This window comes from Nonomuraea sp. NPDC003804 (assembly GCF_040610675.1).
Lineage (GTDB): Bacteria > Actinomycetota > Actinomycetes > Streptosporangiales > Streptosporangiaceae > Nonomuraea.
Window position 1 is genome coordinate 112661 of sequence record NZ_JBEXMT010000020.1, and the last position, 53424, is coordinate 166084.

A 53424-nucleotide genomic window follows, 5' to 3' on the forward strand; every position below is an offset into this window, starting at 1 on the left:
GACGGGCTGCTGACCAGGAAGGTCTACGCCGAGGTGCCGCCCAGGGTGGAGTACACGCTCACCGACCTGGGCCACTCGCTGCACCAGCCGCTCGCCGAGGTCACCCGCTGGGCGGAGAGGAACGTCCACCTCATCCTCAACAGCCGGGAGGCAGCCGATCACGCGGTGTGATCCTTACTCCCCGGAGAAAACTTTCTCCGCCCGGGATGAAGATATCCACCACCGGTCTCTTCCCGTACGGCCCGCGCCTTCATAGCCTGACTCGGTGCGTCCGCTGGAAAGCCTCCTCACCGGGCTGGCGGGGGTGTGCTCGTCCGGCGCCCTGCGCGTGGGCGGCTCCGGGGTGGTCTACCTGCTCGAGGGCAAGGTGACCTACATGGAGAGCGCCGAGACGCCCGGCATCGAGGAGCTGCTCACCGGCGGCGGGCGGGTGAGCCCGGCCGACGTGGACCGGGCGGTGACCCGGCGCGAGGGCGGCGAGCCGCTGTTCGGCGAGGGCCTGCTGAGCCGCGACGAACTGGCCGAGCAGCTGCGCAGGGCGGTGCTCGACGCCGCGCTCGTGCTCTTCGGCACCGACGCCGCCCGGCCCACCTTCCAGCCGAGCGAGCGCCACTGGCTGGGCCCGCACTGGCACTTCGAGGTCGACGAGCTCATCGCCGAATGCGTCCGCAGGAGCACCCGGCTGGACGAGGTCTGGCCGTCGGACGAGCTCGACGCCGCGCCCGTGGTCCCGGTCTCCCGCCTGCCGGGCGATCGCGTCACGCTGAGCGCCCGACAGTGGGAGGTGCTGGTCCACGCCGACGGCACCGCGACACCGCTGCAACTGGCCAGGCGGCTGGACACCACGGCCTACACAGTGCTGCTCGCCGTACGGGAACTGGCGGCGGCCGACCTGCTCGTCAAGCCCAGGAGGGCGCCCGCGCTGCCCAAGCGGGTCCCCGCGCCGTCCGGCACCGAGATGCGGCACGAACCGGTGGACCTCAGCCTGCTGCGGCGGCTGCGGAGCGCGCTTGAAGATCTGTGATCGCGTTCATGACCGGCTCCCACAGCGGGCGGGGCAGGTCGTGGCCCATGCCCTCGAAGGTCATCAGCCGCGCGCCGGGGATCGCGGCGGCGGTGGCCCGGCCGCCGGAGACCTGGACCAGCGGGTCGGCCTCGCCGTGGACCACCAGGGTGGGCACCCGCACGCCCGCCAACCCCTCGCTACGGTCGCCTGAGGCGAGGATCGCGGCCAGCTGCCTGGTGGTCCCAGCGGGATCGTGGTCGCGGTCGAAGGCCAGGCCCGCCAGCCGGGCGACGCGCTCGCGGTCGAGGGGGTAGCCGGGCGAGCCGATCACCGACCAGACCTCCAGGGCCCGCTCGATCGCGCCCTGCCGGTCGGCGGCGGGCGGGCCGAACAGCGCGGCCATCGCCTCGGGGGTGGGGGGCCCGGCCTCGGGGCTGGGCGTCGACATGATGGAGGTCAGCGTCAGCACCCTGCCGGGGTGTCCGATGGCGAGCGCCTGGGCGATCATGCCGCCCATCGAGATGCCCACCACGTGCGCGGCGGGCCAGCCGAGCGCGTCCATCAGGCCCGCCGCGTCGCCGGCCATGTCGCTCAGCAGGTACGGCGCCGCCGCGCCGGGGGTGAGGTCGGGCACGCCCGCCTTGCGGAAGTGGGTGGAGAGCCCCACGTCACGGTTGTCGAAGCGGACGACGTGGTGGCCCCTCCTGGAGAGCAGTTCGCAGAACTCGTCGTCCCAGTGGACGAGCTGGGAGCCGAGCCCCATGATCAGCAGAAGGGGCCGGTCTTGGGGGTCGCCGATGGGGTCGTAGGCGATGTCGATGCCGTTGGCGCGCGCCATGAGCGTCATGCGAAGCAGAATCTCATTCTGTTTCGCATGACGACAAGGGGGAGATCAGCGGGAGACGACCTTGCGCAGGTGGCCGCGGCCCAGGTAGCCGACGCCGCCGACGATCGCGAGACCGCCGATGATGGCCAGCGCGGTGCCGGTGTGGCTGTCGTCCTCGGTCGCGGTCCGGGCGGCGGTGGTGCGCACCGGGCCGTCGAAGGAGGCGGGCCTGACCGACGCGGCGGCGGCCGTCGTCCCCTTGGACTCCTGCTCGTCCGCCTCGCGGGCGGCGACCAGCTCGGCCTTCTTGGCGGCCTGCGCCTTCTTGGCGGCCTCGGCCTTCTTCTTCTCGGCCAGGGCCAGGTAGTCGACCGGCGGCTTGGCCGGGTTGCGGTCCATACGACCCCACGCGCCGGTGGAGAAGGCGACGGGGTGGTTCTTCTTGCCCACGCCGTCACCCCACTTGGTGATGACGTACTGGACCTTGATGTGGCCCTGACCGCCGTTGCCGTTCACCATCAGCGTGTCGGAGTTGAACTCGCCGCCGGTGAGGTAGGCGAAGGTCTTGGCGTCGAGGTCGAGCATGACGCCGCTGCTGGAGGGCACGCCAGGACCACGGTCACCGACGAAGAAGGGGGCCTTCTTACCCTTGTAGACGACGTAGCCTTCGGTCATGAGGGGCCAGCTCGGGCTGGCCGCCAGGCCCTTGCGCATCGAGATGCCGCTCGCGGGCAGGCCGGTGTCGCCGGCGCGGCCGGAGGAGTCGTCCCAGAAGTAGGAGGCGGTGGTGCCTCCCTGGAGGAGGGTCCGCTGCTGGGTGGTCCGGGCGAGGTCGGGCTCCGTGGGCTCGGCGAGAGCGGCGGCGGCGCCGGAACCGACGGCGAGGGCGGTGGTGACGAGCAGGGCGGAAGCGCGCATGCCAAAGCGGCGGGTCATGAAAGTCCTTTGTGCGAGGGATAGGAAATCCGCGCTCACATGAAGATCAGGCAAAGGCGTAGCCGGGCATGGGCCTAGCAGTCGCTACGCGAAAAGACAGAGCGCGAAAGGAAGCGGGGGGAAGCGCCGCTCAGTTCGGGGGGCTGTCGTACAAGGGTGGTGTCCTCTCCATCTCGCCTACCGGGTTAGCTGACGGGTTCGGGCGTGGAGATGCCCTACCGGCACGAGGCCGGATTCACCCCAAAGAGATGGGTCCCCGGTTCCCGCAGTCGCGGGATTCGGCGCCGACCGGCCGACTCTTCCCTGGTGAAGAGCACGGTCACCGCTCGGTAACGCAAAGGACTCTATGGGCAAATCACCCCAAAGGCAAAAGCAAACCCATGAATCGGAAAGAGGATCTACCCTTTATCGTCACGATTCAGCAGGCGCGGAGAGCGCGGAAACCCCTGAAAAACAACGGGTTGCGCGGGCGCGGCGGGAAAGCCGATCAAGGGGATAAAAATCATGAAATCGGCAGTGGCGCCAGGGTAAAGCCGGAGTACACACGGCTGAAGAAGGCGCGGGCCGGTCGTACGGCACGCCCCGTGCCCGCCGCGCCGCGGACACGGGGCGTGGTCCGTCAGACCTCGAGCTTCTCCTCGATGCCGCGCAGCTGGTGGCGCGCCAGCGCCAGGTTCGCCCTGGTGCGGTCCAGCGCCAGGTAAAGGAAGAGTCCCTTGCCGCCCCTGCCGGTCATCGGCCTGATGATGTGGTACTGACCGGTCAGCGTGATGAGGATGTCCTCGATGACGTCCTTGAGGCCGAGCGACTCCATCGTGCGCATCTTCGCCTTGACGACCTCGGTGTTGCCCGCGGCGGCTACCTGCAGGTCCAGGTCCTTGGAGCCGCCGAGGGCGCCGAGCGCCATGCCGCTGCCGTAGTCGACCACGACGGCCCCGAGCGCGCCGTCGATCGCCATCATCTCCTTGAGCGAGACGTCCATGCTGGCCATGCGTTTCCTCCGTGTGAATGCGAGTCACTTTCGCGATGCGATGGCGGCGACGCTCGCCGCCGTCTTGCGACCCTCCAGCCGCAGCAGCCCGAGATTGGTGCCGGGCTCGGCCAGGACTGTGAGGACGATCGTGGGGCCGGCCGTGTAGAAGGCGGCGAAGCCCGCGCTGCCCGAGATGAGGGTCTCCTCCAGGGCACCCTTGCCGGCCATGACGGCCATGCGTCTGCTGAGGGCCAGCAGCGCCGCCGACAGCGCGGCGGTCTGCTCGACGTTGCCGCCTGTCAGGTCGCTGGCGATGGTCAGCCCGTCCACGCTGCAGGCGATGCTTCCGCTGACGTCGGGCGTGCGCTCGCGCAACAGGATCATCTCCTTCAGCACCTCGTCCCGCAGCTCCACCGGTGGCCTCCTTCTGAGTGAGGGGAACCTCACGACAGCTCCTCCAGCGCCTTCTTCAGCCGCAACAGCAGGTTCACGTCGGTCGGGTCCGCGGTCACCACGGGCCCCAGGGGCAGAGCAGGAGCGTCGGGGTCGTGGCGCGGCCCGGCCTCCGGAACCCGGTCGACCCGTCGCGGCAGCGGCGGCGCCGTACCCTCCGGACGGGTGAGCAGCCCCGCCGCCGCCAGCCGCCGTACGGCCAGCAGCGTCGCGTAGCCGGGCCGGCCGAGCCTCATGGCCAGTTCCAGGGGGGTGGCCATGCGGTCGGCGTGGACGAGGATCTCCCACTGCAGGTCGCTCAGCACGACACGGTGGCCCGGCGGCCTCCTGACCGGCGCGACCGGAGCGGTGTCCACCTCCGCCGACGGCCAGACGCGCTCCAGCTGGGCCCGCCTCCTGGCACACTCGCGGACGATCTCCTCGACCTCGAAGAACCAGTGGGAGCCGAGCCAGTGCCGCTCGCCGGGCCGGAACTTGGGCCTGGCCCCGGTGACCGGCAGGAGGAAGTACGCCGCGTCGAGGACCGCGCCGAGCACGCAGTGCTGCAGCTCGCCCTTGGTGAGCATGCCGTAGTCGACCAGGCGCGCGCCGCCCTCGCGCTGGGCCCTGCGCAGGGCGGGCGCCGAGACCCTGCCGCTGGCCATCAGCACGTCCTCGGCCCTCGGCGTGTCCGCGCACTCCATGTAGGTGACCCGGCCGGCGTCCATGAAGATCGCGCCGGCCCGCCCCACCCGCAGGGCGCCCGTCGAGCGTTCTCTCGCCAGCCCGGCGAGCAGCGTGTCCAGTGCCGGCATGTCACGAGGTCAACTGTCCTGAGATGGCCTGCAGGCGGTAGCGGGCCAGGGCGAGGTTGGCCCGCTCCTTGTCCAGCCGCACGTAGATGACCAGCGGGCCCTCGAACGGGGTCACCAGGTGGCGCACGAGGTGGTGGCCCTTGTCGGTGGTGACGAGCATCTCGTCGATCCGGATCGTGCCATCGGGGGAGGTCTGGGCGAGCCCGTCCGTGGTGTGGCGCAGTGCCTCGCTCAGCGCCGCCGCGGAGCGCTCGGCGTCCAGGCCCTCGCTCCCGTTCGCGACCACCGCCATGCCGCTCGTGTGCTCGACCACCATCGCGTCGAGCGCTCCGGGTATGGCCATGACCTCGGCCAGGCAGTCATCGAGTCCCAGCACGAGACCTCCCTCACCGTCGCGCTGACCGGGACAGCGTAGGAGGCGGAGGAGCCCCCAAAAAGACGGAGAAGACGGCGGTTATGGATATTTATAGCTAGAGGAGCGAAAAAGCTCTCCAGAGTGGCAAGGCTATTCCGCCAGGCGCTATTGAGAATGTTTCTCACATTCTCCCACCAGCCGCGTCTCCGCAACTCAGCGCCACAATGCCGAAAAACGAAGGGAGGGTACGGCAGGTGCCGTACCCTCCCTTCGACGTCGTGGCGTCAGCCGCCGCTCTTACGACGGAAGGTCCGCTTGTTCGAGGCGGGACCGTGGGCACCGTGAATCTTCGAGGGGCCTTTCCCCTGCCCGCCCGCGACCGAGTCTGCGTGCGCGTTGTTCTTGCGCTCGAGCGCCTCGCGGAACTTCCGCTTCAGCTCATCCTCGGGAGCCTCGATCGGCTCGGGTTCCGCCGGTGTTTCAGCCATCAGGACCTCCTGGTCTTGGGGACACTGACAGCTTCGCACGACCCCGCGTACCACGTGAAACCGGTCTACGCTTTACCCATGAGCAGCCCCCTGCCCGACCGTGGCCCCCAGGACATGCGCGCCGCCGACCTCGACCGCGAACGCACCGCCGAGATCCTCCGCGCCGCCGCGGGAGACGGGCGGCTGGGCATGGAGGAGTTCCACGAGCGCCTCGACCAGGTCTACTCCGCCAAGACCTACGCGGAGCTCGACCTCCTCACCCACGACCTGCCCACCCCCGTCCACTCCCCCGCCGCCTCGACGGCGCCGGGCGAGGAGAGCGGGGTGGCGATCGCCGTCATGGGCGGATACCACCGCAAAGGCATCTGGCGGGCGCCCCGGCTGTTCACCACGGTGGCCTTCTGGGGCGGCGGCAAGATCGACCTGCGCGAGGCCGTGCTGACCGGCGGGGAGATCACGATCAGGGCGTTCGCCGTGATGGGCGGAGTCGAGATCGTCGTGCCCGACGACGCCGACGTCGACGTGACCGGCATCGGCATCATGGGCGGCTTCGACCACGCCGCCAGCGGCGCCGGAGCACCGGGTGCGCCGCGGATCAGGGTCACCGGGTTCGCGTTCTGGGGCGGCGTCGACGTCCGCCGCAAGCGCCGCAAGCAGCGATAGCCAGGGCATCTCGGATGCGACCGGAGCACGCGTCCCACCCCTCGGAGACGGGGTTGCCGGGTGGCCGGGTCAGCGGCGTGGTCCGGGTCGGCAACACGGTCCGGCGCCCGGTCAGCCCGAGCTTCCACGGCGATCCGACATTCGTCCGCGAGCTGTTGATCTTCCTCGAGCGAGCCGGGTGGACGGGCGCGCCCCGGTTCCTCGGCTGGGACGAGCAGGGGCGGCAGGTGCTGAGCTTCCTGGACGGACACGTCGCCTGGGACTGGGCCGGCGGCGGGCCCGAGGCGGTCGGTGCCGACGCCGGCCTCGCCCGGGCCGGTGCGCTCACCCGCGAACTGCACGACCTCACCGCCGGTACGGCCCTCGCCGGGCAGAGCGAGGTGGTCTGCCACAACGACCTGTGGCCGGGCAACATCGTCTATCGCGACCTCGGGCAGGGGCTGCGACCGGTCGCGTTCATCGACTGGGACCTCGCCTCGCCCGGCGACCGGATCCACGACGTGGCCCACCTGTGCTGGCAGTACGCCGGATGGTGGGAAGGGAACGACCCGGCCGAGGTGAGTCGGCGCTCCAGGGTGATCTGCGCCGGGTACGGCCTGGCCGACCGGTCCCCCCTCGTCGAGACGGTGCTGTGGTGGCAGGACCGCTGCTGGCGGGGTATCGACCGGGCCGCCGAGGCCGGAGACCCTGCGATGGTACGGCTGCGCGCCTCGGGTGCGGTCGACCGGGTCAAGGCCGCCTACGCGTGGGCGCGGCGGCATCGCGAAGAGCTTCGCTGAGCGCCCGCGACCCGGTCACCGCAAGTCACCGATCAGTTCCGCGAGGAGGCGCTCCTCCATCACAGCCCGCCCGGCAGCCGTCATGCACCGCGCGGCTCAGGCTCCACGGACCCGGCACGACGGCGCCCTTCAACGGTTCGGACTCGCCCCGACTCGTCATGGGTGGGCACATCCATCCGCCACGGCACGGCACCACAGCGGGTGATGGCTCGCCTCCGTCGGCGTGCAGCACTTCCGCTACGTCCTCCGGCTCCGCTCAAGCACGACCCTCCGTCGCCGAAGTCCGCGCGCTCGATCGGGGGCTCCTCGTTGCTTCGCGTGGCGCGATCCGGCCCGAGATCCGGGACGCCTGGCGGTCCGCCGAGACTACAGAGACGTAGGCCAGAACCTGGGCGGATTCATCGCAGGGTCGATCGCCTGAAGCCGACTCGCCACCGTGGGATCGACTCCTCGCAACGTGATCAAGCGCGGTCCGCCGGCCTCTTCCAGCAACGCCAGCGCACTCGGCAACCCCGCGGTGACCGTCGCGATCGCGACGCCCATCCCGAGCAGCCCCGGGTGCTTGTGCGGGTATTCGATCCGGTGCAGGCCAGAGGCCGCGATCGCGACCACTTCCCGAGGTCGCTGCATCTGACGGCCGTCATTGGTGACAACAACATGGAACCCCTCGGCCGCGGCGCGCGGATACAAAGTCTCATCCTGCGTACCCGACCAACCCGGAAGATCCAGTAGATGGACAATGTGGTGGTTCAGCACGAAGCTGGTCAGAACCTGTTGCAAGGGACGGGGGACGTTCTCATCCAGCAGCAGCCTCACGCTGCTCCCTGGGGGGTTCGTAACTGTCGACGTAGTCGGCGAAATCGGCCGCATCCAAGGCCGCGGTGGCCGACACGCTCGGGTAGTAGTCCGCGATCCGCTCGGCCAGAACGCCGTCCCGCAACAGCGCCGCGATCTCGTCGTACGGCACGCGGGTTCCTTCGATCACCGGCATACCGCCACGGACCGCGGGGTCGACCGTGACGTGCTCCCGGGGACGCAGTAGATCCGGAATGTGCCGTCCATCACGATAGAACGGCCGCAGCACCTCGACCAGTTCATGGATGACGACGTTGGCCTTGCGATGCACCAGGTCGGTGGCCTGCCCCTGCTCGACCAGAAAGATCGTCGACCCGTCGGTCACCAACTGGTAAGCCGACAGATGCTCGCGCTCCTGCAGATCGTCGCGGAGCGTGTCCAACGCTCGGCGAATCTTCTGCAAGGAAGCGTCATTGCGCAGCTTCACACACGTGCGCAGGGCGACCAGGTCCCGAAACGAGTACAGCACCGGCCGTACCGGTGAGATCTCCGGCACCAGCACGGCGCCACGGCCAGAACTGGCCTTACGCCAGTGCGCGAGCTGGCGAAGCGTGGCACCCGACAGCGCCGCCGCCAACTTCGGACTGTAGGACACCAGCCTCACCTCCCTCGACCTGACCCGGCCCCCTTCATCATCGCAAACATCCCCACGATTCACTCACCGTTACCCCATCTTGATCGGAGAGTCGCCCTGCCCGTCACCGGTCACATCCACGGAACTACACCGCGCACGTCGACAGCGACCTCATCCCCGCATCTGGGCGGCATCCCGCTCCGTGACCTGTCCATCCGCGACGTGCAGCGCATGTCCGCCACGATCCCGCGACCCGCGCCCGCTTCGGCGACCATGCTCACCCGCCTGCACGCCACCCTGCGCGCCGCACTCAACGCCGCCGTCCGTCCGCCGCACCATCGCGCTCGACCACGCCACCGTCACCGCACTACGCCGCCACCGCGACCACCAGCAGGCCGAACTCGCCCTCCTCGGTGAAGACGGCGGTGGCTACGTCTTCAACGCCCAACGCGGCCGCCCGATGACTCCCGACGTCCTGACCCGAACCTTCGGCGCGTTGATCGGTCAAAGCGGACTTCCGCCCATTCGTCTGCATGATTTGCGACATGGAGCAGCCAGTCTCGCGCTTTAGGCTGGCGCAAATCATCTATCCAGTACCGACTCGGTCATTCCGGCATCGTGCTGATGGCCGATATCTACGTGACGGTCGTTCCGCAGGTCGCCCGTCATGCCGCGGAGGCCTTGGCCCGTCTCATCCGCGAGGCTGGACGCCGGCCACCTCTGAACAACCAGACCCGTCGCCAGAGTGTCCTCGTCCCGAAACGGAGACAAGTCGCAGGCCGACGGAAGAACGAGAAGCTTCTGCTCGCTGATGCGCTCACGCTGGCCTCAACGCAAATCTGGCCCGGCCTCCATACGGAAGCCGGGCCAGATTCTCAGCTGTGCGCCGCCAGGGACTCGAACCCCGGACCCGCTGATTAAGAGTCAGCTGCTCTAACCAACTGAGCTAGCGGCGCCTGCGGGAAGAAACATACCCGACTTCACGGCACAGGTCGAATCAGCGGCGGTCCATCGGTCCGGCCGCCCGCCGCCCGGTGATGAGCTTGGCGAAGACCACCGTGTTGTCGAGGTAGTGCCTCGTGGTGGTGTTGAACGCCCCGGCGCAGGTGATCAACCGGAGGGCCGGATGGCCGGGATCGCCGTACACCTCCCGCGCGGGGAACTCGTCCTTCGGATAGGTGGCGACCTTGGTGACGACGAAGCGCAGTCGGCGCCCGTCCTTGCGGGTCACGAAGACGCGTCTGCCGGGGGTGAGCTCGCTGATCCGGTAGAAGACGGCCGGGCCCGTGGTGTTGTCGTAGTGCCCGACCATCACCGCCGCGCCGGGCGCGCCCGGCCTGGGCCCCATCTTGAACCAGCCGACCTTGTCGGAGACGCTGAGCGGCGGGGCGCCGATCCTGCCGTCCTCGTCGACGCCGACCCGCATGACGGCGGCGGCGATGTCGAGGCTGGGGATCTGGAGGTTCAGGGGAGGCGAGTCGATTCCTTTGGCTCCGGTGGGCCCGACACCCGTCGTCCGGGGCGGCTTGACCGGGAACGGCCTGGCGCGGGCGGGCACGTCCGCCGGAGCGGCCTGGAGACGTCCGGCCCGGCGAGCCTCAGACGTCTCGGCCCGACGGGGCTCGGACGTCTCATCCCGGCCAGGTCTGGGGGTCTCGGTCCGACGGGGTGCGGAGGTCTCAGCCCGACGGGGCTCGGACATCTCAGCCCGACGGGGCTCGGACGTCGCAGCCCGACGGGGCTCGGACGTCGCAGCCCGACGGGGCTCCGATGTCTCGGCACGGCGGGGCTCGGACGTCTCAGCACGGCGGGGTGTGGAGGTTTCGGCACCGCCGGGCCTGGCGCGGTCGGCTCGGGCATGCTGCGGCGGCCTGGGGGTCGTCTCCACTCGCGCCGGCGCGGGCGCGGCAGCGCGGACCTGCTTGACCGGCCGGGAGACCGGCTCGCCTCGTACTGGCGCGGGCACGACGGCGCGGGCCTGCCCGGGCCTCTCAGCCCGGCCCGGAGTATCGGCCTTTCCTGGGCCTGGTGTGCGGGTCCGGACCGGCTTGGGCGGGCTCGGCGGCGCAGGCGGGACCGACGGCTTCGAGCGGGCGACCGGCTTCGACGGACTGGGCGGCGCAGGCGAAGTCACCGGCTTGGAACGACTGACTGGCTTGGGCGGGCTCGACGGCGCAGGTGGGTGGGGTGACTGGGGTGGGGTGGGTGCCTTGGGCGGAGACACGTTGGGCGCCTGGCGCGCTCCGGGACGGGCGCGTTCGGAAGTCTCGGGCCCGGAGGGGTCGGGGGTCTTGGACGTGCGAGGCCCGGAGGGGTCGGGGGTCTTAGACGTGCGAGGCCCGGAGGGGTCGGGGGCCTTGGACGTGCGAGGCCCGGAGGGGTCGGGGGCCTTGGACGTGCGAGGCCCGGAGGGGTCGGGGGACTCGGCCCTGCCGGTGGCCGCGTTCGCGGGCGCCGGTGTGAGGGTCAGGGCCATGAGGGAGGCCGCCACACACAGGGCGTGGCGGCCGATTGCATGACGGATCATCACTTGCGAACGGTCGCCTTGGCCATGCCGCCGCCGCCGGTGTGGGGGCCGGGACCCCAGCCCGGGCCCCAGCCGCCGCAGCGGGGGCCGCCCCACCATCCGCCGCCGCCACCACCGCAGCCGTGGCCGCCCTTGAACCCGTGGCCACCCTTGAAGTCGTGGCCGTCCTTGAACCCGTCGCCCTTGAAGTCGTGGCCGCCCTTGAACCCGGGGTCACCCTTGAATCCGGGATTGCCCTTGAAGTCGTGGCCGATCTTGCCGAAGTTCCCCTTGCCGAAGTCGATCTTGCCGAGGCCGCCCTTGCGGCCGTTCATCCTGCCGAGGTCGTCGTCGAGGTCCTCGTCGAAGCGCCTGGGACCGAAGTCGTCGTCGGGGTCGGCGGCGAGGACCGCGCGGCCGGGCAGGCTCTGCGCCGCGACGGAGGTCGCCATGGAGGCGAGACCGAATCCGGAGAGCAGGATCAGGCCGGTGGCGGCTACTGCGATACGCATCGCTTTTTCCTCTCTGAGTGACTGTGAAGTCGAAGCGGGAAATCCCCTCATGTCGCATCCGCCGAACCGACACAATCCGCTTCTTGCCATGGCCATTACTGCAATAAGGCAGAAGACCGTTTATCGCCATTTCTCTTAACGCCACAGAACCCGTCAATCCGGACTTATTGTTGGCCCCTGCTAGAATAAAGTTCGGCCCCCCGCCTGACAGGAGCATCGATGTTCAACTCGCCCGCCGACGTGAGCGAGCGCCTCGCCGCCGTTGACTACCTCTCCGACGACTCCATCGCCACCTCGGTGTTCCTGGCCGCCGCGCTCGGCAAGCCGCTGCTCGCCGAAGGACCGGCGGGGGTCGGCAAGACGCAGCTGGCCAAGGCGGTCGCGAAGGCGACCGGGGCCCGCCTGATCAGGCTGCAGTGCTACGAGGGGCTCGACGAGGCCAGGGCGCTGTACGAGTGGAACTACAAGAAGCAGCTGCTGCGCATCCAGGCGACCAGCTCGGACGACGACATCTTCTCCGAGGAGTTCCTGCTGGAGCGGCCCCTGCTCAAGGCGATCAGGAGCGCCGAGCCGGCCGTCCTGCTGATCGACGAGACGGACAAGGCGGACGTCGAGGTCGAGGGCCTGCTGCTGGAGCTGCTGTCGGACTTCCAGGTGACGATCCCCGAGCTGGGCACGATCGAGGCGACGCTGCGGCCGTTCGTCGTGCTCACCTCCAACGCCACGCGGGAACTGTCGGAGGCGCTCAAGCGGCGCTGCCTCTACCTGCACATCGAGTACCCGACCCCGGAGCGCGAGCGCGACATCGTGCTGTCGCAGGTGCCGACCCTGCCCGCGGACCTGGCCGAACAGCTCGCCAGGACGGTGGCCACGCTGCGGGCGCTCGAGCTGAAGAAGGCCCCCTCGGTCGCCGAGACCGTCGACTGGGCGCGCACGCTGCTGGCGCTCGGCCGTGCGGAGCTCGACGAGGAGACCGTCTCCGGCACGCTCGGCGTGGTGCTCAAGCACGCCTCCGACCAGACGCGCGCCCGCAAGGAGCTGGGCCTGTGAGCCTGGTGGACCGGCATGTCGGCTTCGTGCACGCGCTGCGCGAAGCGGGGCTGCCGGTATCGCTGGCGGAGGGTCTCGACGCGGCCAGGGCGCTGCGCGTGATCGACCTGACCGAGCGGGAGTCGCTGCGGGCCGCCTACGCGGCGACGCTGGTCAAGAAGCCCGCCTACCGGCCGGGCTTCGACATGCTGTTCGACCTGTGGTTCCCGTCGTCCACCACCGGGCTGTCCGGTACGGCAGGCAGCCCAGGCGAGCACCCGGCCGACCCGCCCGACGATCCACGCGAGCACCCGGCCGACCCGCCCGACGACCCTCGCGAGCGCCTGGCCGAGCTGCTGCACGGTTCGACGGATGCCGAGATGAGGCAGTTCGCCCGCGCGATGGTCGACCGGTTCGGCCGCCAGCCCGCCGCGGAGGGCAGGCAGAACTGGTTCTCCTACAGCGTCATGCGGGCCCTGTCCCCCGAGACCCTGATCGCGCGCCTGCTGCGGGGTGTCCCGCGGGGCGGTCTGGAGGAGAGGACCGCCAGGCAACGGATCACCACCGACATCAGGCGCTTCGAGGAGGCCGTGGCCGCCGACGTCCGGCGGCGGATCGCCGAGGACTCCGGCATCGAGCGCATCGCCCGCTCCGCCGTACGGCCGCCGGTGGACCAGCTGGACTTCCTGCGGATCACCAGGGCGGACCTGGCCAGGCTGCGCAGAGAGGTGTATCCGCTGGCCCGCCGCCTGGCCACGCGCCTGACGATCAAGCACAGGCACGGCAGGCGCGGGCGGCTCGACTTCCGCAGGACGGTGCGGGCGTCGCTGTCCACGGGCGGCGTGCCCGTGGAGCCGAGGTTCCGGCCGCCGCGCCCGCACAAGCCCGAGCTGGTCATCCTGTGCGACACGAGCGACTCGGTCTCGTCCTTCGCCCATTTCACGCTGCTGCTCACGTACGCGCTGAGGGAGCAGTTCACCAAGGTGCGCGCATTCGGTTTCGTCGACACCGTGGATGAAATCACCCGGTTCTTCACCCCGGGTGGAGATGTGGGGGAGGCACTGACCCGACTCGCAACAGAAGCTCATATGTCGCGCTTCGGCCGGACGAATTATGGGCGGGCATTCGAGGAGTTCGCCGAAAAGGACGCCGTCGGGCCCAGGACCAGCCTGCTGATTCTCGGTGACGCGCGTTCCAATTACCAGCCGCCCGCGCTCGACACGCTGCGCCGGCTGGCCAAGGGCGCCCGGCACGCGTACTGGCTCAACCCCGAGCCGAGGCGGCAGTGGGACAGCGGCGACTCCCTCGCCACCGCCTACGGCTCGATCGTGCCGATGCGCGAGTGCCGCAACGTCACCCAGCTGGCGGAGTTCATCGAGCGACTGGCCTAGCCAGCTCCCGCGCCGCCGTACGGGCGATCAGCTCGATCTGCTCCTCGGTCAGCACCACCCGGCCCGCCCTCTTGATGACCTTGGCCACCAGCGAGGGCTTGAGCAGCGTGATGCCCTCGCCGCTCACGATGCCGCCGCGCGGCAGCCGTCCGCAGTGGACGGCGAGCATCGGCTCGATGGACAGCGCGATGCCGGTCTCCCTGCTGAGCAGTGCGGCGAAGGCGTCGGCGGTGTCGACCAGCGGCTTGGCCACGTGGGAGCCGAACTTCTCGCCGAAGAACAGCCGCCCGCCGTAGGCCGCGATGTCGGTGTCGGGCGACCACGCCTCGTTGTCGACGATCCAGGCCCCGGCGGGGCCGATGATCAGATGGTCGATGGAGGCCTGGCCGCGGATGGCCCGGCCCTGCAGGATGCGGTAGCCGGACTTGTTGAGGCCGCGTTTGAGCTTGCGCTGGGTGATCACCTCACCGCGGCGGCGGCCGCGCCAGACGGAGGTGGCGTTGAAGTTGTACCAGACGATGCCCCAGTCGAGGGCGGCGACGAGACCGGCGAACAGCAGCCCGAAGACGGGGATCCAGGGCAGGTCGAAGCGGAAGGCCAGCCCCAGCCCCGCGACGAACCCGACTCCCGCCTTGATCGCCCTCGACCGTTGCCGGTTCTTGGCGTCCTCGCGCCAGAACTTCTCGTACCACCACTGCGGGGACGAACCTGTGAACTTCTCGTCCTGCTGCACGTAGATCGAGCCACCGGGCACGGCAAACTCCCCGAGTTCAGTAGGTCCACCTTGGATCTGCCACGCCGAAGATCCCTCGCTGGTCATCAGATACCCAAGGTAAGCCTAACTTAGCCGTGACGAGGCCCTTCCGGACACTCAACCGACCAGTCGGTATGCTGTTGACCATGGCACAGGATGAACCGGTCAGGCAGCGGCTGTTGTCGGAGGCGACGAGGCTGTTCGCCGACCGTGGCTTCGAGAGCACGTCGGTGCAGGAGATCGTGGTCGCGGCCGGGGTCACCAAGGGCGCGATGTACCACTACTTCGACTCCAAGGACGACCTGCTGCACGAGATCTACGGTCGCGTGCTGCGGATGCAGATGGACAGGCTGACCAGGATCGCCGACGGCCCGGGGACCGTGGCGGAGCGTCTGCACGCCGCGGCGGCCGACGTCGTGGAGACAACGGCGGACAACCTCGACGACTCCAAGATCTTCTTCAGGTCGATGCACCTGCTGGCCCCCGAGACGCAGAAGACGGTCAGGGCCGATCGCCGGCGCTACCACGAACGCTTCCGCGACCTGGTGGCCGAGGGGCAGCGCGAGGGCGTGTTCCGTGCGGACGTGCCCGCCGAGATCGTGGTCGACTACTTCTTCGGCTCGGTCCACCATCTGGGCACCTGGTACCACGCCGACGGCCGGCTCTCGGGCGCCCAGGTCGGGGCGCACTTCGCCGACCTGCTGATCAGGTCGTTGCGACCGTAGGGGTGCGCGCGACGCCCCTGGTGACCATCCGGCTCACCAGGGCCAGCAGCCGGCGCGGCCGGCGCGGCATGAGGTGGGCCATCGCGAAGTTGCTCGCCCCCGGCACCACGTAGCCGCGGTCGCGGTCGAGGCCGCGCAGCGCCGCGGCGACCACCTGCCGGGGCGTGGACATCTTGCCGCCGATCGCCGCGTCTCTCGTGCCGAGCACGTCGAAGAAGGGGGTCTCGACCGGCCCCGGGGTCACGGCGAGCACCTTGACGCCGGTGCCGCGCAGCTCGCTCCACAGGGCCAGGCTGAAGTTGAGGACGAAGGCCTTGGACGCGCCGTAGGTGGCGAAGTAGGGCGCGACGTTGAAACCCGCGGTGGAGCCGACGTTGACCACCGCCCCCTCCCCTCGCGCCAGCATGCCCGGCACGAGCGCGTGGGTCAGGCCGACGAGCGCGACCACGTTGACCATGAGCTCGTCGTGCTCGCGCTCCGGCGAGAGGTCCTGGAAGCGGCCCGCCGTACCGAAACCCGCGTTGTTGACCAGCAGGTCGATCCGGCGTCCTTGGACGCGCTCGGCCACCCTGGCGGCGGCGTCGGGGGCGGACAGGTCCTGGCCGATCACCTCGACGGCGACGCCGTGCCGGTCGGCCAGCTCGGCGGCCAGCGCCTCCATCCTCTCCACGGAGCGGGCCACGAGCACGAGGTCGTGACCCCGGGCGGCGAGCTGCCGGGCGAACTCGGCGCCGATCCCGGAGGAGGCGCCGGTGACGAGAGCAGTCTTGTTCATGAGAGCGAATGTAGCAGCTTGATGAATAACTGCAACAGTTTGTCTCAGTTAGGTGCTGTAGCGTCGGCGCATGACAGTCAGGCGGTTGCGGGCGGACGCCGAGCGCAGCGTGCGAGCGATCATGGCGGCCGCCGAGCGGCTGTTCCGCGAGAACCCCTCGGCCACGATGGAGCAGATCGCCGAGGCGGCGGGGGTCGCGCGGGCCACGATCCACCGGCGCTTCGCCAACCGTGAAGCGCTCATCGAGGCGATGGAGCTGGCCGCGTGGCGCGAGCTCGACGCGATCGTCGAGGCCGCGCGCCCGCAGACCGCTCCCCCACTGGTCGCCCTCCACCAGGCGACGGCGGCGATCCTCGAGGTCAAACCGGGATGGCGGTTCACCCTGGCCGGCCCCGTGCCGATGGGCGCCGAGGCCAGGCAGGTGCAGGAGAGCGTGATGGGCAAGTGCGACGCGGTGTTCGCCAGGGCGCGGGACACCGGGCTGCTGCGCCCCGAGGCGGACGTGGCCTGGGTACGGCAGGCCTACCTGGCGCTGCTGACCGAGACCGCGCACACGGCACCCGACGACGCCGACCCCGACGCCCTGGCCGCCCGCCTGCTCGACACCCTCCTGTACGGCGTCGCGGCGCGTTGACGATCAGGCGGGAGCCGGCAGGTCGGCGAGCCCGGCCAGCGCGTCCCTGTGGTCACCCGGCGTGCCGAGCGCGATCTCGGTGGACTTGGCGCGCTTGAGGTACAGGTGGATGGGATGCTCCCAGGTCATCCCGATGCCGCCGTGCAGTTGCACCGCCTCCTCCGCCGCGTGCACCGCCACGCCCGCGTTCCAGGCCTGCGCGACCGCGGCCGACACCGGGTCGGCGGCGGTGGCCGCGCGGGCCGCGGCCCTGGCCCTGACGACGTCCAGCCACAGGTCGGCGAGCCGGTGTTTGATCGCCTGGAAGGACCCGACGGGCCTGGCGAACTGGTAGCGCTCCTTGACGTAGGCGAGCGTCGTCTCCAGGCACCACTCGGCCACGCCGAGCTGCTCGGAGGCCAGCAGCCCCGCCCCGAACCGCAGCGTCTCCGCCAGGTCGAACGCGCCCAGCGGTTCGGCCGCGGCGCCGTCCAGGGTGACGTTCGAGAGCGGCCTGGTCAGGTCGAGCGACGGCACCACCTCGACGCGGGCGCCGGCCGCGCGGACCGCGTGCAGGACGCCGCCGGCCGGCACCAGCAGCACGTCGGCCACGTCGGCGCCGGCCACGCCGCGGACCTGCCCGCTCAGCCTCCCGCCGGTCAAGGTGACCGCCGAGGGGACCTCCCGGTACGGCGTGGCCGCGAACGGCACGGCGAGGGCCGCGGCGCTCTCGCCCTCCGCCATCGCGCCCAGCGGGCCGGCGGCGCCCACCTGGAGGAGGGCGTGGGTGGCCAGCACCGCGCTGGTGAAGAACGGGACCGGCGCCACCGCCCTGCCCAGTTCCTCCAGCACGACCGCGACCTCCCTCGCGGAGGCGCCCGCTCCGCCGTACTGCTCGGGGATCAGCAGCCCGGCCACGCCGATGTCTCGCGCCAGCGTCTTCCACAGTTCGAGGTCGCAGGGCTCGCCCTCCACCCTGGCCGGCGCCGCGGACGGCGGGCAGCGGTCGGCGAGCACGGCGCGCACGGTGGCCCGCAGCTCGTCCTCGACGTCGGTGTAGAGCAGCGTCATCGCGGCAGGTCCTTCCAGGGCACGTCCTTGTCGGCGCGGGGTTCGGAGGGCAGGCCGAGCACGCGTTCGGCGATGATGTTGCGCAGGATCTCGGAGGTGCCGCCCTCGATCGAGTTGCCCTTGGCCCGCAGGTAGCGGTAGCCGGGGCCGCGGCCGAGGAAGTCGACCGAGTCGGAGCGGCGGAAGGCCCAGTCGTCGTAGCCGAGGTCGCGGTGGAACTCCACCTCGAATCCGGTCAGCGCCTGGTTGAGCCTGGCGAACGACAGTTTCATGCCCGAGCCCTCCGGGCCGGGCTGTCCCGCGGCGAGCTGCTCGCGCAGCCGTACCCCTGATAGGCGGGTGACCTCGGCCTCCACCCACAGCGCGAGCAGGCGCTGGTGCAGGTCGTGGGTGCGCAGCGCGGGGTGTTCGCGCCAGGCGTCGGCGACCAGCCCGATCATGCCGCCGCCCTGGCGGACGGGTCCGCCGCCGATGGCCACGCGCTCGTTCATGAGCGTGGTCCGGGCGACCCGCCAGCCGTCGCCGACCTCGCCGAGGCGCAGGTCGTCGGAGAGCCGCACCCCGGTGAGGAAGACCTCGTTGAACTCGGCCTCTCCGGTGATCTGGCGCAGCGGGCGCACCTCGACGCCGGGGGCGCGCATGTCGCAGATGAAGTACGTCAGGCCGCGGTGCTTGGGCAGGTCGGGGTCGGTCCTGGCGACGAGGATGGCCCAGCGGGCGTGGTGGGCGCCCGAGGTCCACACCTTCTGACCGTCGACGACCCATTCGTCGCCGTCCTTGACGGCTCGCGTCGCGAGCGTGGCCAGGTCCGAGCCCGCGCCGGGCTCGCTGAACAGCTGGCACCAGATCTCCTCGCCCGTCCACAACGGGCGCAGGAAGCGCTTCTTCTGCCCCTCGGTGCCGAAGGCGAGGATGGTGGGGGCGGCCATGCCCAGGCCGATCGCCTGCACGCCGGTGTCGAGCTGCGGGGTGTGCGCGAGCGCGCGTTCGACCTCCTGCTGCGTCTCGCGGGGCGCGCCGAGCCCGCCCAGCCCGACGGGGAAATGCACCCACGCCAGCCCCGCGTCGAATCTGGCGCGCAGGAACTCCAGGCGGTCGGAGGGAGCGTTCGCGAGGAACCTGTCGACTACATCCACTTCTTCAGCTCCCTGTGGGCGAGCGAACGCTTGTGCACCTCGTCGGGCCCGTCGGCGAAGCGCAGCGACCGCACGCCCGCCCAGAGCCCGGCCAGCGGGAAGTCCTGGCTGACCCCGCCGGCGCCGTGCACCTGGATGGCCTTGTCGAGGATCCACTCCACGTCACGGGGAGTGGCGATCTTGATCGCCTGGATCTCGGTGTGGGCGCCCTTGTTGCCGACGGTGTCCATCAGCCATGCGGTCTTCAGCACCAGCAGCCTGAGCTGCTCGACGCGCACCCTGGACTCGGCGATCCAATCCTGGACCACCCCCTGCTCGGCGATGGTCCTGCCGAAGGCCGTACGGCTCAGCGAGCGCCTGCACATCAGCTCGATCGCCCGCTCGGCCATGCCGATCATGCGCATGCAGTGGTGGATACGGCCGGGGCCGAGCCTGGCCTGCGCGATCGCGAAGCCGCCGCCCTCCTCGCCGATCAGGTTCTCCGCGGGCACGCGCACGTCCTCGAAGACCACCTCGGCGTGGCCGCCGTGGTCGGCGTCGCTGTAGCCGAAGACGTGCATGCCGCGCTCGATGCGCAGGCCGGGGGTGTCGCGGGGAACGAGCACCATGCTCTGCCGGCGGTGCTTGGGCGCGTCGGGGTCGGTCTTGCCCATGACGATGAAGATCTTGCAGTCCGGGTTCATCGCGCCGGAGATGAACCACTTGCGGCCGTTGATGACGTACTCCGCGCCGTCCTTGACGATCCGGGTGGCGATGTTGGTCGCGTCGGAGGAGGCGACCTCGGGCTCGGTCATCGCGAACGCCGAGCGGATCTCGCCGTCGAGCAGCGGCTGCAGCCACTCCTTGCGCTGCCACTCGCTGCCGAACATCGACAGCACTTCCATGTTCCCCGTGTCGGGCGCGGCACAGTTGGTCGCGGTCGGCGCGATGCGCGGGCTGCGACCCATGATCTCGGCCAGCGGCGCGTACTGCAGGTTGGTGAGGCCGGCACCGTGCTCGCCGGGCAGGAAGAGGTTCCACAGCCCTCGCCTGCGGGCCTCCTCCTTCAGATCGGACATCAGCGGCGGGCTGCTCCAGCCGCCGGCCGCCGCCTGCTCCTCGAAGGCCTGCTCGGCCGGATAGACGAACTCGTCCATGAAGCGCAGCAGCCGCTCGCGCAGGTCCTCGGTGACGGTGTCGAAGGCGAAGTCCATGACGTGACCCTACCGACCGGCCGGTATGGGTGTCGACAAGTGGTCGCGAGGAAAACCGGCCGGGTGGCCATGACCGCAGGTGGGCGCTGCTCTGTACGGTGTGCCGCATGACCGTCAAGATGCCGACCGCCATCGTCCACGAGAACTCCGTCGTACGGCTCGAGCCGCTCACCCTCGGCCACATACCCGACCTGTTCGAGGCGGGCGGCGGTGACGACGAGGTGTGGCGCTGGCTGTCCGTCCCGACGCCGCGCACGCCGGACGAGCTCGCCGCGATCGCCGCCGAGATCATCGGCAGCGACAAGTACGCGGCGCACGCGGTCATCCCCCGGCACACCGGCAAGGCCGTCGGCTGGACGACCTACATCGACGTGCCCGGCTTCGACCAGAGCATCGAGATCGGCTGGACCTGGTACGGCCGGACGGTCTGGCGCACGGCGGTGAACACCAGCTGCAAGGTGCTGCTGATCGACCACGCCTTCGACGTGCTCGGCCACAACAGGGTGCAGCTGAAGACCGACCACCTGAACCTCAGGTCGCAGGCGGCGATCCGGCGGATCGGCGGGGTGCACGAAGGGACGCTGCGGCGGAACAGGCAGCGGCCGAACGGGACGTGGCGGGACGCCGTGGTGTTCGGCATCCTGCCCGAGGAGTGGCCCGAGCACCGGGCCCGCCTCGTGTCCTCCTCCTCCTGAGCGCGCCGGTCACCCCGACCCGGGTGACCCCGACCGCGGTCACCCCGGTCACCCCGGCCACCCCTCCGTGCAGCCGCCGGGGTCAGGGCGAGCGCTCAGGACAGCATGCCGGACAGGAACTCGCCGATCCCCGCCCGCAGATCCTCCGGCGTCGGCGTCGTACCGGCCCCCGCGATGGCGTCGAACATGACGCCCTCGCCGTAGGCGACCAGTTGCCGCCCGTGCCGTTCCGGATCCGGCGATCCCGCCGCGGCCAGCAGGGCGACGGCGGGGGCCCGGAAGCGGGCGCCCGCCCTGTCGTAGATCTCCCGCAGTTCGGGACGGCGGGTCGCCTCCAGGGCCAGCTCGTAGCGGGCGAGGGTCCTGCGGCGGTCGGCGAACAGGCCCCAGAGCACCTCGGCGATCACGCCCGCCAGGTCGTCGCGATCCAGCGGCTCCTCCGCCGCGGACCCGGTGAGCCGACCTTCACCCGGCCATTCCACCGGCAGGGCGGCCGCCGGGGACATCGCCGTCGACTCCAGCTCGGTCAGGCGTTGCAACGTCAGCTCCAGCAGCGCCGCCCTGGTCCGGGCCAGATTGGAGGTCGACCCCGGAGGAAGGCCGGCGAACTCGTCCACCGCGCGGTGGGTCAGCCCGCGCATGCCGCGCTCGGCGAGCAGGGTGATCGCCGCCTCCGCGACGGCCTCCGAACGTCTCACGTGACCGAGACTACACTTGTAGTTGAAACTACGGCTGTAGTACCGTCCTAACTACAGCCGTAGTGAGGAGTGGACATGTCGAAGGCAGTCGTGATCGGCGCGGGGATCGGCGGCCTGGCCGCGGCCATCGCGCTGGAGCAACGCGGATGGGACGTCACCGTCCTGGAACGGGCGAAGGCGCTCGAACCGGTGGGCTCAGGGCTGGCGATCGCGGCCAACGCCCTCAAGGCGCTCGACACCGTCGGTCTCGGCGACGAGGTCCGCCGGCTGTCACGGATCCAGGGCAAGGGCGGCATCAGGACGCCGAGCGGCCGCTGGCTGGCCCACACCACCGAGGAGCGCGCCACCGCCAGGTACGGCGACTCGGTGGTCGTCATGCTGCGGGCCACGCTCATGGACCTGCTCGCCGACCGGGTGAAGGATCTACGGCTCGGCACGGCCGTCACCGCCGTCGACGCCGGCACCGGCGAGGTCCGCGCCGAACGCGCCCCGGCCGGCCCCGCCTCCGGGGCCACGGGCACGGACGGCATCGCGTTCGAGGCCGACCTGGTGATCGGGGCGGACGGCATCCACTCGGCCACGCGCACCACGCTCTTCCCCGGCCACCCCGCCCCCGTCTACTCGGGCGTGACCGCCTGGCGGGCCCTGATGCCCCATCCGGGCGGCACCGTCCAGAGCGCCGAGACGTGGGGAAGGGGCCAGATCGTGGGCGTCCTCCCGCTGGCCGGCGACCTGGTCTACCTCTACGCCACCGACCTGTCGCCCGCGGGAGCCGTCCATGGGGACGAGCGCGCGGAACTGCTGCGCAGGTTCGGAAGCTGGCACGAGCCGGTGCCCGCGCTGCTGGAGTCCGTCGCCCCGGAGAAGGTGATCCGCAACGACGTCTTCTTCCTCGACACCCCGCTGCCCGCCATGCACCGCGGCCGGGTGGCGCTCGTCGGCGACGCCGCGCATCCCATGACGCCGAACCTCGGCCAGGGCGCCTGCCAGGCGATCGAGGACGCGGTCGTCCTGGCGGCCAACACCGGCGACCTCGCCGCCTACACCGCGGCCAGGCTGGAGCGCACCTCGAAGGTGGTGGCCCGGTCGATGAAGCTCTGCCGCATGACCAAGCTCCGCCACCCGCTCGCCGTACGGCTGCGCGACACGGGCATGTCGCTGGCGGCCAGGTTCAGCCCCGATCTGATGCTGCGGTCGATGGATGAGGTACTGGGATGGACACCTCAGGACTCGGCCGGGAGTGGTCGGGGGCCAGCCGTCCCAGCGTGATCGTCCCTGCGATGGTCAGCGCCGCGGCCAGCAGCGCGGGCACGGCCGTCGACGGCGAGGTGGGCAGCGGCTCGCCGAGCAGGATCGCCCCCGCGAGCACAGAGGTGACCGGGTCGATGACCTGCACGCCCGCGTAGGCGACGCCGAAGTAGCCGACCGCGTAGGAGCGCTGGAGCAGCACCACCGCGAAGACCAGCATCACCGGGATGACCAGCGTGAACCAGTGGAGGAGCCGGGAGAGGTCGCCGTGCAGACCGGCGCCGACCACCCGCACGAACGTCGACACGCTGGCGGTCACCACCCCCGCCCCGACCGACAGCAGCAGCGCCTTGGTGGCGCCCTGCGATCTGGCCGCGGCCGCGTTCGAGACCAGCACGATCAGCCCGATCACCGCGAGGAAGCCCAGCGCGGCGGGGGTGGACAGTTCGGGGGTCACGTTGGTGTGCGGGACCAGCAGCGTCAGCCAGAGCAGGCCGACCGCGACGGCGATGGATCCGAGGATCTCGGCCCGGTACGGCTTGCGGCCGTACAGGTAGGCGGCCAGCGGCACGGCGAACACGAGTGTCGCCACCGACACCGGCTGCACGACCACCAGCGGCGCGAAGCTCAGCGCCACGGCGTGCAGGCTGGCGCCGGTGAAGCCGATGACGCCGCCGATCCACCAGCGGGGCCGCTTGACCAGCTTGAGCGAGGCGCCGGCGGCGACGGCCTCGAACTGCTGCAGCGCCGCTCCGATCGCGTATCCCAGTGCCCCAGCGAGGGCGATGATCAGGCCGACCCAGGTCATGGGCGCCCACGCAGGGGCATGTTCACGAGCATTCCTCCAGCTTAGGGCGCCCGCCGCGGCCGTTGAATCAGACTTTAGGAGGACCTCTCCGGACATACACAGAACAGATGCCCCTCGGGGTCCTGCATGACGACCCATCCGTCACCGGGTTGGAAGTCGGGCCTGGTGGCGCCCATGGCCTCGTACTCCTCGACCGCCTTGGCCACGTCGGGAACCCTGAAGTCGAGGTGGAACTGCTTGTCGTCGCTGGGCCATGCGGGGGCCCGGTATCCCGGGATGCGGCCGAAGTAGATGGTCGTGCCGCCGTCGCTCACGGCGGAGTACCCGGGTTCGGCGACCTGGATGCCGAGACCGGTGACCTGGCTCCAGAACTCGGCCATGCGGACGGGGTCATCGCAGTCGATGGTGAACGCGACGAGGTTTGCCTTCGTTGTCATGCGCTCAGTCTTCACGTCATACCTGTCAGCTCGTGTCAGGTACATGAAGATTCGTCCCGAGGGCCGCTCATGTGTTGCCGGCGGCAGCACATGACCAGGTCCACGGCCTGCCGCATCGCACGCCGTACCCCTTCGGGAGAGTCGCCACGCGCCAGAGCGGCCAGCGTCGCGGCGCTCACCGCGCCGATCACGCCGCCCACCAGCGCGGCGGCACCGATCGGGTCAAGCTGGTCCGGGTAGGCCTCGTGCAGCGCCCCGGCCACCTCGTCCTGTGCGGCGAGGTATCGCTGGAGCACGCGCGCCTGCAGCACCGGAGACGAGGCGGCCAGGCGGACCCGTAGCGCCGCGAGCCCGCTGGCCAGATCACCGTCCCAGCTGTTGGCGATCATCCGCTCCGTCGCCCGCAGGAGGACGTCGGGATATCCCTCGGCGGGACCGCGCTCGGCGATCACCCGCAGGGCGAGGTCGATCCGCACGTCGGCGTCGGCGAAGAGCACGTCCTCCTTCGCCTGGAAGTGGAGGAAGAAGGTGCGGGTGGACACCTCGGCCGCCTCGGCGATCTCGGCCACGGTGACGTCCTCGTAGCCCTTGTCCTCGAACAGGTGGACCGCCGCGTCGATCAGGGCCTGCCGCGTGCGCAGCTTCTTGCGCTCCCGCAACCCGAGGCTCTCGTTCATGGCGCCATCCTATTGCATTCCATGTATTGCTTCATGCTATGTATTGATGCATCGAATGTAGCGAACTGGAGGTCACCCATGGGACACCTGGACGGACGCGTCGTGCTCATCACCGGCGCCGGGCGGGGCATCGGGCGAGAGGAGGCGCTGCACTTCGCCGCCGAGGGCGCCAAGGTCGTGGTCAACGACCCCGGCGTGGCCATCGACGGCTCCGGTGGCGACTCCGGCGTGGCGGCCGCGGTGGTCGAGGAGATCGTCGCCCGCGGCGGGCAGGCCGTGGCCAGCACCGACAGCGTCGCCGACTGGGACGGCGCGCGGCGCATGGTGGACACAGCCCTGCAGGTCTTCGGCGACCTCCACGTCGTCGTCAACAACGCGACCATCGAGCGCAACCGGGCGCTCGCCGACCTGACGGAGGAGGAGTTCGACGACGTCGTCGCCGTGAAGCTGAAGGGCACGTTCGCGGTCACGCGGTGGGCGGCCCGGTACTGGCGCGAACGATTCGAGGCCGGGGTCCGCGTCGACCGGGCCGTCGTCAACACCTCCTCGGGCTCCGGCCTGCTCAACCCGCTGCCCACCCAGGCCTCCTACGCGGCCGGCAACGCGGGCGTCGCGGCGCTGACCATCGTGGGAGCGCTCGAACTCGGCCGGTACGGCGTGCGAGTCAACTGCCTGTCCCCCTCCATGGCCCGCACCCGGCTCACCCTCGACGTCCCCGGCATGCGCGAGGAACCGTCCGCGGACGGCTTCGACCCGTTGCACCCCTCCACCAGCGCGCCCGTCGCCGCCTACCTGGCAAGCGCCGCGTGCCCGCTCACCGGTCAGGTGCTCTCGGTCCGCGGCGGGTCGGTCGCGGTCAACCACGGATGGTCGCGCGGCGGGCACGTGCGAAAGGACGGCCGGTGGACCGTCGGCGAACTCGCCGAGAAGCTGCCGGCGGTGCCGATGGACGACCCCTTCGGCAAGCTCGCCGACGCCCTCGGCGGCGCCCTCGGCCCGGACGGGCGCGCCAGGATCCAGGAGATGATCGACGCGCTGCTCGACCAGGAGGGCAGGCGGTAGGGTGAGTCCCGTGCCGTTCTTCATCATCTCTCCGCCCGCCGCGCGCTAGCGGGCGGCCTCTCTCCTGATCTTTCCTGATCTCTCCGGATCCACGGGATCCGGCGGTGGTTGCTGCCCGCGTACGGGCCGAACGTCGACAACCACTCCATCCGGAGAAATCAATGACGCAAGTTTCCGTACGGCGCGGCGTGCTGTACGTCTCCGTGGCCGCGGCCGCCTGGGGCACCGGCGGCGCGGCGGGCTCCCTGCTCTTCCAGTCCGCCGGGATGGGGCCGATCGGGGTGTCGCTCTGGCGCTACCTGCTCGGCGCGCTCTTCCTGCTCTTCCTCATCCGGCGCCGGCCCCGCCCGCACGGCAGGCTCCTGCTCGTGGGAGCGGGGATGGCGGTGTACCAGACCGCCTACTTCGCGGCGATCTCCTCCTCGGGCGTGGCCGTCGCGACGGTCGTCACGATGGGCGCGACCCCGCTGTTCACCGCGCTCGGCGGGCGGCTGTTCCTCGGCGAACGGCTCGACCGGGTGGGCGCCGTCTGCGTGGGCGCCGCCCTGGCGGGGCTGGTCATGCTGACCGGCGAGACGGCGCTGGACGGCACGACCGCCCAGACCGGGGCGGGGGCGCAGACGCCGGCCGGGATCGGGTTCGCCCTGCTCTCGGCCGCCGGATACGCCGCGGTCACCCTCCACTCCCGGCGGCACCACGACGACCCGTACGGCACCGCGGTCGGCGGGTTCGCCGTCGGCGCGCTGTGCCTGGCCCCCTTCGCCCTGGTCGACGGGGTGCTGCCGCAGGTCACGCTGCCCACCGTCGGCCTGCTCCTCTACCTCGGCGCGGTGCCGACCGCCCTGGCGTACGGGCTGTACTTCAGGAGCCTGTCGGCGCTCAGGGCGACCACCGTCTCGGTGATCTCCCTCGGCGAGGCGGTCGGCGCGGCGGCCCTCGGCGTGCTGGTGTTCGGCGAGCGGCTGACCGTGCTCACCACGGCGGGCTGCCTCGTCCTGCTCGCCGCGGTGATCACACTGACCGTTCACGAACGCGGATGAGCTAGTGTCCGGTACGGCGGCGTCCGCCGTACCGGACAGGTCCGGGAACCGGTGCCGACCGAGCGCTCGTTGGAGGATTCGTGGCGTCGTTTTCCGGGTTTTTCAGGAACATCCTGGACCGGCCAGGTGGCCTGAACCTGTCCCCGTACAGGAAGATCGTCGATGCGGCGGGCAAGCTGTCCTATCCCGGCGAGCTGCCCAGGCCGAGGACGGACAACCTGGCCGAGTTCTGCGCCGTGGCGCGCGAGGCGGCCGACCGGACGCTGGGGCTCAGGCCGTACGACGTGCAGCTGCTCGGCACCGTGGCGCTGCTCCACGGTCACGTGGCCGAGATGGCCACCGGCGAGGGCAAGACGCTGTCGGGCGCGATGGCCGCGGCCGGATACGCGCTGCAGGGCAAGCGGGTCCACGTGATCTCGGTCAACGACTACCTGGCACGGCGTGACGCCGAGTGGATGGCGCCGTTCTACGACGCGCTCGGCGTCACGGTCGGCTGGATCGACCAGAACTCCACGCACGAGGAGCGCCGCGAGGCCTACACCAAGGACGTCTGCTACGGCCCGGTCAGCGAGATCGGGTTCGACGTGCTGCGCGACCGGATGCGCACCGATCCGGCCGACATCATCATGCCCGCGCCCGAGGTGGCGCTGGTCGACGAGGCCGACTCCGTCCTGGTGGACGAGGCGCGGGTGCCGCTGGTGCTGGCCGGCGCGGCCGACGCCGGCGACGCCGTACCGGAGATGGCGGAGCTGGTGCGCACCCTGGTCAGGGGCTACCACTACGAGATCGACGAGCAGGCCAGGAACGTCTTCCTGACGTCCAAGGGCGCCGACAGCGTGGAGGCGATCCTCGGCGTCGAGCTCTACGACGAGCACGAGCCCGGCACGCTCATCGAGCTGAACCTGGCGCTGCACGCGCACGCGCTGCTGACGCGCGACGTCGACTACATCGTCCGCGACGGCAAGGTCCAGCTCATCAACCCCTCGCGCGGCCGGGTGGCGCTGCTGCAGCGCTGGCCCGACGGGTTGCAGGCGGCGGTGGAGGCCAAGGAGGCGCTCTCGCCGACCGAGAAGGGCGAGATCCTCGACCAGATCACCGTGCAGGGGCTGATCAGACGCTACCCGCAGGTGTGCGGCATGACCGGCACGGCGGTGGCGGTCAGCGAGCAGCTCGGCGAGTTCTACGACCTCAAGGTCGCCGTCATCCCGCCCAACAAGCCGTGCGTCAGGGAGGACGAGCCCGACCGCCTCTACCCGACCGAGCCCGACAGGGACGCGGCGCTGGTGGAGGAGATCCAGGCGATGCACGCCACGGGCCAGCCGATCCTCATCGGCACCCTCGACGTGGCCGCGTCGGAGCACCTCGCCAAGCTGCTGCAGCGGCGCGGCCTCGACCCCGTCGTCCTCAACGCCAAGAACGACGCGGAGGAGGCGGCGATCATCGCGCGCGCCGGCGAGCGCGACGCCATCACCGTCTCCACCCAGATGGCCGGACGCGGCACCGACATCCGCCTCGGCGAGGGCGTGGCCGAGCTGGGCGGCCTGTACGTGATCGGCTCCGGCAAGCACGTCAGCAGCCGGCTCGACGACCAGCTGCGCGGCCGCGCGGGACGCCAGGGCGACCCCGGCGGCTCGGTCTTCTTCGCCGGCATGACCGACGACCTGGTCACCCAGTTCGTCCCCGGCGAGCGCCCGCCGCCCGCCGACCCCGACGGCGTGGTACGGCACCGCCGCGGCGCCTACCTCGTCGGCCACGCGCAGCGGGTCGCCGAAGGCGTCAACCTGGAGATCCACCGCAACACCTGGCGCTACACCCGCCTGCTCGAGCACCAGCGCGAGCTCATCCTGGAGTGGCGCGACAAGGTCCTGCACGGCGACTCCGCCGCCAAGGCGCTCGCCGAGGCCGATCCGGAGCGCTGGGCCGCCCTCGACGAGGAGACCCGCGACGAGACCGCCCGGCAGATCGTGCTGCACGCCATCGACACCTGCTGGACCGAGCACCTGGCCTTCCTGAGCGACCTGCGCGAGGGCATCCACCTGCGGGCGCTCGGCCGGATGAGCCCGGTGGACGAGTTCCAGCGCGAGGCCGTGGCGGAGTACAGGACGTTGCTGGCCGAGGTCGAGCGCCGCTCGCTGGAGTCCTTCGAGGCCCCGGCGCGCGAGCTGAAGCGCCCGTCGGCGACGTGGACGTACATGGTGCAGGAGAACCCGTTCGGCACCGAGCTCGACCGCCTGCTGAAGCGGGTCACCTCGGCCCTGCGGCACGGCTGAGCGCCGGACGGGATTGACCCTCACTTCCGCGGGTAGAGGGGGCGGGCCCGAGAAAGACGAGCAGAAGAGAGGGAGAGAGCACCGATGGAGCTCTGGAACTATCGTCCTGACGTCTACGACCGCAACCAGAGCCTGGACCTGGCGGGATACCACGTCCACGCGACGGACGGGAAGATCGGGAAAGTCGACGAGGCCACCTACGAAGTGGGCGAGAGCTACGTGGTCATCGACACCGGTCCGTGGATCTTCGGTAAGAAGGTCATGCTGCCGGCTTCGGTGATCACGCGCATCGACCCGCAGGAGAGCATCGTCTACGTCTCCAGGACGAAGGAAGAGATCAAGGACGCGCCCGAGTTCGACGAGGGCACGTTCAAGGAGCCGGAGTACCGGCAGCGGCTGGGCGACTACTACGGCCGCTTCCCGCAGTCCTTCTGACCCAGGAGGCAGGAAGGGCCGCGCCCCCAGGGCGCGGCTCTTCTCATGTCCAGTTCAGGGCCAGGAGACGCTCATCCCCTTCTCCACCGGCTTCTCGATCACCCCCAGCCGCTCCAGCAGCGTCAGGAACGTCGACGCGTAGGGCGACGCCTCGACCACCGCCGCCACGCGGCTCCAGTCGACCTGCTCACGCATGGCCCTGACCTGGGGCAGCAGCCCGCCGTAGTCGCACGAGTGCTCGGACAGCGGCAGCAGCCAGGAGATCACCAGATCCGTCGCCTCCAGGACCGGCACGATCACCGCCGCAGCCACCAGCGGCTCGGCCCGTTCCAGCAGCCCCTCGGTGACCGGCCGGTAGGCCACCCTGAAGATCAGGTCCACCAGCCGTCCCTCGTCGTACGCCTTGACCAGCCAGTCCTCGGGCGGCCGCACCGTGTCGAACCCGGCGCGCGTCAGGGCGTCCAGCGCCGCGGGCGCGTCCTTCTCCAGGATCACGAAGTCCACGTCGTGCAGGGACGGCGCCGCCCCTCGCGCGTAGGCGGCGCAACCTCCGGCGAGCGCGTATCTGACGCCCGCGTCCTTGAGGCCGGAGCTGGCGCGTTTCAGGGTTTCCAGGATCGCGTCGGTGACCTCGTGACTGTGGCTGCCCATGGCACGGCACTACCCGATCGATCGGCGACTAGACCTGGCGGCAAGGGGTAGCGGGCCCCCATGACCGAGATCTCCGAGGGGTACGGCCGCCCGCTGAGCGGCTACGTCAAGATCATGGCGGCGTACGGCACGGCCGTGGCCGCCGCGGCCGCGCTGGCCGCGCTGAACGGGAAGCGCCCGCCCGACCGGCTCGGTCTGCTCGATCTCTTCCTGATGGGGGTGTGCACCCACCGCCTGTCGCGCACGCTGGCCAAGGATCCCGTGACGAGCCCGTTGCGCGCGCCGTTCACCACGTTCCAGGGTGTCAGCGGCCCGGCCGAGCTCAAGGAGGAGCCGCGCGACGCGATCGGCGAGCTGATGGCCTGCCCGTTCTGCCTGGCGCAGTGGGTGGCGACGGGCTACGCCGCCGGGCTCGTGCTCGCGCCCCGGCTGACCAGGCTGGTCGGCGCGACCATGACGGCGGTGGCCGTCTCCGACTGGCTGCAGTTCGGTTACGTGAAGCTCATGAAGGAGGCCGAGTGAGGCAGGAACGTCCGGAGCCCGGTGAGAGCCACAAGGAACGGGTGGATCGGGAGCTCGCCGAACTGTTACAGGGTCTGCGGGTGGCGGTCACGGGCGTGCAGGTGCTCTTCGCGTTCCTGCTGACGCTGCCGTTCCAGGCCGGCTTCCCCAAGGTCGACGCCGTGGGCAGGTGGCTGTTCTTCGTGTCGCTGATCGCGTCGGCGTTCGCCTCGGTCTGCTTCATCACGCCCGCCGCCCAGCACCGGTTGATCTTCAGGACCGGGTTGAAGGAGCGGATGCTGCAACGCGCCAACGGGCTGGGCGTGGCGGGCGCGATCCTCCTACTGGTCGCCATGTCGAGCGCGGTCGCGCTGGTGACCGAAACCGTGATCGACAGCTGGGAGGCCGCGCTGTTCGGCGGTGCGGTGGCGGTGGCCGGCGGATGGTTCTGGCTGCTGCAGCCGCTCCTGGACCTCTACCGCACCCGGGGCAGCACCTCGGTGGAGTAGAAGTCGAAGAAGGCGTCCTGGTTCGTGCCGATCTGGTTGACGTAGACCTCGTCGAACCCCGCCTCGACGTACGCCTTGACGGCCTGGGCGTGCACCTCGGGATCGGGCCCGCAGGGGATCGACCCGGCGAGCTTGTCCTCGGGGACCATCGCGGCCAGCTGCTCGAAGTGGCGGGGCAGCGGCAGCAACTGCAGCGCCTCCCCCTCGATGCCTTGTCCCACAGCGCGTGCATGATCTCAACGGCCTCTTCGAGCATCTCCAGCCGGTCGCGTGCGGGCGGCCACGGGGCGCCGGTGACGTGCTCGTTCAGCGCCTCGCCCGTGCCGATGCCGAGGCGGAAGCCGCCCCGGCACATGGCGGCGCTGGTGGCCGCCGCCTGGGCGACGACGGCGGGGTGGATGCGGATGAGGGGACAGGTGACGGCAGTGGTGACGGGTAGCGCGGTGGTGGCCGCGATGCCGCCGATCACCGACCAGACGAACGGGCTGTGACCCTGCACGTCGAGCCAGGGGTGGTAGTGGTCGGAGATCCACAACGCGTCGAAGCCCGCCTGCTCGGCGCGTTGCGCCTGCCGGACCAGTTCGGTGGGTCCATGCGTCTCCGATGCCAGAAAGTAACCGAATGTCGTCATAACCGAGCCCCTTCCCGGGCCGTCCGACGTTAGACGGCCTTCCTCAGGGGCAGCTTGGATGCCATGGCTACATTGCTTTGGATCATCGCAGTCATCCTCGTCATCGCCGGGATCTACGTGATCCTGGCCCGTCGCGACATCCTCTGGGGGATCGTCCTCATCGTCCTCGGATTCCTGGTCGGCCCCGGTGGTGTGAGCATCTTCAACGTCTGACCCTCGGGGCGGGACTCCGGTCCATGCCGCCCCGAGGCGACGCTGTGATAGGCCCTGACGGGGCCGGTTCCCGGACCGTGACGGCTGAGGCCGTCCGGGCCAGGGCGCCGACCGTCGCCGGCGCGCGTCAGGGACGAGACGGCCGCGGAGCCGACCGGCTCCGCGGCCATGGCCTGTCCGGGGGGTGGACGACCGGTTCTCCGGCCGTCAGCGGGCTGGGGGCGCCGTCAGGAAGGCGCCTCAGCGCGCCGGTGGTGCCGTGGTCGCCTCCCACGTGCGCAGGTAGGCCTCGGCACCGGAGGCGAGGTCGTCCACGAGCGGCTGGCCGCCCAGCTGTCTCAGGTCCTCGATCCAGTCGGGAACCAGGCCGTAGTGGGCGACGCCGTCCACGTTGTAGTCCCACACCCGCTCGCCGGTGCGCGGCCGGTCCAACGTGAGGGAGCCGTCGGCGGTGGTGAACGGATAGGTCACGGTGCTTCCCGCCCGTGGCGCGGGAAGCGGGCCGAGCCCGTTGGCGTCCAGGCCGTAGCCGTAGCCGGGGCGGCCGATCTCCTGGCGCAGCGGCTGGGTGCGCCGCCACTCCGCGGCGAACTCCTCGGCGGCGTGGCCGTACTGGGTGACCATGCCGCCCAGACGGTAGATGCGCGGCAGGTAAGCCGGGTCGGCCCAGCTGTGGGAGGAGATGACGCCGGGATAGCGGGCGGCTTCGAGCAGGTCGAGCGTCTGGTCGGCGGCCTTGACGCTCATGTGGTCGACCTCGATCATCATGCCGCGCCGCATCATGCCCTCCACCATGTGGCGGCCGAGCGCGGTCAGCCCCTTGGGGTTGCAGTGCGGGGCGGGCGGGTAGACCGGCAGGCCGATGCCCGGCGGCAGCCAGCGCGCCAGGTCAGGAGGCAGGACGGCGGGCGAGATCGGGTTGTCGTGCTCGGGCCCGGTGCACTTCTCCACCTTCCAGAAGCTCCCCGACGACAGCAGGTTGCCCAGGTTGACGATCGCGCCCTGGGTGCCGGAGTCGAAGCGCACGCCGCACAGCGCGTTGTCGTACTTATGGCAGACGAACATGCTGCGCACGCCCAGCGCGTACATCTCGTCGAGCCCACGGTCGATCTGCGCCTTGGTGCAGTGCGGGACGCCGAGCGTGGTGCGGCAGCCGAACGGCTCGGAGGTCTCGATGCCGAGCACCACGGCCAGCTTGCCGGCCGTGATGACCTCGCGTGCCTCGGCGGGGCTCCTGACCACCCGGAACCAGCCGCGTCCCGGGCCACCCGCCAGCGTGTCGATGTGGTCCTGCAGCTCGAACGTGCGCTGGGCCTCGCGCCTGATCGCCCACATCTCGTCGCACGGGTTGGTCTTCAGCGGGTAGATCTCGCACAGCTGCCGGTTGGCGACGAGATCGTTGACCATGACGCGCAGGCCGCCGCGCCAGGCGCGCTCGATCCATTCGTAGTAGGCCTGCTGGTGGGTGAGCGAGTCGTTGGCCGGCCAGTCCTTGAAGGTCGGCCAGCCGGTGGGGTCATGGGTGCCGGTCGGCGAGCCCGTCCTGGTGAAGTTCTCGAACCAGGCGGCTTCGCCGTTGGGGTAGTGGTCGAGGCAGTCGAGCAGCGCACGGGCGACGCCCCCAGGGTCGAACGGCTTGCCGCACAGCAGCTTGCCGCCGAACGCCTCGTAGGACATCAGGTGACTGTGCCCGTCGACGAACCCGCGGACGGGAGCGGAGGGCTGAGTGGGCGCGGCCATCGCGACCACGCACAGCAGGGCGAGTGAAGCCAGGACACGGCGTACGACCATGCACCGACATCAACACCAAGCTACCGCTCGGTCAAGACCTAACATGAGTCGGACTCACTAAGACAGTAAATCCCGTAGGCCCTGCCCAGTACGGGCAGCGCGACGTTGCGGACCCTGATGCCACCCGGCGTCATGCCCTTCTCCGCCCCCTTGTGCGCGTGACCATGGAGGATGAGGTCGGCGCCCGCGATGTCGACCGCCTCGGCCAGCAGGTAGCTGCCGAGGAAGGGGTAGATCTCCAGCGGCTCGCCCTCCAGCGTCTCCTTGACCGGGGAGTAGTGCGACAGCACGACCTTGAGATCGGTGTCGAGCCCCTTCAGCTCTGACTGCCAGCTGTCGGCGATGCCGCGGGTGTGCCGGACGAAGTCCTTGATCTCCCGCTCGCCGAAGTCGCTCGCGCACTTGCCGGCGAACCCGCCGCCGAAGCCCTTGCCGCCGACGACGCCGAGCCGCCTGCCGTGCAGGGTCAGGACGGCCGAGTCGTCGTCGAGCACGACGATGCCGTGGTCGCGCAGCTCGCCGGCGATCTCGTACTGCAGGTCGGAGTGGTAGTCGTGGTTGCCCAGGACGGCGACGACCGGAACCGGCAGGTCGCGGAACTCCTGGGCGACCAGCCTGCCCTCGTCCAGGGTCCCGTGCCTGGTGAGGTCACCGGCGAGCATCAGCACGTCGGCCCGCTGCTCGATGCCCTCCAGCCGCTCGCGGTACCTGCCGCGCACGTCCTCGCCCAGATGCACGTCGCCGACGGCGGCGATACGCAACTCAGTCAAGATGCTCATCCTCCCCCGGCTCACGGACCTGCACGACCTGCAGCTCGTTGTGCACGTGCAGCCCGGGGGCGGCCTCCTTCGCCACCTGCTCCATCTGGCGCCTGTGCTCCTCGCCGGTGACCCGGCCGCGCAGGAACAACTGATCGCCGCGCACGTCGACGCGGATGCCGAGCTCGTGGGACCTGTCGTCCTCGGCCAGCGCCCGCTGGACGCGCGCCGCGACGTACTGCGGAGCCTCCATCGCTTCCTCCTTCGTCAGATCACCCCGATGCCCGTGCGGTTACCGGTCAAACAGCTCTGATCAGGTCGATGACCGCGCGTTCCACGTCGCCGCCGGTGCCGACGGTCCTGCCCCGCTCGAACGCCTCGATCACGCGGGGGTCGACGTAGGAGGCCCGCGCCACCGCGGGGGTGTTGCCGAGGTAGTCGGCCACCCGGCGCATGACCTCCGGCACGTCCGGCGTCGTCGCCAGGCCCACGGCCGCCAGGACGGTGCCGTGCCAGGTGCGGAAGTCCTTCGCGGTGGCCTCGCAGCCGAGCGTCTCCCGCACGTAGGTGTTGATCTCGTCGCTGCGCACGTCCGTCCAGCCGTCGGCGCCCTTGTAACGCAGCAGTTCGCCCTTGTGACCGAGCGCCTTCAGCGCCCTGACGACCCTGCACGCGGAGCGGTCGGTGACCTCCACCTCGCGCGGGACGTCGCCCTTGGCGGGATAGCAGAACAGGACCGAGCCGTTCGCGCAGGTCACATGTTCCATCCTGAGCGTCGCCAGGCCGTACGACTCGTACTCCTCGCCGCCCACCCTGAAGTATCCGACGTCGAGCAGGCGCGCCGCGGTGGCCAGCACCCGCTCCCTGGTCAGCCCCTTGGCCTCCAGTTGCTCCTGGACCTTCTTCCGGAAGGCGGGCAGCCGCTCGGCCATCTCGAGCACCCGGTCGAACTTGAGCCTGTCCTGCTGGGCCCGCCACTCCTCGTGGTAGCGGTACTGCCGCCGCCCCGCCGCGTCGGTGCCCGCGGCCTGCAGGTGCCCGTCGGGCGAGCAGCAGATCCACACGTCCTTCCAGGCGGGCGGTACGGCCAGTGCCCTGATCCGGTCGAGCGTGGCGGCGTCGCGCACGGGACGGCCGTCGGGGTAGGTGTAGCTGAATCCCCGCCCCCTGCGCCTGCGCCTGATGCCCGGTTCGTTCTGGTCACTGGGGTGCACGTGACCTGGCTACCCTGCGCGTTATGCGGCAAACGGCCCGGGCAGGGGGTGGGCATGCGTGAAGATGACTACCGTCCGGAGCAGCAGTCCGCGTCCGGCCAGCCCATGGTTCCCTCGACGCCGCGTGATGTCGTCCACATCAGGGTGGGGTCGTTCATTCTGGTCTTCCTCCTGGCGATCGGCGCGATCAGCGTCATCGCGGGGATCGGCTGGCTCGCCGTCGTGGCGGGCGTGCTGGCCCTGGCCACGATCGCCGACATCGTGCTCGCCGTACGCCGGCAGAGAGAGCGAGGAGCGGGAGAGGCGGGCTGATGCGCCCTTCCCGTGTGGTGGTGGTGACGGGTGCCAGTGGTGGTGTCGGCAGAGCGGTGGTGCGCGAGCTCGGCGCGCGCGGCGACACGGTGGCGCTGATCGCGCGCGGGACGGCGGGCCTGGGGGCCGCGGCCGTCGACGTCGGCTCCGCGGGCGGCTCCGGCGTCGTCTACCCGGCCGACGTCTCCTCCTACGAGGAGGTACGGCAGGCCGCGCGACGCGCCGAGGAGGATCTCGGCCCCATCGACGTGTGGATGAACGTGGCCTTCTCGGCGGTGTTCGCCCCCTTCACCGAGGTGAGTCCCGAGGAGTTCGAGCGGGCCACCGCGGTGACCTACCTCGGTTACGTGTGGGGCACCAAGGTGGCGCTGGAGCTGATGCGGCCCCGCGACAGCGGGGTGATCGTGCAGGCCGGCTCGGCATTGTCCTACCGGGGGATCCCGCTGCAGTCGGCCTACTGCGGCGCCAAGCACGCGATCAAGGGCTTCACCGAGTCGGTGCGGACCGAGCTGATGGCCGAGGGCAGCGGGGTGCGGGTCACCATGGTCCAGCTGCCCGCCGTGAACACCCCGCAGTTCGACTGGGTGCTGTCGCGCCTGCGCCGGCATCCGCAGCCGGTGCCGCCGATCTTCCAGCCCGAGGTGGCGGCGCGGGCGCTGGTCCACGCCGCCGACCATCCCGAGCGCAGGGAGTACTGGGTGGGCACGTCGACCGCTCTCACGCTGGTCGGCGAGCGCGTCGCACCCGGGCTGCTCGACCGCTACCTGGCCAGAACCGGTAAGCAGTCGCAGCTCACCGCCGACAGACCGCCGACGGGCGTGGCGAACCTGTGGGCGCCCGCCGACGAGTACCGCGACCACGGGGCGCACGGGACCTTCGACTCCCGCGCCCACGGCAGGAGCCCGCAGGCCTGGCTGTCCAGGCACCGCCGGTCCGTGCTGGTCGCGCTCGGCGCCGTGGCCGCGGGCGCGACGGTGGCCACCCGCGCCCTGCGCCGCACATAGCGACCGCGGGGCTGGGTAGGCGGCGGGAGACCCTAGGAGGACCGATGCCCGAGCGCGATGTTCATTACCTGTGCGAGCTGGCGGCGCAGCTGCGGGTGGACTCGGTGCGAAGCTCCGCGGCGGCGGGTTCAGGCCACCCGACCTCGTCCATGTCCGCGGCGGACCTGATGGCCGTGCTGTTCGCCCACCATCTGAGATACGACTTCGACGATCCCGACAATCCCGCCAACGACCACCTCATCTTCTCCAAGGGGCACGCCTCTCCCTTGCTGTACGCGCTGTTCAAGGCGGCGGGGGCCATCACGGACGAGGAGATGCTGAGCTTCAGGAAGCGCGGCAGCCGCCTGGAGGGCCATCCGACCCCGCGCCTGCCGTGGGTCGACGTGGCGACGGGCTCGCTCGGGCAGGGACTGCCGGTCGGCGTGGGAGTGGCGCTGGCGGGGCGGCGCCTCGACCGGCTGCCGTACCACGTGTGGGTGCTGTGCGGGGACAGCGAGCTGGCCGAGGGCTCGATATGGGAGGCCGCCGAGCACGCCGCCGACGAGGGCCTGGCCAACATCACCGCGATCGTCGACGTGAACAGGCTCGGCCAGCGCGGCCCGACCCGGCACGGCTGGGACACCGGCGCCTACGCGCGCAGGTTCGGCGCCTTCGGCTGGCACACGATCGAGGTGGACGGCCACGACCCCGGCGAGATCGACTACGCGCTCGGCGACGCGCGCAACACGCGCAGGCGCCCGACCGTGATCCTGGCCCGCACCCGCAAGGGTGAAGGCGTCAGCGCGGTGGACAACCGCGAGGGCGCCCACGGCAAGCCGCTGAAGGACCCCGAGCAGGCCATCCGCGAGCTGGGCGGCGACCGGGGCGTGACCGTCAAGGTCAGCCCGCCGGACAACGACCGCCCGCCGCACGTCTTCGACAGCGGCCCCACCGAATGGCCGGTCTTCGAGGTCGGCACGAAGGCCGCCACCAGGACCGCGTTCGGCGAGGCGCTGAGAACCCTGGGCGAGGCCCGCGGCGACGTGGTGGTGGTGGACGGCGAGGTGGCCGACTCCACCAGGACCGAGGCCTTCGCGCACGCCTTCCCCGAGCGGTTCTTCGAGTGCTACATCGCCGAGCAGGAGATGGTCGCCACCGGCGTCGGCCTGCAGATCCGGGGCTGGGTGCCGTACGTGTCGACCTTCGCCGCCTTCCTCACCAGGGCGCACGACTTCCTCAGGATGGCCGGGGTCAGCGGCGCGAACCTGCGCGTCGTGGGCTCGCACGCGGGCGTGTCGATCGGCGAGGACGGCCCCTCGCAGATGGGGCTGGAGGACCTGGCCATGCTGCGCGCCGTCCACGGCAGCACGGTGCTCTACCCCTGTGACGCCAACCAGACCGCGGCGCTGGTCAACGAGATGGCCGACATCCCGGGTGTCTCCTACCTGCGCACCACGCGCGGGGACACGCCCGTCATCTACGATCCCGGCGAGCCGTTCACCGTCGGCGGTTCCCGGGTGCTGCGGCACTCGCCCGACGACCGGGCGACCATCATCGCGGCGGGGATCACCGTCCACGAGGCGCTGGCCGCGGCCGACACGCTCAAGGGTGAGGGCGTTCCCGTCGGCGTCGTCGACATGTACTCGATCAAGCCCGTCGACCAGGCCGTGCTGAACGAGGCCGCCACCACGACGGGGAACCTCATCACCGTCGAGGACCACCGGCCGGAGGGCGGCCTCGGCGACGCGGTGCTCGACGCCGTCTCCGAGCTGGGGCCGCGGGTGATCAAGCTGGCGGTGCGGGGGATGCCGGGCTCGGCCACCCCCGCCGAGCAGCTGGCCGACGCGGGCATCGACCGGCGCGCCATCGTGGCGGCGGTCAGGCGCCTGCTGTGAGAACCCGGGTACGCGAAAGGGGATCCCCGCGCCTGGGGATCCCCTTTCGCACTTCCTCGCACGCGGTCAGCGTGATCTGGCCGTGTCTCGCCGGTTGGCCTTCTTGATCGCGTCGACCAGCTCGGATTTGGTCATCTTGGAGCGTCCCGTGACGCCGAGCCTGGCGGCCACGTCGTACAGGTGCTGCTTGCTCGCGTTGGCGTCGACGCCCTCGGCGGTCCGCCCGGAACGGTCGGTGGCGCCCTTGTCGGAGGGTCCCTTGCCGGACTTCGGCTCCCAGTGGTCGCCGACCTTCTCGAAGGAGTGCTTGAGCGCCGAGAAGGCGGTGCGGTGGGCGCGCTCGCCCTCGCCGTAGGTCTTCACCGCCGAGTCGTGCGCCTTGATCCAGGTCTCCTGCGCCTTCTTCGGCGAGCGCGCGATGGTCGAAGGCAGTTCCTCGCGTCCTGGCATGGCGGACCCCCTCTGTCAGATCTGCGGCGGGTCGGTGTAGCGCCGCTCCTCGTACACGGTCGTGCGCTCCCTGTCGGGCTCGACCGGCGACACGATCTCGCGCGTCACGCGGACCCGGTAGAGCCCGAACAGCAGTAAGGCGACTCCACCCAGCATGAGGATGACGCCCACGATGTTGATGTCCAGGCCGGCGATGTCCCATTCGACGGCCCATGTGAGCACGGCGCCGAGCATGATGAGGAAAATGCTTCCGGCGATGGTCATGGAATACCTCCCTAGAGCCAAGGAAACCTCTATCCCCATGTCGAGAAACAAACCCGTCGTCGTCATCGGGCTGATGGGGTCGGGCAAGACCACCGTGGCCCTGCTGCTGGCGCAGGCGCTCGGCCTGCCGATGAGCGACAGCGACTCCTATCTCAGGCGCCGGTACGGCAGCAGCGCGGCCGAGATCGCCAGGACGGAGGGCGCCGACGTCCTGCACGAGCGGGAGGCCGAGCACGTGCTCGACGCGCTCAGCGAGGACCAGGTCGTGGCCGCGGCGGCGAGCACCGTGGAGCGCCCCGAGGTGCGCGCGGCGCTGCGGCAGGCGTTCGTGATCTGGCTGGACGCGCCCCCCGAGGTGCTGGCGGAGCGGATGCGGTCGAGCGACCACCGCCCCGACTTCGACCCCGCCGTCATGAAGGCCAGGCGGGACCCGTACTTCAGGCAGGTCGCCGACCTGCGGGTCGACACGACGTCGACGCCGCCGCAGGAGGCGGCGGGACAGGCCCTGGACGCCATCCGATAGGAAGAGCGCATGTTCGTCACCAAACCCACCCTGACCGGGGAGCGGATCACACTGCGCCCCGTCGGCGCCGAGCACGTCGACGGCCTGCTCGAACTGGCCTCCGACGAGGAGGTCAGACGGCTGACCGGATCGCGCGCGGGAGTGGACCGCGAGCGCGCCACGATGTGGTACGCCACCCGCAAGGACCACGACGACCGGCTCGACCTGGCGATCTGCCACGGCGACGAGTACGTCGGCGAGATCGTGCTCAACGAGCTCGACGCCGACAACCTCTCGTGCAACCTGCGGATCGCGCTGATCGGGTCGCGGGTGTTCGGCAAGGGCTTCGGCACCGAGGCGATCAGGCTGGTGCTCGGCCACGTCTTCGCCACCACCCCGATCAACCGGGTCAGCCTGGGCGTCTACGCCTTCAACGAGCGCGCCAGGCACGTCTACGAGAAGGCCGGCTTCGTCGTGGAGGGTGTGCTGCGCGACGCCCTGCTGTGGGAGGGCGTGTGGCACGACGAGATCGTCATGTCGGTGCTGCGCCGCGAATGGGTCACAACCAAATCCGGGATCGGCGCATCTAAGCTGCAGTGACGACGCGTTTGCTTCCCGACGATCCCGACCGGCTGGGCGGCTACTGGCTGGCGGGACGGCTCGGCTCCTGCTTCGACGCCTATGACCGTGGGGGCAGACGCTATGTGATCAAGATGGCGCGCGGCAGGGCGCCCGTGGTGGCGCCGCACTGCGTGGCCAGGGTGGTCGAGTCAGGGCCCGGCTACGTGGTCAGCGAGTTCGTCGAGGGGCCCAGCCTGCGGGAGGCGGTCGCGCATGCCGGCCCCTACGCGGGCGAGGCGCTGCACAGGATCGCCGTCGCGCTGGCCACCGCGCTGGTCGCGATCCACGACGCCGGCGCCGTCCACCTCCATCTGGGGCCCGGCTGCCTGCGGCTGGGCTCCGAGGGTCCCAGGGTCACCGGTGTCGGCACCGCCGACGCGCAGCGTCCCACCCCCGAGGTGTTCACCGGGGGCGCCGCGGGGCCGCCCGCGGACGTGTTCTCGTGGGGGGCGGCCGTCCTGTTCGCCGCGACGGGCCGCGACCCCTTCGCGGCCGAGAGCCTGGGCGAGCTGATGCACGCGGTGCTGACCGTCGATCCCGACGTGAGCGACCTGCCCGAACCGCTCAGGTCCCTGGCCGCCAGGGCGCTGGCGAAGGAGCCCGGCGACCGGCCCACGGCGCGCGAGCTGCTGATCGGCCTGACGGGCAGCGCCGAGCCGGCCGTCGGTGCCCACCTGGCCGCCGAGATCAGGCCGCCGGAGGGGCTGACGGGCCCGCCCGCGCTCGGCGACGTGGCCGAGCGCGTCTACCAGAGCCTGCCGCCCGAGCAGCAGTCGACGCTCCCGGAGATCCTGCTGCGGATGCGCGAGCCGGGCAGGCTTCCGCTGGCCGAGGTCGGCGACGACCCGGCGGTCGCCGCGCTGACCGAGGCGGGCCTCCTGGTACGGCGCAGCATCGCGGTGCCGCCCGCCGACAGGCCGGAGGGCCGGCTGGTCGCCGTCGCCGACGACTCGGTGGGCCCGGCCAGCCAGGCCCTGTTCCACGCGTGGCCGAGGCTGCGCACGTGGGCCGAGGACGTCACGCCCTTCCGGCGGCGCAGGCACAGACGCAGGATGCTGGTGGCGGGGCTGGCCGCGGCCGTGGCGGTGGCGGTGGCGGCGACGGTGGTGACCGTGACGGACGGGCTGTCCCGCCACCGGCAGGCGGGCACGGGCGACCTCGCCGGCGCGGCCCACGACCCCTCCCGCGACGCGGCGCGCGAACCGTCCCGCGGCACGTCCGGCGACGGCTCCCGCGACGCGGCCCACGAGAGCGCCCGGGAGGTGGCGGCGCGTGCCGAGAGCCTGCGCAGCGCGGACCCCATGACCGCGATGAAGCTGAGCGTGGCCGCGTGGACCCTGGCGCCGGTGCCGGAGGCCCGCGACGCCCTGCAGCGCTCGCTCGGCCAGAGCGACCTCGACACCTTCAGCGACCCCGAGCCGGTGGCCGGCACGGCCTACCGCCTCGCCGACGACGGCACCAGCCTGCTGGGCCGGCGGAACGACCGGCTGCGGCGCTGGGATCTGGCCACGCGGATCGCCGGCGCACCGCCGCAGCGGCTGCTCTCCCCCGACGGCAGCGTCGCCGCCGTCCAGCGGGGACAGCGGACCGACCTGCACGACACGGCGACGGGCGCGCTCATGGGCGGCCTCCCCGTGGCGGGCGAGCTCTCCTTCGACGGCGCGGCCAGGTTACTGGCGGTGGGCGGGCAGGACACCACGGTCTGGGACGTGGCGAGCCGCACCCAGGTCCTCGCGATCCCCACCGGCCCGGTCGACGACGTGGCGCTGTCGGCCGACGGCCGGCGGCTGGCCATCTCGGCCGCAGGCGAGCTGAGAATCTGGAGCGTGCCGGAGGGCGAGCCGGTCATGGGCCCGCTCGCCACGATCGCCCGGCCGCTGGTCTTCTCCCCCGACGGCAGGCGGCTGTTCGCGGGACGCGACCTGGTGGACCTGTCGTCGGGCAAGGTCACCGAACTGGGCGGCAGCACTTTCGCCGGCGCTTTCGCGCCCGACGGCCGCACGGCCGCCTTCGTGATCGACGCCGACTTCTTCACGGTGTGGAGGCTGAGCACCTGGCCCCCGCAGACGGTCAGGCGCGCGGTGCCGGGCGCCAGCATCAGGTTCTCCCCGGACGGCACGCTGCTGGCGCTGGGCGGCGACCACACCACGCTGTGGGACGCCACGACGCTGCGCGAGATCAGCAGGGTGCCGCTGGGCCAGGACATCGCTGACGTGGCCTTCAGCGCCGACGGCGCGAGGCTGATCGGCCTGCGGGAGGACGGCACCGTGCGGGAGAGCCCCGTCGACCCGGCGCTGGCCGCCAAGGCCGTCTGCGCGAAGGCGGGCGGCGCGCTGGACGAGGCGGGCTGGCGGCGGCTGTTCCCCGGCCGGCCGTACCCGGCCGGCATGTGCTCCTGACTGTCGCCCGCCCCGCTCCGGGGTGTCGCGCGTGGATCCCGATGACGCCCGTCGCGGCGGGAGCATGCCGACACCGCTGGTGCGGTTCGGTGATCAGGCTCATACTCTTGGTCACGTGTTGAGTAGTAACCGGCTGCGTGTCCTGCTTGAGGTGTTCAGGACGGGCAGCATCGCCGGTGCGGCGAGAGTGTTGAAGCTGTCGCCGTCCGCGGTGTCCCACCAGCTGTCCCGCCTGGAGCAGGAGGCGGGTGTCGGCCTGGTCGAGCGCAACGCGCAGAGCCTGCGGCTGACCGAGGCCGGACGCCGCCTCGCCATCCGCGCGCAGGAGGTGGTGGACATCATCGAGGCGGCGGAGAAGGACCTGCTCGCCCAGGCCAGGGTGGACGCCGGTGAGCTGCGTATCGGCTTCTTCGCCTCCGCGGGCTACCGGCTGCTGCCGCTGGCGCTGTCGCGGTTCGCCTCCCGGTATCCCAAGGTGGCGCTCGACCTGGTGGAGGGCCAGCCGTACGAGCTGCTGCCCGATCTGGAGCGCGGCGCGCTCGACGTGCTGGTGGTCTTCGAGCACGCCCTCGACCCGTGGCAGTGCCCCGAAGGGGTGGAGGTGGTGCACCTGTTCGACGAGCCGCAGCTCCTGGTGGTGCCGGCCGGCCACCCCGCCGCCCAGCGGCCCAGAGTACGGCTGGCCGACCTGGCCGACGAGCCGTGGATCACCACGTTCGGCGCCGAGCACCCGGTGTCGATCCTCGAGCGGGCCAGCACGCTGGAGGGCTTCTCGCCGCAGATCCGCTGCCGCAGCGACCACTACGAGGTGACGATCGGCCTGGTGCGGGCCGGGCTCGGCGTCGCGCTGGTGCCGAGCCTCGGCCTGCAGGGCGCGACGGGGCTGACCACCTGCCGCCTGGCCACGCCGAACCTGTTCCGCAGGATCGGCGTGGCCAGGCGGCCGACCAACCCGAACCCGGCCGCCCGGTCCTTCCTCGCCTACCTACGCACGGCCTCGGCGCAGCTCAGGAACTCGCTGGAGCCCTCGTTGCGCTGAGGCAAGCCGCGATGTCCAGCCCCGCCTGCCGTACGGCGGACGCCAGCTCGTGCTCGCTGCCCGAGGGACCGTGGGCGAGCACGGCGTAGGCGATCCGCCCGTCCATGATCCCGACGTCGGACCTGACGCCGTCGTCGGTGCCGGTCTTGTTGGCCAGCCAGCCGCCCTCGGGATCGTGCCTGACCAGGGCGGGGACGAGGCTGTGGTCGGTGTTCTGCTGCATCCAGCCGCGCATGAGCACCTGCCAGCCGCCCGCGCCCGCGACGAGCGCGGCCAGGCCGGAGAGCTCGGCGGCGGTGCCGATCGCGAACGTCGGCGGATCCTCGGGGCCGCGCGGCTCCCTGATGCGGTCGAGCAGCCGGGTTCTCGACAGGCCGAGGGCGGCGGCCGCCGCGTTGACCCGGTCCACGCCGACCCTCCGCAGCAGGGCGTTCGTGGCGGTGTTGTCGCTGATCGCGGCGGTCAGCAGGGCCAGGTCGCCGATCGTCCAGCTGCGCCCGGACAGCGACAGCAGCAGCCCCGAGCCGCCGCAGTAGTCGTCCTCGTGCAGCGTCACGGGCGTGTCGGGGTGGAGGATGCCGCCTTCGATGCTCATCGCCACCTCGGCCAGCAGGAGCAGCTTGCCGACGCTGGCCAGCGGCAGCTCGGCGTCCTCGTTGACGCCGTGGAACTCTCCCGTCACCAGATCGCGCGTCGCCACGGCGAGCGTGATGTCGTTCACCGCCCGATGATCCTTCCTGGTCTGTCTTCGGTGAGCGTGCCGTCTTCCACGGCGACCCGGCCCGCCACGACGACGGCCCGGATGCCGGTGGGCGGCAGCAGCGGATCGGCGTAGGTGGCGCCGTCGGCCACCGTCTCGGGGTCGAGCAGCACCAGGTCGGCGTGCGCGCCGTCGCGCACGACTCCCCTGCCGGTGAGCCCGAACCTGTCGGCCGCCATGCCGGTCATCTTGTGGACGGCGACCTCCAGCGGGAACAGGCCCTGGTCGCGGGAGTAGCGGCCGAGCACCCTGGGGAAGGTGCCGGCCAGGCGCGGGTGCGGATGACCTGGCTTGGGCACGCCGTCCGAGCCGATCATGGCGAACTCGCTGGCCAGGACCCGCTGGACGTCGTCCTCCCGCATCGAGTGGCTGATGATCGTCACCTCGCCCTCCTCGGCGAGGAGCAGCTCGGCGGCCGTGTCCACGGGGTCGCCGCCCAGCTCGGCGATGGTGCGGCCCTCGACCTCGGGCTGGTTGACGGCGCAGGCGACGGAGATGCGGTCCCATCCGCCGTTGCCGACCGTGTTCTCCCAGCCGGGCACGCCCTCATCGATCGCCCGGCGCATCCGGTCGCGCTGGAGGGGGTCGCGCAGCCGTTCGAGCAACGCCTCGGTGCCGCCGTCGTTGGCCCACGGGGGGAACATCGCCGACAGCGACGTGCTGCCCTCGGTGTAGGGGTAGACGTCGCAGGTGACGTCCATGCCCTGGGCCCGCAGCTCGGCGATGCGCGGGAGCGTCCGCCGGGTTCTGCCCCAGGCGTGCCTGCCTGCGGTCTTGTGGTGGCTGACGTGCAGCGCGGCCCCGCTCCTGCGGGCGATCTCGACGGCCTCCTCCAGCGCCTGCTCGACGCGGGACATCTCGTCTCTCAGGTGGGTGACGTACGGCTTGCCGTACCTGGCCGCGACCCTGGCCAGCGCGACCACCTCGGCCGTGTCGCCGTAGGTGCCGGGGGTGTAGATGAGCCCCGTGGACAGGCCCGCCGCCCCGGCGGCCAGCGCGTCGTCCAGCAGCGCGCACATGGTGTCGAGTTCGGCCGGGGTGGCCGGGCGGTCCTCGTAGCCGAGCACGCCGGCTCGGAGGGTGCCGTGGCCGACGAGGGAGGTCAGATGGTTGGACCGCGGGGCCCGCTCATGCGCCTCCACGAACGCCCCGTAGTCCTGAAATATCGGGATGTCGCCGCCGAAGCCCGCCCTGCTGGACCGGCTCAGCGCCGGCACCCGCTCGGGCAGCGCGGGAAACAGGCTCGACCCGCAGTTGCCGCAGATCTCCACGGTGACACCCATGCGCACGGGGGCGGCGGCCAGCTGCCTGCCCGCCTCGCCGAGCAGGGAGACCCCGTCGGAGTGAGTGTGGACGTCGATGAAGCCGGGAGCGACCACCAGCCCGGTGGCGTCGATCACCCGCGCTCCCCCGCCGTCGGCCGGGCCGCCCTGGGGCAGCAGGACGAGGCGGTCACCGGTGACGCCGACGTCGGCCCGGCGCAACGGCGCGCCCGTCCCGTCGGCCACCAGGCCACCGCTGATCAGTACGTCGAGGCTCACGGAGCCGAACCCTTCCCGAGGAGTGCGCCGTTCACAAGACCTGCCCGAGGAAGGCGCGGGTGCGTTCGTGACGCGGCCGGGACAGCACCTCGCGGGGCGGGCCCTCCTCCACGATCACGCCGTCGTCGATGAACACCAGGTGGTCGCCCGCCTCCCTGGCGAACCCCATCTCGTGGGTGACCACGATCATCGTCATCCCGCTGGCCGCCAGGTCGCGCATGACCTGCAGCACCTCCTGCACCAGCTCGGGGTCGAGCGCGCTGGTCGGCTCGTCGAACAGCATGAGCTTCGGGTTCATGGCCAGGCTGCGCGCGATCGCGACCCGCTGCTGCTGGCCGCCCGACAGCTGCCGGGGGTAGTGCCCCGCCCTGTCGGCCAGGCCCACCCGGTCGAGCAACGCGAGCGCCCGGGAGGTGGCCGCGGCCTTCGAGACGCGCTTGACCGTGCACGGGCCCTCCATGACGTTCTCCAGCGCGGTCATGTGCGGGAACAGGTGGAAGCGCTGGAAGACCATGCCGATCTCCTGCCGCTGCCGGCACAGCTCGTCGGGCCGCAGCAGGTGCAGCCTGCCGCCCTTCTCGGCGAAGCCCATGAGCTCGCCGTCCACCCACACCCGGCCCGCGTCGATCGTCTCCAGCCGGTTGACGCAGCGCAGCAGCGTCGACTTGCCGGAACCGGAGGGACCCACCACGCAGACCACCGAGCCGGCCGGCACGTCGAGGCTGACGCCCTTCAGCACCTCGAGCTGCCCGAAGCGCTTCCTGACCGACTCGATCTTCACCATGCTAGTGGCCACGGCTGAACCTCCTCTCCAGGAAGCGCTGGCCGACGGTGGCCACGCTGGTGAGCAGCAGGTACCACGTCGAGGCGACCACCAGCAGCGCGATGACCTCGAAGTTGTCCAGGTAGATCCGCTGGGAGACGGTCAGCAGCTCGGCGCCGGAGATGACGGAGACCATCGAGGTGGTCTTCAGCATCGAGATGAACTGGTTGCCGGTCGGCGGGATGATCACCCGCATCGCCTGGGGCAGCACGACCCTGCGCAGGATCTGCCGGTGCGTCATGCCGAGCGACTCGGCCGCCTCCTGCTGGCCGGGATCGACCGAGCGGATGCCGGCGCGGACGATCTCGGCCATGTAGGCGCCCTCGTTGATGGTCAGCCCGAGCAGCGCCGCCGTGAACGGCGTGATCAGCTCGTTGGCCGGCCACTGGAGGAACATCGGCCCGCCGAACGGGACGCCGATCCCGATCTCGGGGAAGACCAGGCCGATGTTGAACCAGAAGATGAGCTGCACCAGCAGCGGCGTGCCGCGGAAGAACCAGGTGTACAGGCCGGCCGCGCCGCGCAGCACGGGGCTGTCCGACAGCTGCATGACGGCGGCGAGCACGCCGAGGCCGACGCCGATGACCATGGACAGCGCGGTGAGCGCGATCGTGATCCACAGGCCGCCCAGGATGCGCCCGTCCAGCAGGAACTCGGCGATCACGTCCCAGTGCAGGTTGGGGTTGACGATGACGGTGTAGATCAGCCACGCCATCACCAGCGCCGCCAGCACCGCCGCGACGAGCCGTCCCGGCCTGGGCGGTTTCACCGCCTCGATCCGAAGCTCCGTCATGGGCCGGTGTTGATCGTGACCTTGGCCACGGCGTTCGCCGTCGTGCCGTACTTCTCCAGGATCTTGCCGTACTCGCCGCTGTCGATCAGCTCCTGCAGCGCCTTGGCGACGGCGTCGCGCAGGCCGGTCTGCTTCTTGTCGATCGCGATGCCCCACGGTCCGGCGTCGTACTGCTCGGGGAGGACCTCGTACTTGCCGGTCTCCTTGGCGTACATGGCGGCCACGGGCGAGTCGACGATCGTGGCGACCGTGCGGCCGGAGTCGATGGTGAGCAGGCCGGTCGGGGCGTCCTCGCTCTGCATGATCTCCATCTTCTGCGCGCACTTGTCGTTCTGGCGCTTGCCGATCTCCAGGTTGGAACTGCCCTTGGCCAGGACGACCTTCTTGCCGCACAGGTCGGCGAGGGTCTTGATGCCTTCGGGGTTGCCCTTCCTGACCATGATCGAGCCGCCGGCGTTGAAGTAGTCGACGAAGTCGACGGCCTTGCGGCGCTGCTCCAGATCGCTGAGCGCGGCCATGGCGATGTCCCACCTGCCGCCCTGCAGCCCCGGGATGAGGCCGTCGAAGGAGGCGTTGATGATCCGGGTCCGCAACCCGAGCCGCGCCCCGACGGCGACGGCCAGGTCGGCGTCGACGCCGGTCATCTCCTGGGTGCCCGGCTTGTACATCTCCATCGGCGGGTAGCCCTCCGAGGTCGCCATCCGCAGCTCGCCCGACTTCCGCACGGCGTCGGGGACGAGGTCCTTGGCGCTCTTGCCGGTCGAGGAGGGCGGCGTGGGCGCCGCCGTACCCGAGGTGGACCTCCCGCATCCCGCGCCCAGCGCGCAGACCGCCGCCAGGGCGATGACCAGGTGTTTTCGCATGGCTCCACATCGTGGCCAGGCCGTCATGCGCCACCAAGCCTCGTGAAGGCATGCGACCCTCACCAACGAATCCATCGACGCTCCGCCCTGCGAGGCGTCGTGGTTGCTTACGCTCGCGCCTCATGAGCTTGGACATCTGGCCCCAGACCGCGACGTGGGACGGCGGGGAGCTGCATCTCGGCGGCATCGGCGCGGTCGAGCTGGCCCGTGTGTACGGCACGCCCGCCTACGTGCTGGACGAGGCCGACTTCACCGCCCGCGCGCGGGCGTGGCTGGACGCGCTGCCGGACGGTGACGTCCACTACGGCGGCAAGGCGTTCCTGTGCCCCGAGGTGGTGCGCTGGCTCGACCGGCTCGGCCTGTCCCTCGACGTCTGCACGGGCGGGGAGCTCGCGGTGGCCATGGCCGGCGGGATGCCGCCCGAGCGGGTCGTCTTCCACGGCAACAACAAGTCGCCCGCCGAGCTGCGCCGCGCCGTGGCGTGGGGCATCGGCTGCGTCGTCGTCGACTCCTTCACCGAGATCTCCAGGCTCGCCGCGATCGCCGCCTCGCTGGGCGTCCGGCAGCGGGTGATGATCAGGGTGACGCCGGGCGTCGACCCGCACACCCACGCCTTCATCGCCACCGGCGGCGAGGACTCCAAGTTCGGCTTCTCGCTGAGCGCCGGCGCGGCCGCGCTCGCGGTGGAGCGGGTGACCGCCGAGCCCTCGCTGGAGCTGTACGGCCTGCACTCCCACATCGGCTCGCAGATCACCGAACTGGACGGCTTCGGCGTCGCCGCCGCCCGCATGGCCGAGTTCGCCGCGTCCGTCGGCGTCACCAGGCTCGACCTGGGCGGCGGCCTCGGCATCGCCTACACCCCGGACGACCCCACCCCGCCGACGCCCGCCGAGCTGCTCACGGTGCTCAGGAAGGAGACGGCGGGCCTGCACCTGGCCGTCGAGCCCGGCAGGTCCATCGCGGGGCCGTCCACGGTGGCGCTCTACGAGATCGGCACGATCAAGGGCGGGTTCGTGAGCGTGAACGGCGGCATGAGCGACAACCCCCGCCCCGGCATGTACGGCGCCGCCTACACCGCCTCGCTGGCCAACCGCGTCTCCGACGCGCCGCTCAGCCCGTTCACCGTGGTCGGCAAGCACTGCGAGAGCGGCGACGTGCTGGTCAGGGATCTGCCGCTGCCTGACGACGTCCGGCCAGGCGATCTGCTGGCCGTACCGGTGTCGGGCGCCTACCAGCGCTCCATGGCCAGCAACTACAACCACGTGACCCGGCCGCCCGTCGTGGCGGTGCGGGACGGCGCGGCCCGCGCGATCGTCCGCCGCGAGACCGAGGACGACCTGCTGCGGCTCTACCTGTAGAGCGCGCCGGCCGCCGGCCGTACACGAAGTGCAGGGCCATCCTTTGCGGGCCGCTGGTGCGTCACTTCGGACAGGGAGGGCATATGCGGGCCATGGCTGAGTTCCTGACCGACATCAAGACCATCCGCGAGCGCGCCAGGGCCGAGATCGGCAAGGGCCCCATCACCGACGCCTACGGGGCGGACCTGGATCGGGTGATCCAGGTGTGCAACGAGGCGCTGGCGACCGAGATCGTCTGCGTGCTCCGCTACAAGCGCCACTACTACACCGCCACCGGCATCATGGCCGAGTCGGTCGCCGCCGAGTTCCTGGAGCACGCGGCCGAGGAGCAGGAGCACGCCGACAAGCTGGCCGCCAGGATCGTGCAGCTCGGCGGCCAGCCCGACCTCAACCCCGACACGCTCACCGCCCGCTCGCACTCGCAGTACGACGCCAGCCCTGGACTCATCGAGATGATCAAGGAGGATCTGGTCGCCGAGCGCATCGCCATCGCCGCCTACACCGAGATCGTCCAGTGGCTCGGCGACAAGGACGTCACCACGCGCCGCCTCTTCGAGGAGCTCCTGGCGAAGGAGGAGGAGCACGCCGACGACATGAAGAGCCTGCTGGAGCGGATGCCCGGCTAGTTGCGCGCCGCCCACATGCCCAGGCCCAGCGCCACCGTGTGCTGGGGCCGGTTCACCAATGCGACCGGGATGCCCAGATCGCGGCGCAGCCTCCTGGGCAGCCCGCTCAGCAGCGCGCCGCCGCCCGTCAGCAGCAGGCCGCGCCTGGCCACGTCGGCGGCGATCTCCGGCGAGCACGACTCCAGCACCTCGCGCACCGCCTCGACGATCGCCCGCACCGCAGGGTCGAGCGCCTCGTGCACGCATTCCGCCGACACCATGGCCGACATCGGCGCACCGTGCCGCGGATGGGTCCCGCTCACCTCCATCCGCCGGCCCGCGGACGGCTCGCAGGCCGAGCCGATCTGCTCCTTGAGCGTCTCGGCCGTCCGGTCGTCGATGACGATGCCGTGGGCGCGGCGGACCTCCAGCCTGATCGCCGCGTCCATCGCCTCGCCGCCCGTCCGCATCGACCGGACGGCCACCGCCCTCCCCATCGACACCGCGGCCACGTCCGTGGTGCCGCTGCCGACGTCCACGACGATGGCCGCCATCGGGTCGCCCAGCGCCAGGCCCGCGCCGAGCGCCGCGGCCAGCGGCTGCTCCATGAAGATGATCTGGCGGGCCTGCGCCTCGTAGGCCGCCTCCACCATCACCCTCCGCTCGATCGCGGTGATCCCGCCCGGGACCGCGATCGTCATCCTCGGCCTGGCGTACGGGTGGCCGTGCACCTTGTGCACGAAGTGGCGGAGCATCACGCGGGCCGCGTCGGGCTCGACGATCGCGCCGTTCCTGACCGGCCGTACGGTGACCACCCCGGCCCGCTGCCTGCCGGCCTCCGCGCCGAACGCGACGAACTGCCCGGTCTCGGAGTCGACGGCGACGAGGGACGGCTCGTTGAGCATGAGGCCCTTGCCGCGCACGTGGATGCGGGTGGCGGCGGTGCCCAGATCGATGGCCAGGTCCCTGCTGAGGAACGGGAGCATCGATTCCAGTCGCCTGACACTCATCCCGTTCCTCATGGTTGTTCCGTTGCCCCCGGGAAGTCCACGCAAGACCAATCGCTCATCCCGACTCGGCAAACGAGGCGGGGGTGCGGGCCGGCCGGCCCGCACCCTGGCCGGTCAGGTGGCGGCGTGGACCTCCATCTCCCACAGCGAGTAGCCGAAGCCCGTGGCCCGCCGTACCCCTTGCATGCGCACGAAGCGCGCGCTGTTCGGCGTGTCGATCCACAGCTCGTCCACCCCGCCGTCACCGGCGCTCACGTCGGCGACCGGCTGCCAGGTGGTGCCGTCGGCGGAGATCTCGACGCGGTAGGCGGCGGCGTGCGCGGTCTCCCAGCGCAGCACCACCTTGCCGATGTCGGTCGCCTGGGCCAGCTCCACCCGCAGCCATTCGCCGTCGGCGGCCTTGGACGACCAGCGGGTGCCGGCGTCGCCGTCCACCGCCTTGGCCGCCTCGAACGCCGTGCCGCTCTCGACGCTGGAGGCGGTGACGGGCCTGCCGAGCGCCAGGTTGGCCTGCGCCACCGGACGGTGGACGGCCACCTTCACCTCGGTCTTCACCTCGCCGAAGCGCACCGTCACCGTCTCGGTACGGCCCGCCGCCCCGGCCGGCGGCGTGATCTCCAGCGGGACGGTGACCTGCCCGCCGCGGGGCACGGTGAGCCGCTTGTCCGCCGGGGCGACGGTCCAGCCTTCGGGCGCGCTCACCGCGAGCGTCCCCTCGACCGGCCTGGCCAGGCGCGACGTCAGCACCGCGGCCGCGCTCGCCTTCCCGCCCGCCGTGGCCGCCACCGCGCCGGGGGCGACCGTGAGGTCGACGGCCGGCACGTCGGCGTAGCGCGGGACGACCTCGGCGATCCGCGGCGCCGCGCTCCCCGCCGTCCAGGCCAGCCGTACGGCGTCGCCCCGCACGCCGGCGGCGTCCAGCTCGGTGTACGGCCCGGCCAGCGCCCCGATCCCCCGCCACTGGCCGTCCGTCCTGACCTGCACCTCGGCGGACCCGGTGCCGACGACGATCACCTTGTCGATCTGCCGCGTCCTGGACAGCGTCACCTGCAGGGCCTCGCCGTCGGCGGGAGCCGCCGACGCGGTGTAGACGGTGTCGAGGTCGCCGTCGACGGTGGCCGCCAGGTTGCCCGCGGGCGCGCCGCTCGCGGTGAGCCTGGT

General features: G+C 71.1%; 61 protein-coding genes, 1 tRNA gene, 1 pseudogene and 1 riboswitch (2 of these 64 only partly in view). Of the genes and pseudogenes, 26 read left to right on the top strand and 37 right to left on the bottom strand.

All coding sequences use genetic code 11. The features are described from left to right. A protein-coding gene (locus tag ABZX22_RS26385) for a helix-turn-helix domain-containing protein (RefSeq protein WP_354913683.1) crosses the window boundary here: on the top strand, positions 1–171 show its final stretch. It extends 189 nt beyond the left edge of the window; only the last 171 of its 360 coding nucleotides appear in the window; its start codon lies beyond the left edge, outside the window; its stop codon occupies positions 169–171. A gap of 94 nt (positions 172–265) precedes the next feature. Continuing rightward, positions 266–1024 carry a hypothetical protein gene (locus tag ABZX22_RS26390; RefSeq protein ID WP_354913685.1) on the top strand — a complete coding sequence of 253 codons (759 nt, stop codon included), beginning with the start codon at positions 266–268 and terminating at the stop codon, positions 1022–1024. Here ABZX22_RS26390 and ABZX22_RS26395 read toward each other — a convergent pair. The 7 genes from ABZX22_RS26395 to ABZX22_RS26425 form a co-directional block, all read right to left on the bottom strand. Beyond that, complete coding sequence (locus ABZX22_RS26395) at positions 981–1853, bottom strand: alpha/beta fold hydrolase (RefSeq protein WP_354913687.1); 873 nt, start codon at positions 1851–1853, stop codon at positions 981–983. The two genes, ABZX22_RS26390 and ABZX22_RS26395, sit on opposite strands and share 44 nt — an antisense overlap. 45 nt (positions 1854–1898) lie before the next feature. Beyond that, complete coding sequence (locus tag ABZX22_RS26400) at positions 1899–2768, bottom strand: hypothetical protein (protein WP_354913689.1); 870 nt, start codon at positions 2766–2768, stop codon at positions 1899–1901. Positions 2769–2927: 159 nt separating this feature from the next. Further along, positions 2928–3062: riboswitch (cyclic di-AMP (ydaO/yuaA leader) on the bottom strand. Positions 3063–3387: 325 nt separating this feature from the next. After that, positions 3388–3759, bottom strand: coding sequence for a hypothetical protein (locus tag ABZX22_RS26405; protein ID WP_354913691.1), 372 nt, complete (start codon positions 3757–3759; stop codon positions 3388–3390). A 24-nt stretch (positions 3760–3783) separates the two neighbouring features. Continuing rightward, positions 3784–4155, bottom strand: coding sequence for a roadblock/LC7 domain-containing protein (locus tag ABZX22_RS26410; RefSeq protein ID WP_354913693.1), 372 nt, complete (start codon positions 4153–4155; stop codon positions 3784–3786). A gap of 29 nt (positions 4156–4184) precedes the next feature. Next, on the bottom strand, positions 4185–4988 hold the full coding sequence (locus ABZX22_RS26415) for a DUF4388 domain-containing protein (RefSeq protein ID WP_354913695.1): 804 nt from the start codon (positions 4986–4988) through the stop codon (positions 4185–4187). Between the two features lies 1 nt (position 4989). Next, a complete protein-coding gene (locus ABZX22_RS26420; protein ID WP_354913697.1) occupies positions 4990–5364 on the bottom strand; it encodes a roadblock/LC7 domain-containing protein in 375 nt (124 codons plus the stop codon). Positions 5365–5627: 263 nt separating this feature from the next. Next, on the bottom strand, positions 5628–5831 hold the full coding sequence (locus ABZX22_RS26425) for a DUF5302 domain-containing protein (protein WP_354913699.1): 204 nt from the start codon (positions 5829–5831) through the stop codon (positions 5628–5630). Between the two features lie 78 nt (positions 5832–5909). On the opposite strand from ABZX22_RS26425, the gene ABZX22_RS26430 reads away from it, so the two are divergent. Continuing rightward, positions 5910–6494, top strand: coding sequence for a DUF1707 domain-containing protein (locus ABZX22_RS26430; protein WP_354913701.1), 585 nt, complete (start codon positions 5910–5912; stop codon positions 6492–6494). A gap of 14 nt (positions 6495–6508) precedes the next feature. Further along, entirely contained in the window at positions 6509–7273 is a 765-nt protein-coding gene (locus ABZX22_RS26435) for a phosphotransferase (RefSeq protein ID WP_354913703.1), read from the top strand. 366 nt (positions 7274–7639) lie between these two features. Here ABZX22_RS26435 and ABZX22_RS26440 read toward each other — a convergent pair whose 3' ends face one another. The 6 genes from ABZX22_RS26440 to ABZX22_RS26465 form a co-directional block, all read right to left on the bottom strand. After that, positions 7640–8089, bottom strand: coding sequence for a DUF5615 family PIN-like protein (locus ABZX22_RS26440; RefSeq protein WP_354913705.1), 450 nt, complete (start codon positions 8087–8089; stop codon positions 7640–7642). Next, positions 8070–8705, bottom strand: a complete 636-nt coding sequence (locus tag ABZX22_RS26445) for a DUF433 domain-containing protein (RefSeq protein WP_354913707.1) — start codon at positions 8703–8705, stop codon at positions 8070–8072. Before ABZX22_RS26445 ends, ABZX22_RS26440 begins: the two co-directional genes overlap by 20 nt. 364 nt (positions 8706–9069) lie before the next feature. After that, a complete protein-coding gene (locus ABZX22_RS26450; RefSeq protein WP_354913709.1) occupies positions 9070–9249 on the bottom strand; it encodes a hypothetical protein in 180 nt (59 codons plus the stop codon). Between the two features lie 335 nt (positions 9250–9584). Next, positions 9585–9658 (bottom strand) — tRNA-Lys (locus ABZX22_RS26455). 41 nt (positions 9659–9699) lie between these two features. After that, a complete protein-coding gene (locus ABZX22_RS26460; RefSeq protein WP_354913710.1) occupies positions 9700–10260 on the bottom strand; it encodes a class F sortase in 561 nt (186 codons plus the stop codon). 968 nt (positions 10261–11228) lie between these two features. Continuing rightward, positions 11229–11720 carry a hypothetical protein gene (locus tag ABZX22_RS26465; RefSeq protein ID WP_354913712.1) on the bottom strand — a complete coding sequence of 164 codons (492 nt, stop codon included), beginning with the start codon at positions 11718–11720 and terminating at the stop codon, positions 11229–11231. Between the two features lie 219 nt (positions 11721–11939). Between ABZX22_RS26465 and ABZX22_RS26470 the strand changes: the two genes are divergently transcribed. Both ABZX22_RS26470 and ABZX22_RS26475 read left to right on the top strand, forming a co-directional pair. Next, positions 11940–12770 (top strand): MoxR family ATPase, encoded by an 831-nt coding sequence (locus ABZX22_RS26470; protein ID WP_354913714.1) that lies wholly within the window; start codon positions 11940–11942, stop codon positions 12768–12770. Next, positions 12767–14140 (top strand): VWA domain-containing protein, encoded by a 1374-nt coding sequence (locus ABZX22_RS26475; protein ID WP_354913716.1) that lies wholly within the window; start codon positions 12767–12769, stop codon positions 14138–14140. The genes ABZX22_RS26470 and ABZX22_RS26475 overlap by 4 nt, the downstream gene beginning before the upstream one ends. Here ABZX22_RS26475 and ABZX22_RS26480 read toward each other — a convergent pair. Then, positions 14121–14894 carry a nuclease-related domain-containing protein gene (locus ABZX22_RS26480; RefSeq protein ID WP_354913718.1) on the bottom strand — a complete coding sequence of 258 codons (774 nt, stop codon included), beginning with the start codon at positions 14892–14894 and terminating at the stop codon, positions 14121–14123. The genes ABZX22_RS26475 and ABZX22_RS26480 overlap by 20 nt on opposite strands. A gap of 146 nt (positions 14895–15040) precedes the next feature. Here ABZX22_RS26480 and ABZX22_RS26485 point away from each other — a divergent pair, with 146 nt between their 5' ends. Next, positions 15041–15619, top strand: coding sequence for a TetR/AcrR family transcriptional regulator (locus ABZX22_RS26485; protein ID WP_354913720.1), 579 nt, complete (start codon positions 15041–15043; stop codon positions 15617–15619). Here ABZX22_RS26485 and ABZX22_RS26490 read toward each other — a convergent pair. Beyond that, complete coding sequence (locus tag ABZX22_RS26490) at positions 15600–16394, bottom strand: SDR family oxidoreductase (RefSeq protein ID WP_354913722.1); 795 nt, start codon at positions 16392–16394, stop codon at positions 15600–15602. The two genes, ABZX22_RS26485 and ABZX22_RS26490, sit on opposite strands and share 20 nt — an antisense overlap. Positions 16395–16464: 70 nt before the next feature. Between ABZX22_RS26490 and ABZX22_RS26495 the strand changes: the two genes are divergently transcribed. Further along, complete coding sequence (locus tag ABZX22_RS26495) at positions 16465–17028, top strand: helix-turn-helix domain-containing protein (RefSeq protein ID WP_354913724.1); 564 nt, start codon at positions 16465–16467, stop codon at positions 17026–17028. A 3-nt stretch (positions 17029–17031) separates the two neighbouring features. Here ABZX22_RS26495 and ABZX22_RS26500 read toward each other — a convergent pair whose 3' ends face one another. Genes ABZX22_RS26500 through ABZX22_RS26510 form a run of 3 tightly spaced genes read right to left on the bottom strand, consistent with a single transcriptional unit; the run spans position 17032 to position 20407 of the window. Further along, positions 17032–18078 (bottom strand): acyl-CoA dehydrogenase family protein, encoded by a 1047-nt coding sequence (locus tag ABZX22_RS26500; protein WP_354913725.1) that lies wholly within the window; start codon positions 18076–18078, stop codon positions 17032–17034. Continuing rightward, positions 18075–19214: an acyl-CoA dehydrogenase family protein gene (locus tag ABZX22_RS26505; protein WP_354913727.1), complete on the bottom strand. Its 1140-nt coding sequence runs from the start codon at positions 19212–19214 to the stop codon at positions 18075–18077. The genes ABZX22_RS26500 and ABZX22_RS26505 overlap by 4 nt, the downstream gene beginning before the upstream one ends. Continuing rightward, the gene (locus ABZX22_RS26510; protein ID WP_354913729.1) at positions 19205–20407 is read right to left on the bottom strand and encodes an acyl-CoA dehydrogenase family protein; all 1203 of its coding nucleotides are present in this window, start codon (positions 20405–20407) and stop codon (positions 19205–19207) included. Before ABZX22_RS26510 ends, ABZX22_RS26505 begins: the two co-directional genes overlap by 10 nt. Positions 20408–20514: 107 nt before the next feature. On the opposite strand from ABZX22_RS26510, the gene ABZX22_RS26515 reads away from it, so the two are divergent. Next, complete coding sequence (locus ABZX22_RS26515) at positions 20515–21102, top strand: GNAT family protein (protein WP_354913731.1); 588 nt, start codon at positions 20515–20517, stop codon at positions 21100–21102. Between the two features lie 95 nt (positions 21103–21197). Here the strand turns inward: ABZX22_RS26515 and ABZX22_RS26520 are convergent, their stop codons facing one another. Further along, positions 21198–21800, bottom strand: a complete 603-nt coding sequence (locus ABZX22_RS26520) for a TetR family transcriptional regulator C-terminal domain-containing protein (protein ID WP_354913733.1) — start codon at positions 21798–21800, stop codon at positions 21198–21200. Positions 21801–21875: 75 nt separating this feature from the next. Between ABZX22_RS26520 and ABZX22_RS26525 the strand changes: the two genes are divergently transcribed. Then, positions 21876–23069: an FAD-dependent oxidoreductase gene (locus ABZX22_RS26525; protein ID WP_354913735.1), complete on the top strand. Its 1194-nt coding sequence runs from the start codon at positions 21876–21878 to the stop codon at positions 23067–23069. Here ABZX22_RS26525 and ABZX22_RS26530 read toward each other — a convergent pair. The 3 genes from ABZX22_RS26530 to ABZX22_RS26540 all read right to left on the bottom strand — a co-directional run bounded on the left by ABZX22_RS26530 (position 22972) and on the right by ABZX22_RS26540 (position 24970). After that, entirely contained in the window at positions 22972–23856 is an 885-nt protein-coding gene (locus ABZX22_RS26530; RefSeq protein ID WP_354913737.1) for a hypothetical protein, read from the bottom strand. The two genes, ABZX22_RS26525 and ABZX22_RS26530, sit on opposite strands and share 98 nt — an antisense overlap. Positions 23857–23930: 74 nt before the next feature. Next, complete coding sequence (locus ABZX22_RS26535; RefSeq protein ID WP_354913739.1) at positions 23931–24293, bottom strand: VOC family protein; 363 nt, start codon at positions 24291–24293, stop codon at positions 23931–23933. 35 nt (positions 24294–24328) lie between these two features. After that, on the bottom strand, positions 24329–24970 hold the full coding sequence (locus ABZX22_RS26540; RefSeq protein WP_354913741.1) for a helix-turn-helix domain-containing protein: 642 nt from the start codon (positions 24968–24970) through the stop codon (positions 24329–24331). A gap of 78 nt (positions 24971–25048) precedes the next feature. Here ABZX22_RS26540 and ABZX22_RS26545 point away from each other — a divergent pair, with 78 nt between their 5' ends. The 4 genes from ABZX22_RS26545 (at position 25049) to ABZX22_RS26560 (ending at position 29777) form a co-directional block, all read left to right on the top strand. Next, a complete protein-coding gene (locus ABZX22_RS26545; RefSeq protein WP_354913743.1) occupies positions 25049–26032 on the top strand; it encodes an SDR family NAD(P)-dependent oxidoreductase in 984 nt (327 codons plus the stop codon). Between the two features lie 161 nt (positions 26033–26193). After that, complete coding sequence (locus ABZX22_RS26550; protein ID WP_354913745.1) at positions 26194–27072, top strand: EamA family transporter; 879 nt, start codon at positions 26194–26196, stop codon at positions 27070–27072. 80 nt (positions 27073–27152) lie between these two features. Beyond that, on the top strand, positions 27153–29342 hold the full coding sequence (gene secA2, locus ABZX22_RS26555; RefSeq protein WP_354913747.1) for an accessory Sec system translocase SecA2: 2190 nt from the start codon (positions 27153–27155) through the stop codon (positions 29340–29342). 84 nt (positions 29343–29426) lie between these two features. Further along, the gene (locus ABZX22_RS26560; RefSeq protein ID WP_354913749.1) at positions 29427–29777 is read left to right on the top strand and encodes a PRC-barrel domain containing protein; all 351 of its coding nucleotides are present in this window, start codon (positions 29427–29429) and stop codon (positions 29775–29777) included. Positions 29778–29831: 54 nt separating this feature from the next. Here the strand turns inward: ABZX22_RS26560 and ABZX22_RS26565 are convergent, their stop codons facing one another. Next, positions 29832–30428, bottom strand: a complete 597-nt coding sequence (locus ABZX22_RS26565) for a hypothetical protein (RefSeq protein ID WP_354913751.1) — start codon at positions 30426–30428, stop codon at positions 29832–29834. A gap of 60 nt (positions 30429–30488) precedes the next feature. Here ABZX22_RS26565 and ABZX22_RS26570 point away from each other — a divergent pair, with 60 nt between their 5' ends. Together ABZX22_RS26570 and ABZX22_RS26575 are read left to right on the top strand one after the other, a co-directional pair. Further along, positions 30489–30950, top strand: a complete 462-nt coding sequence (locus ABZX22_RS26570; protein ID WP_354913753.1) for a DUF1360 domain-containing protein — start codon at positions 30489–30491, stop codon at positions 30948–30950. Continuing rightward, positions 30947–31438, top strand: coding sequence for a DUF6328 family protein (locus ABZX22_RS26575; RefSeq protein WP_354913754.1), 492 nt, complete (start codon positions 30947–30949; stop codon positions 31436–31438). The genes ABZX22_RS26570 and ABZX22_RS26575 overlap by 4 nt, the downstream gene beginning before the upstream one ends. Here the strand turns inward: ABZX22_RS26575 and ABZX22_RS26580 are convergent. Then, positions 31405–32069, bottom strand: a pseudogene (locus ABZX22_RS26580) (TIGR03557 family F420-dependent LLM class oxidoreductase). The gene ABZX22_RS26575 and the pseudogene ABZX22_RS26580 overlap by 34 nt on opposite strands. Before the next feature lie 63 nt (positions 32070–32132). On the opposite strand from ABZX22_RS26580, the gene ABZX22_RS26585 reads away from it, so the two are divergent. Further along, entirely contained in the window at positions 32133–32282 is a 150-nt protein-coding gene (locus ABZX22_RS26585; protein WP_164903902.1) for a GPGG-motif small membrane protein, read from the top strand. A gap of 240 nt (positions 32283–32522) precedes the next feature. Here ABZX22_RS26585 and ABZX22_RS26590 read toward each other — a convergent pair whose 3' ends face one another. The 4 genes from ABZX22_RS26590 to ABZX22_RS26605 are packed head-to-tail and all read right to left on the bottom strand — an operon-like array spanning position 32523 to position 36045. After that, complete coding sequence (locus tag ABZX22_RS26590; protein WP_354913756.1) at positions 32523–34073, bottom strand: membrane dipeptidase; 1551 nt, start codon at positions 34071–34073, stop codon at positions 32523–32525. 38 nt (positions 34074–34111) lie between these two features. Next, complete coding sequence (locus ABZX22_RS26595) at positions 34112–34843, bottom strand: metallophosphoesterase (protein WP_354913758.1); 732 nt, start codon at positions 34841–34843, stop codon at positions 34112–34114. Next, positions 34836–35084, bottom strand: coding sequence for a BON domain-containing protein (locus ABZX22_RS26600; RefSeq protein ID WP_354913760.1), 249 nt, complete (start codon positions 35082–35084; stop codon positions 34836–34838). The genes ABZX22_RS26595 and ABZX22_RS26600 overlap by 8 nt, the downstream gene beginning before the upstream one ends. Positions 35085–35130: 46 nt before the next feature. Continuing rightward, positions 35131–36045 carry a DNA topoisomerase IB gene (locus ABZX22_RS26605; protein ID WP_354913762.1) on the bottom strand — a complete coding sequence of 305 codons (915 nt, stop codon included), beginning with the start codon at positions 36043–36045 and terminating at the stop codon, positions 35131–35133. A 54-nt stretch (positions 36046–36099) separates the two neighbouring features. Here ABZX22_RS26605 and ABZX22_RS26610 point away from each other — a divergent pair, with 54 nt between their 5' ends. Genes ABZX22_RS26610 through ABZX22_RS26620 form a run of 3 tightly spaced genes read left to right on the top strand, consistent with a single transcriptional unit; the run spans position 36100 to position 39235 of the window. Continuing rightward, entirely contained in the window at positions 36100–36357 is a 258-nt protein-coding gene (locus tag ABZX22_RS26610; RefSeq protein WP_354913764.1) for a hypothetical protein, read from the top strand. Continuing rightward, entirely contained in the window at positions 36357–37361 is a 1005-nt protein-coding gene (locus ABZX22_RS26615) for an SDR family oxidoreductase (protein ID WP_354913766.1), read from the top strand. The genes ABZX22_RS26610 and ABZX22_RS26615 overlap by 1 nt, the downstream gene beginning before the upstream one ends. A gap of 44 nt (positions 37362–37405) precedes the next feature. Then, complete coding sequence (locus ABZX22_RS26620) at positions 37406–39235, top strand: transketolase (protein WP_354913768.1); 1830 nt, start codon at positions 37406–37408, stop codon at positions 39233–39235. A 66-nt stretch (positions 39236–39301) separates the two neighbouring features. Here ABZX22_RS26620 and ABZX22_RS26625 read toward each other — a convergent pair whose 3' ends face one another. Both ABZX22_RS26625 and ABZX22_RS26630 read right to left on the bottom strand, forming a co-directional pair. Continuing rightward, positions 39302–39685 carry a ChaB family protein gene (locus ABZX22_RS26625; RefSeq protein ID WP_354913770.1) on the bottom strand — a complete coding sequence of 128 codons (384 nt, stop codon included), beginning with the start codon at positions 39683–39685 and terminating at the stop codon, positions 39302–39304. Between the two features lie 15 nt (positions 39686–39700). Further along, a complete protein-coding gene (locus ABZX22_RS26630; RefSeq protein ID WP_354913772.1) occupies positions 39701–39949 on the bottom strand; it encodes a DUF6458 family protein in 249 nt (82 codons plus the stop codon). Positions 39950–39986: 37 nt separating this feature from the next. Between ABZX22_RS26630 and ABZX22_RS26635 the strand changes: the two genes are divergently transcribed. The 4 genes from ABZX22_RS26635 (at position 39987) to ABZX22_RS26650 (ending at position 44510) form a co-directional block, all read left to right on the top strand. Next, on the top strand, positions 39987–40472 hold the full coding sequence (locus ABZX22_RS26635; RefSeq protein WP_354913774.1) for a shikimate kinase: 486 nt from the start codon (positions 39987–39989) through the stop codon (positions 40470–40472). A gap of 9 nt (positions 40473–40481) precedes the next feature. After that, positions 40482–41051: a GNAT family protein gene (locus tag ABZX22_RS26640; protein WP_354913775.1), complete on the top strand. Its 570-nt coding sequence runs from the start codon at positions 40482–40484 to the stop codon at positions 41049–41051. Next, complete coding sequence (locus ABZX22_RS26645) at positions 41048–43471, top strand: hypothetical protein (protein WP_354913777.1); 2424 nt, start codon at positions 41048–41050, stop codon at positions 43469–43471. The genes ABZX22_RS26640 and ABZX22_RS26645 overlap by 4 nt, the downstream gene beginning before the upstream one ends. 115 nt (positions 43472–43586) lie before the next feature. Beyond that, positions 43587–44510: a LysR family transcriptional regulator gene (locus tag ABZX22_RS26650; RefSeq protein ID WP_354913779.1), complete on the top strand. Its 924-nt coding sequence runs from the start codon at positions 43587–43589 to the stop codon at positions 44508–44510. Here the strand turns inward: ABZX22_RS26650 and ABZX22_RS26655 are convergent. The 5 genes from ABZX22_RS26655 to ABZX22_RS26675 are packed head-to-tail and all read right to left on the bottom strand — an operon-like array spanning position 44479 to position 49290. Continuing rightward, complete coding sequence (locus ABZX22_RS26655; RefSeq protein ID WP_354913781.1) at positions 44479–45231, bottom strand: serine hydrolase; 753 nt, start codon at positions 45229–45231, stop codon at positions 44479–44481. The genes ABZX22_RS26650 and ABZX22_RS26655 overlap by 32 nt on opposite strands. Beyond that, positions 45228–46811, bottom strand: coding sequence for a D-aminoacylase (locus tag ABZX22_RS26660; RefSeq protein ID WP_354913782.1), 1584 nt, complete (start codon positions 46809–46811; stop codon positions 45228–45230). Before ABZX22_RS26660 ends, ABZX22_RS26655 begins: the two co-directional genes overlap by 4 nt. 31 nt (positions 46812–46842) lie before the next feature. Beyond that, the gene (locus ABZX22_RS26665) at positions 46843–47595 is read right to left on the bottom strand and encodes an amino acid ABC transporter ATP-binding protein (protein ID WP_354913833.1); all 753 of its coding nucleotides are present in this window, start codon (positions 47593–47595) and stop codon (positions 46843–46845) included. Between the two features lies 1 nt (position 47596). Next, positions 47597–48427, bottom strand: a complete 831-nt coding sequence (locus ABZX22_RS26670) for an amino acid ABC transporter permease (protein ID WP_354913784.1) — start codon at positions 48425–48427, stop codon at positions 47597–47599. Beyond that, complete coding sequence (locus ABZX22_RS26675) at positions 48424–49290, bottom strand: ABC transporter substrate-binding protein (RefSeq protein WP_354913786.1); 867 nt, start codon at positions 49288–49290, stop codon at positions 48424–48426. Before ABZX22_RS26675 ends, ABZX22_RS26670 begins: the two co-directional genes overlap by 4 nt. A gap of 122 nt (positions 49291–49412) precedes the next feature. Between ABZX22_RS26675 and lysA the strand changes: the two genes are divergently transcribed. Both lysA and ABZX22_RS26685 read left to right on the top strand, forming a co-directional pair. Then, the gene (lysA, locus tag ABZX22_RS26680; RefSeq protein ID WP_354913788.1) at positions 49413–50648 is read left to right on the top strand and encodes a diaminopimelate decarboxylase; all 1236 of its coding nucleotides are present in this window, start codon (positions 49413–49415) and stop codon (positions 50646–50648) included. An 83-nt stretch (positions 50649–50731) separates the two neighbouring features. Further along, entirely contained in the window at positions 50732–51274 is a 543-nt protein-coding gene (locus tag ABZX22_RS26685) for a ferritin-like domain-containing protein (RefSeq protein WP_354913790.1), read from the top strand. Here the strand turns inward: ABZX22_RS26685 and mreB are convergent. Together mreB and ABZX22_RS26695 are read right to left on the bottom strand one after the other, a co-directional pair. Then, positions 51271–52263, bottom strand: coding sequence for a rod shape-determining protein MreB (gene mreB / locus ABZX22_RS26690; RefSeq protein ID WP_354913792.1), 993 nt, complete (start codon positions 52261–52263; stop codon positions 51271–51273). The genes ABZX22_RS26685 and mreB overlap by 4 nt on opposite strands. A gap of 114 nt (positions 52264–52377) precedes the next feature. Next, a protein-coding gene (locus ABZX22_RS26695) for a beta-N-acetylglucosaminidase domain-containing protein (RefSeq protein ID WP_354913794.1) crosses the window boundary here: on the bottom strand, positions 52378–53424 show its 3' end. The gene runs 2202 nt beyond the window's last position; only the last 1047 of its 3249 coding nucleotides appear in the window; its start codon lies beyond the right edge, outside the window — the gene reads right to left on this strand; it ends in the stop codon at positions 52378–52380.

Coding starts and splice junctions, on each gene's coding strand:
- ABZX22_RS26590 (WP_354913756.1), bottom strand. CDS start 34,073: ATGGTCGTACGCCGTGTCCTGGCTTCACTCGCCCTGCTGTGCGTGGTC.
- ABZX22_RS26550 (WP_354913745.1), top strand. CDS start 26,194: ATGACGCAAGTTTCCGTACGGCGCGGCGTGCTGTACGTCTCCGTGGCC.
- lysA (WP_354913788.1), top strand. CDS start 49,413: ATGAGCTTGGACATCTGGCCCCAGACCGCGACGTGGGACGGCGGGGAG.
- ABZX22_RS26620 (WP_354913768.1), top strand. CDS start 37,406: ATGCCCGAGCGCGATGTTCATTACCTGTGCGAGCTGGCGGCGCAGCTG.
- ABZX22_RS26685 (WP_354913790.1), top strand. CDS start 50,732: ATGCGGGCCATGGCTGAGTTCCTGACCGACATCAAGACCATCCGCGAG.
- ABZX22_RS26635 (WP_354913774.1), top strand. CDS start 39,987: ATGTCGAGAAACAAACCCGTCGTCGTCATCGGGCTGATGGGGTCGGGC.
- ABZX22_RS26640 (WP_354913775.1), top strand. CDS start 40,482: ATGTTCGTCACCAAACCCACCCTGACCGGGGAGCGGATCACACTGCGC.
- mreB (WP_354913792.1), bottom strand. CDS start 52,263: ATGAGTGTCAGGCGACTGGAATCGATGCTCCCGTTCCTCAGCAGGGAC.
- ABZX22_RS26435 (WP_354913703.1), top strand. CDS start 6,509: ATGCGACCGGAGCACGCGTCCCACCCCTCGGAGACGGGGTTGCCGGGT.
- ABZX22_RS26490 (WP_354913722.1), bottom strand. CDS start 16,394: ATGAACAAGACTGCTCTCGTCACCGGCGCCTCCTCCGGGATCGGCGCC.
- ABZX22_RS26495 (WP_354913724.1), top strand. CDS start 16,465: ATGACAGTCAGGCGGTTGCGGGCGGACGCCGAGCGCAGCGTGCGAGCG.
- ABZX22_RS26500 (WP_354913725.1), bottom strand. CDS start 18,078: ATGACGCTGCTCTACACCGACGTCGAGGACGAGCTGCGGGCCACCGTG.
- ABZX22_RS26675 (WP_354913786.1), bottom strand. CDS start 49,290: ATGCGAAAACACCTGGTCATCGCCCTGGCGGCGGTCTGCGCGCTGGGC.
- ABZX22_RS26630 (WP_354913772.1), bottom strand. CDS start 39,949: ATGACCATCGCCGGAAGCATTTTCCTCATCATGCTCGGCGCCGTGCTC.
- ABZX22_RS26405 (WP_354913691.1), bottom strand. CDS start 3,759: ATGGCCAGCATGGACGTCTCGCTCAAGGAGATGATGGCGATCGACGGC.
- ABZX22_RS26615 (WP_354913766.1), top strand. CDS start 36,357: ATGCGCCCTTCCCGTGTGGTGGTGGTGACGGGTGCCAGTGGTGGTGTC.
- ABZX22_RS26535 (WP_354913739.1), bottom strand. CDS start 24,293: ATGACAACGAAGGCAAACCTCGTCGCGTTCACCATCGACTGCGATGAC.
- ABZX22_RS26560 (WP_354913749.1), top strand. CDS start 29,427: ATGGAGCTCTGGAACTATCGTCCTGACGTCTACGACCGCAACCAGAGC.
- ABZX22_RS26545 (WP_354913743.1), top strand. CDS start 25,049: ATGGGACACCTGGACGGACGCGTCGTGCTCATCACCGGCGCCGGGCGG.
- ABZX22_RS26515 (WP_354913731.1), top strand. CDS start 20,515: ATGACCGTCAAGATGCCGACCGCCATCGTCCACGAGAACTCCGTCGTA.
- ABZX22_RS26465 (WP_354913712.1), bottom strand. CDS start 11,720: ATGCGTATCGCAGTAGCCGCCACCGGCCTGATCCTGCTCTCCGGATTC.
- ABZX22_RS26530 (WP_354913737.1), bottom strand. CDS start 23,856: ATGACCTGGGTCGGCCTGATCATCGCCCTCGCTGGGGCACTGGGATAC.
- ABZX22_RS26565 (WP_354913751.1), bottom strand. CDS start 30,428: ATGGGCAGCCACAGTCACGAGGTCACCGACGCGATCCTGGAAACCCTG.
- ABZX22_RS26425 (WP_354913699.1), bottom strand. CDS start 5,831: ATGGCTGAAACACCGGCGGAACCCGAGCCGATCGAGGCTCCCGAGGAT.
- ABZX22_RS26665 (WP_354913833.1), bottom strand. CDS start 47,595: ATGGTGAAGATCGAGTCGGTCAGGAAGCGCTTCGGGCAGCTCGAGGTG.
- ABZX22_RS26570 (WP_354913753.1), top strand. CDS start 30,489: ATGACCGAGATCTCCGAGGGGTACGGCCGCCCGCTGAGCGGCTACGTC.
- ABZX22_RS26430 (WP_354913701.1), top strand. CDS start 5,910: ATGAGCAGCCCCCTGCCCGACCGTGGCCCCCAGGACATGCGCGCCGCC.
- ABZX22_RS26485 (WP_354913720.1), top strand. CDS start 15,041: ATGGCACAGGATGAACCGGTCAGGCAGCGGCTGTTGTCGGAGGCGACG.
- ABZX22_RS26470 (WP_354913714.1), top strand. CDS start 11,940: ATGTTCAACTCGCCCGCCGACGTGAGCGAGCGCCTCGCCGCCGTTGAC.
- ABZX22_RS26450 (WP_354913709.1), bottom strand. CDS start 9,249: ATGTCGCAAATCATGCAGACGAATGGGCGGAAGTCCGCTTTGACCGAT.
- ABZX22_RS26670 (WP_354913784.1), bottom strand. CDS start 48,427: ATGACGGAGCTTCGGATCGAGGCGGTGAAACCGCCCAGGCCGGGACGG.
- ABZX22_RS26540 (WP_354913741.1), bottom strand. CDS start 24,970: ATGAACGAGAGCCTCGGGTTGCGGGAGCGCAAGAAGCTGCGCACGCGG.
- ABZX22_RS26625 (WP_354913770.1), bottom strand. CDS start 39,685: ATGCCAGGACGCGAGGAACTGCCTTCGACCATCGCGCGCTCGCCGAAG.
- ABZX22_RS26610 (WP_354913764.1), top strand. CDS start 36,100: ATGCGTGAAGATGACTACCGTCCGGAGCAGCAGTCCGCGTCCGGCCAG.
- ABZX22_RS26525 (WP_354913735.1), top strand. CDS start 21,876: ATGTCGAAGGCAGTCGTGATCGGCGCGGGGATCGGCGGCCTGGCCGCG.
- ABZX22_RS26395 (WP_354913687.1), bottom strand. CDS start 1,853: ATGACGCTCATGGCGCGCGCCAACGGCATCGACATCGCCTACGACCCC.
- ABZX22_RS26585 (WP_164903902.1), top strand. CDS start 32,133: ATGGCTACATTGCTTTGGATCATCGCAGTCATCCTCGTCATCGCCGGG.
- ABZX22_RS26600 (WP_354913760.1), bottom strand. CDS start 35,084: ATGGAGGCTCCGCAGTACGTCGCGGCGCGCGTCCAGCGGGCGCTGGCC.
- ABZX22_RS26415 (WP_354913695.1), bottom strand. CDS start 4,988: ATGCCGGCACTGGACACGCTGCTCGCCGGGCTGGCGAGAGAACGCTCG.
- ABZX22_RS26510 (WP_354913729.1), bottom strand. CDS start 20,407: ATGGACTTCGCCTTCGACACCGTCACCGAGGACCTGCGCGAGCGGCTG.
- ABZX22_RS26400 (WP_354913689.1), bottom strand. CDS start 2,768: ATGACCCGCCGCTTTGGCATGCGCGCTTCCGCCCTGCTCGTCACCACC.